The 57,671-nt window shown below is 34.2% G+C and carries 59 protein-coding genes, 2 pseudogenes and 2 other annotated features (2 of these 63 cut by a window edge); of the genes and pseudogenes, 48 read left to right on the top strand and 13 right to left on the bottom strand.

Going from position 1 to position 57,671, the window contains the following annotated elements; genetic code table 11:
- The 7 genes and pseudogenes from hitS to ACLBXA_RS20770 form a co-directional block, all read left to right on the top strand.
- Positions 1-803, top strand: partial view of an envelope stress sensor histidine kinase HitS gene (gene hitS / locus ACLBXA_RS20800; RefSeq protein WP_017763041.1) — the 3' portion only. The gene continues 271 nt to the left of window position 1, outside the view; 803 of the gene's 1,074 nt are visible here — the last part of the coding sequence; its start codon lies off the left edge, out of view; the stop codon is at positions 801-803.
- Between the two features lie 227 nt (positions 804-1,030).
- On the top strand, positions 1,031-1,750 hold the full coding sequence (locus tag ACLBXA_RS20795) for a 3-ketoacyl-ACP reductase (protein WP_000818985.1): 720 nt from the start codon (positions 1,031-1,033) through the stop codon (positions 1,748-1,750).
- 147 nt (positions 1,751-1,897) lie between these two features.
- A pseudogene (locus tag ACLBXA_RS20790) lies at positions 1,898-2,302 on the top strand (O-methyltransferase); the annotation flags it as partial.
- Positions 2,303-2,449: 147 nt separating this feature from the next.
- Positions 2,450-2,717: pseudogene (locus ACLBXA_RS20785) on the top strand (O-methyltransferase); the annotation flags it as partial.
- Positions 2,718-2,846: 129 nt separating this feature from the next.
- Positions 2,847-3,716, top strand: a complete 870-nt coding sequence (locus ACLBXA_RS20780; protein WP_001258546.1) for an aminoglycoside 6-adenylyltransferase — start codon at positions 2,847-2,849, stop codon at positions 3,714-3,716.
- Between the two features lie 118 nt (positions 3,717-3,834).
- Positions 3,835-4,662 carry a peptidoglycan-N-acetylglucosamine deacetylase gene (locus ACLBXA_RS20775; RefSeq protein ID WP_000291206.1) on the top strand — a complete coding sequence of 276 codons (828 nt, stop codon included), beginning with the start codon at positions 3,835-3,837 and terminating at the stop codon, positions 4,660-4,662.
- A gap of 70 nt (positions 4,663-4,732) precedes the next feature.
- Positions 4,733-5,071, top strand: a complete 339-nt coding sequence (locus ACLBXA_RS20770; RefSeq protein WP_142339318.1) for an SdpI family protein — start codon at positions 4,733-4,735, stop codon at positions 5,069-5,071.
- 52 nt (positions 5,072-5,123) lie between these two features.
- Here the strand turns inward: ACLBXA_RS20770 and ACLBXA_RS20765 are convergent, their stop codons facing one another.
- The gene (locus ACLBXA_RS20765) at positions 5,124-5,732 is read right to left on the bottom strand and encodes an NUDIX hydrolase (RefSeq protein ID WP_000141355.1); all 609 of its coding nucleotides are present in this window, start codon (positions 5,730-5,732) and stop codon (positions 5,124-5,126) included.
- An 81-nt stretch (positions 5,733-5,813) separates the two neighbouring features.
- On the opposite strand from ACLBXA_RS20765, the gene ACLBXA_RS20760 reads away from it, so the two are divergent.
- The 19 genes from ACLBXA_RS20760 to ACLBXA_RS20670 all read left to right on the top strand — a co-directional run bounded on the left by ACLBXA_RS20760 (position 5,814) and on the right by ACLBXA_RS20670 (position 27,581).
- The gene (locus ACLBXA_RS20760; protein WP_017763042.1) at positions 5,814-6,452 is read left to right on the top strand and encodes a pyridoxamine 5'-phosphate oxidase family protein; all 639 of its coding nucleotides are present in this window, start codon (positions 5,814-5,816) and stop codon (positions 6,450-6,452) included.
- A gap of 233 nt (positions 6,453-6,685) precedes the next feature.
- Positions 6,686-6,917, top strand: a binding site (T-box leader).
- A 115-nt stretch (positions 6,918-7,032) separates the two neighbouring features.
- Positions 7,033-7,264, top strand: a binding site (T-box leader).
- 153 nt (positions 7,265-7,417) lie between these two features.
- The gene (locus ACLBXA_RS20755; protein ID WP_079245456.1) at positions 7,418-8,713 is read left to right on the top strand and encodes a homoserine dehydrogenase; all 1,296 of its coding nucleotides are present in this window, start codon (positions 7,418-7,420) and stop codon (positions 8,711-8,713) included.
- Entirely contained in the window at positions 8,706-9,764 is a 1,059-nt protein-coding gene (gene thrC, locus ACLBXA_RS20750) for a threonine synthase (protein WP_098832521.1), read from the top strand. Before ACLBXA_RS20755 ends, thrC begins: the two co-directional genes overlap by 8 nt.
- On the top strand, positions 9,761-10,654 hold the full coding sequence (thrB, locus tag ACLBXA_RS20745; RefSeq protein WP_000612685.1) for a homoserine kinase: 894 nt from the start codon (positions 9,761-9,763) through the stop codon (positions 10,652-10,654). Before thrC ends, thrB begins: the two co-directional genes overlap by 4 nt.
- 133 nt (positions 10,655-10,787) lie before the next feature.
- Positions 10,788-10,997, top strand: a complete 210-nt coding sequence (locus ACLBXA_RS20740; RefSeq protein WP_001031477.1) for a DUF6366 family protein — start codon at positions 10,788-10,790, stop codon at positions 10,995-10,997.
- A 207-nt stretch (positions 10,998-11,204) separates the two neighbouring features.
- Positions 11,205-13,508 (top strand): glycoside hydrolase, encoded by a 2,304-nt coding sequence (locus tag ACLBXA_RS20735; RefSeq protein WP_000738097.1) that lies wholly within the window; start codon positions 11,205-11,207, stop codon positions 13,506-13,508.
- Positions 13,509-13,828: 320 nt separating this feature from the next.
- The gene (locus tag ACLBXA_RS20730) at positions 13,829-14,830 is read left to right on the top strand and encodes an LCP family protein (protein WP_002083270.1); all 1,002 of its coding nucleotides are present in this window, start codon (positions 13,829-13,831) and stop codon (positions 14,828-14,830) included.
- Between the two features lie 584 nt (positions 14,831-15,414).
- Positions 15,415-16,236: a peptidoglycan-N-acetylglucosamine deacetylase gene (locus ACLBXA_RS20725; protein ID WP_000409486.1), complete on the top strand. Its 822-nt coding sequence runs from the start codon at positions 15,415-15,417 to the stop codon at positions 16,234-16,236.
- 14 nt (positions 16,237-16,250) lie between these two features.
- Positions 16,251-16,907: a YkyA family protein gene (locus tag ACLBXA_RS20720; RefSeq protein WP_000873575.1), complete on the top strand. Its 657-nt coding sequence runs from the start codon at positions 16,251-16,253 to the stop codon at positions 16,905-16,907.
- Between the two features lie 159 nt (positions 16,908-17,066).
- Positions 17,067-17,747: an MgtC/SapB family protein gene (locus ACLBXA_RS20715; RefSeq protein WP_000119510.1), complete on the top strand. Its 681-nt coding sequence runs from the start codon at positions 17,067-17,069 to the stop codon at positions 17,745-17,747.
- 95 nt (positions 17,748-17,842) lie between these two features.
- Positions 17,843-18,376 carry a GNAT family N-acetyltransferase gene (locus ACLBXA_RS20710; RefSeq protein ID WP_000402427.1) on the top strand — a complete coding sequence of 178 codons (534 nt, stop codon included), beginning with the start codon at positions 17,843-17,845 and terminating at the stop codon, positions 18,374-18,376.
- A 317-nt stretch (positions 18,377-18,693) separates the two neighbouring features.
- On the top strand, positions 18,694-20,502 hold the full coding sequence (locus tag ACLBXA_RS20705; RefSeq protein ID WP_074789653.1) for an IucA/IucC family protein: 1,809 nt from the start codon (positions 18,694-18,696) through the stop codon (positions 20,500-20,502).
- Between the two features lie 60 nt (positions 20,503-20,562).
- Positions 20,563-22,401 carry an IucA/IucC family protein gene (locus ACLBXA_RS20700; protein WP_001261817.1) on the top strand — a complete coding sequence of 613 codons (1,839 nt, stop codon included), beginning with the start codon at positions 20,563-20,565 and terminating at the stop codon, positions 22,399-22,401.
- Positions 22,388-23,626, top strand: a complete 1,239-nt coding sequence (locus tag ACLBXA_RS20695) for an AMP-binding protein (RefSeq protein ID WP_086398519.1) — start codon at positions 22,388-22,390, stop codon at positions 23,624-23,626. The genes ACLBXA_RS20700 and ACLBXA_RS20695 overlap by 14 nt, the downstream gene beginning before the upstream one ends.
- Positions 23,623-23,898 (top strand): petrobactin biosynthesis protein AsbD, encoded by a 276-nt coding sequence (gene asbD, locus ACLBXA_RS20690; protein ID WP_001250559.1) that lies wholly within the window; start codon positions 23,623-23,625, stop codon positions 23,896-23,898. Before ACLBXA_RS20695 ends, asbD begins: the two co-directional genes overlap by 4 nt.
- 23 nt (positions 23,899-23,921) lie before the next feature.
- Positions 23,922-24,905: a DUF6005 family protein gene (locus tag ACLBXA_RS20685; protein WP_000200700.1), complete on the top strand. Its 984-nt coding sequence runs from the start codon at positions 23,922-23,924 to the stop codon at positions 24,903-24,905.
- A gap of 37 nt (positions 24,906-24,942) precedes the next feature.
- Entirely contained in the window at positions 24,943-25,785 is an 843-nt protein-coding gene (locus tag ACLBXA_RS20680; protein ID WP_000877678.1) for a sugar phosphate isomerase/epimerase family protein, read from the top strand.
- A 124-nt stretch (positions 25,786-25,909) separates the two neighbouring features.
- The gene (locus ACLBXA_RS20675) at positions 25,910-26,116 is read left to right on the top strand and encodes an alpha/beta-type small acid-soluble spore protein (RefSeq protein WP_000113545.1); all 207 of its coding nucleotides are present in this window, start codon (positions 25,910-25,912) and stop codon (positions 26,114-26,116) included.
- Positions 26,117-26,351: 235 nt separating this feature from the next.
- Complete coding sequence (locus ACLBXA_RS20670; protein WP_002083274.1) at positions 26,352-27,581, top strand: MFS transporter; 1,230 nt, start codon at positions 26,352-26,354, stop codon at positions 27,579-27,581.
- Between the two features lie 53 nt (positions 27,582-27,634).
- Here ACLBXA_RS20670 and ACLBXA_RS20665 read toward each other — a convergent pair whose 3' ends face one another.
- Complete coding sequence (locus ACLBXA_RS20665; RefSeq protein WP_001287302.1) at positions 27,635-28,249, bottom strand: LysE/ArgO family amino acid transporter; 615 nt, start codon at positions 28,247-28,249, stop codon at positions 27,635-27,637.
- A 118-nt stretch (positions 28,250-28,367) separates the two neighbouring features.
- On the opposite strand from ACLBXA_RS20665, the gene ACLBXA_RS20660 reads away from it, so the two are divergent.
- Positions 28,368-29,810, top strand: a complete 1,443-nt coding sequence (locus ACLBXA_RS20660) for an aminotransferase-like domain-containing protein (RefSeq protein WP_002083275.1) — start codon at positions 28,368-28,370, stop codon at positions 29,808-29,810.
- Positions 29,811-29,822: 12 nt separating this feature from the next.
- Positions 29,823-29,990 (top strand): DUF3933 family protein, encoded by a 168-nt coding sequence (locus tag ACLBXA_RS20655; RefSeq protein ID WP_000816388.1) that lies wholly within the window; start codon positions 29,823-29,825, stop codon positions 29,988-29,990.
- Between the two features lie 113 nt (positions 29,991-30,103).
- Here ACLBXA_RS20655 and ACLBXA_RS20650 read toward each other — a convergent pair whose 3' ends face one another.
- Both ACLBXA_RS20650 and ACLBXA_RS20645 read right to left on the bottom strand, forming a co-directional pair.
- Positions 30,104-31,069 (bottom strand): patatin-like phospholipase family protein, encoded by a 966-nt coding sequence (locus ACLBXA_RS20650; RefSeq protein WP_000686798.1) that lies wholly within the window; start codon positions 31,067-31,069, stop codon positions 30,104-30,106.
- 88 nt (positions 31,070-31,157) lie between these two features.
- Positions 31,158-31,301 (bottom strand): YjcZ family sporulation protein, encoded by a 144-nt coding sequence (locus ACLBXA_RS20645; RefSeq protein WP_000540420.1) that lies wholly within the window; start codon positions 31,299-31,301, stop codon positions 31,158-31,160.
- 218 nt (positions 31,302-31,519) lie between these two features.
- Here ACLBXA_RS20645 and ACLBXA_RS20640 point away from each other — a divergent pair, with 218 nt between their 5' ends.
- The 4 genes from ACLBXA_RS20640 to ACLBXA_RS20625 all read left to right on the top strand — a co-directional run bounded on the left by ACLBXA_RS20640 (position 31,520) and on the right by ACLBXA_RS20625 (position 34,378).
- Positions 31,520-32,272: a YwqG family protein gene (locus ACLBXA_RS20640; RefSeq protein ID WP_001034828.1), complete on the top strand. Its 753-nt coding sequence runs from the start codon at positions 31,520-31,522 to the stop codon at positions 32,270-32,272.
- 150 nt (positions 32,273-32,422) lie between these two features.
- Complete coding sequence (locus ACLBXA_RS20635; RefSeq protein ID WP_000520849.1) at positions 32,423-33,583, top strand: transglutaminase domain-containing protein; 1,161 nt, start codon at positions 32,423-32,425, stop codon at positions 33,581-33,583.
- Between the two features lie 107 nt (positions 33,584-33,690).
- The gene (locus tag ACLBXA_RS20630; RefSeq protein WP_014894789.1) at positions 33,691-33,888 is read left to right on the top strand and encodes a DUF4083 domain-containing protein; all 198 of its coding nucleotides are present in this window, start codon (positions 33,691-33,693) and stop codon (positions 33,886-33,888) included.
- A 28-nt stretch (positions 33,889-33,916) separates the two neighbouring features.
- Positions 33,917-34,378, top strand: a complete 462-nt coding sequence (locus ACLBXA_RS20625) for an NUDIX hydrolase (RefSeq protein ID WP_000024996.1) — start codon at positions 33,917-33,919, stop codon at positions 34,376-34,378.
- Between the two features lie 42 nt (positions 34,379-34,420).
- Here ACLBXA_RS20625 and nadE read toward each other — a convergent pair whose 3' ends face one another.
- Positions 34,421-35,239, bottom strand: a complete 819-nt coding sequence (gene nadE, locus ACLBXA_RS20620; RefSeq protein ID WP_000174897.1) for an ammonia-dependent NAD(+) synthetase — start codon at positions 35,237-35,239, stop codon at positions 34,421-34,423.
- A 275-nt stretch (positions 35,240-35,514) separates the two neighbouring features.
- Here nadE and ACLBXA_RS20615 point away from each other — a divergent pair, with 275 nt between their 5' ends.
- From ACLBXA_RS20615 to ACLBXA_RS20605, 3 genes are all read left to right on the top strand, one after another.
- Positions 35,515-37,395: an ABC transporter permease gene (locus ACLBXA_RS20615; protein ID WP_017763049.1), complete on the top strand. Its 1,881-nt coding sequence runs from the start codon at positions 35,515-35,517 to the stop codon at positions 37,393-37,395.
- Positions 37,396-37,510: 115 nt separating this feature from the next.
- Positions 37,511-37,798, top strand: coding sequence for an AbrB/MazE/SpoVT family DNA-binding domain-containing protein (locus tag ACLBXA_RS20610; RefSeq protein ID WP_000648324.1), 288 nt, complete (start codon positions 37,511-37,513; stop codon positions 37,796-37,798).
- 275 nt (positions 37,799-38,073) lie between these two features.
- Positions 38,074-39,021 (top strand): serine protease, encoded by a 948-nt coding sequence (locus ACLBXA_RS20605; protein ID WP_000099758.1) that lies wholly within the window; start codon positions 38,074-38,076, stop codon positions 39,019-39,021.
- Positions 39,022-39,060: 39 nt separating this feature from the next.
- Here ACLBXA_RS20605 and ACLBXA_RS20600 read toward each other — a convergent pair whose 3' ends face one another.
- A complete protein-coding gene (locus tag ACLBXA_RS20600; RefSeq protein ID WP_001259903.1) occupies positions 39,061-39,369 on the bottom strand; it encodes an ArsR/SmtB family transcription factor in 309 nt (102 codons plus the stop codon).
- Between the two features lie 106 nt (positions 39,370-39,475).
- Between ACLBXA_RS20600 and ACLBXA_RS20595 the strand changes: the two genes are divergently transcribed.
- Together ACLBXA_RS20595 and ACLBXA_RS20590 are read left to right on the top strand one after the other, a co-directional pair.
- Positions 39,476-40,411: an aldo/keto reductase gene (locus ACLBXA_RS20595; protein WP_000877950.1), complete on the top strand. Its 936-nt coding sequence runs from the start codon at positions 39,476-39,478 to the stop codon at positions 40,409-40,411.
- 47 nt (positions 40,412-40,458) lie between these two features.
- Positions 40,459-41,634 carry an MFS transporter gene (locus ACLBXA_RS20590; protein ID WP_447617429.1) on the top strand — a complete coding sequence of 392 codons (1,176 nt, stop codon included), beginning with the start codon at positions 40,459-40,461 and terminating at the stop codon, positions 41,632-41,634.
- Positions 41,635-41,953: 319 nt separating this feature from the next.
- On the opposite strand, the gene ACLBXA_RS20585 is transcribed toward ACLBXA_RS20590, so the two are convergent.
- Both ACLBXA_RS20585 and ACLBXA_RS20580 read right to left on the bottom strand, forming a co-directional pair.
- Complete coding sequence (locus ACLBXA_RS20585; protein ID WP_000162602.1) at positions 41,954-42,178, bottom strand: hypothetical protein; 225 nt, start codon at positions 42,176-42,178, stop codon at positions 41,954-41,956.
- Positions 42,179-42,262: 84 nt separating this feature from the next.
- Entirely contained in the window at positions 42,263-42,610 is a 348-nt protein-coding gene (locus ACLBXA_RS20580; RefSeq protein ID WP_000426317.1) for a DUF4257 domain-containing protein, read from the bottom strand.
- 196 nt (positions 42,611-42,806) lie between these two features.
- Here ACLBXA_RS20580 and ACLBXA_RS20575 point away from each other — a divergent pair, with 196 nt between their 5' ends.
- From ACLBXA_RS20575 to ACLBXA_RS20555, 5 genes are all read left to right on the top strand, one after another.
- Positions 42,807-43,283 carry a mycothiol transferase gene (locus ACLBXA_RS20575; RefSeq protein ID WP_001018103.1) on the top strand — a complete coding sequence of 159 codons (477 nt, stop codon included), beginning with the start codon at positions 42,807-42,809 and terminating at the stop codon, positions 43,281-43,283.
- Between the two features lie 233 nt (positions 43,284-43,516).
- Entirely contained in the window at positions 43,517-44,566 is a 1,050-nt protein-coding gene (gene rsgA, locus ACLBXA_RS20570) for a ribosome small subunit-dependent GTPase A (RefSeq protein WP_001073085.1), read from the top strand.
- Between the two features lie 200 nt (positions 44,567-44,766).
- A complete protein-coding gene (locus ACLBXA_RS20565) occupies positions 44,767-46,749 on the top strand; it encodes a HAMP domain-containing methyl-accepting chemotaxis protein (protein WP_000517283.1) in 1,983 nt (660 codons plus the stop codon).
- A gap of 196 nt (positions 46,750-46,945) precedes the next feature.
- Positions 46,946-47,251 (top strand): hypothetical protein, encoded by a 306-nt coding sequence (locus ACLBXA_RS20560; RefSeq protein WP_000539571.1) that lies wholly within the window; start codon positions 46,946-46,948, stop codon positions 47,249-47,251.
- A 321-nt stretch (positions 47,252-47,572) separates the two neighbouring features.
- Positions 47,573-47,938 (top strand): DUF3979 family protein, encoded by a 366-nt coding sequence (locus ACLBXA_RS20555; protein ID WP_000965066.1) that lies wholly within the window; start codon positions 47,573-47,575, stop codon positions 47,936-47,938.
- A 34-nt stretch (positions 47,939-47,972) separates the two neighbouring features.
- Here ACLBXA_RS20555 and ACLBXA_RS20550 read toward each other — a convergent pair whose 3' ends face one another.
- Positions 47,973-49,013, bottom strand: coding sequence for a YkvI family membrane protein (locus ACLBXA_RS20550; protein ID WP_000370209.1), 1,041 nt, complete (start codon positions 49,011-49,013; stop codon positions 47,973-47,975).
- 241 nt (positions 49,014-49,254) lie between these two features.
- On the opposite strand from ACLBXA_RS20550, the gene ACLBXA_RS20545 reads away from it, so the two are divergent.
- From ACLBXA_RS20545 to ACLBXA_RS20535, 3 genes are all read left to right on the top strand, one after another.
- Positions 49,255-49,698 carry a Dps family protein gene (locus ACLBXA_RS20545; protein ID WP_000105199.1) on the top strand — a complete coding sequence of 148 codons (444 nt, stop codon included), beginning with the start codon at positions 49,255-49,257 and terminating at the stop codon, positions 49,696-49,698.
- Between the two features lie 102 nt (positions 49,699-49,800).
- Positions 49,801-50,256, top strand: a complete 456-nt coding sequence (locus ACLBXA_RS20540) for a DUF3939 domain-containing protein (protein ID WP_000488205.1) — start codon at positions 49,801-49,803, stop codon at positions 50,254-50,256.
- Positions 50,257-50,470: 214 nt separating this feature from the next.
- The gene (locus ACLBXA_RS20535) at positions 50,471-51,415 is read left to right on the top strand and encodes an alpha/beta hydrolase (RefSeq protein ID WP_000798311.1); all 945 of its coding nucleotides are present in this window, start codon (positions 50,471-50,473) and stop codon (positions 51,413-51,415) included.
- A gap of 44 nt (positions 51,416-51,459) precedes the next feature.
- On the opposite strand, the gene ACLBXA_RS20530 is transcribed toward ACLBXA_RS20535, so the two are convergent.
- Entirely contained in the window at positions 51,460-52,461 is a 1,002-nt protein-coding gene (locus ACLBXA_RS20530; protein ID WP_000594036.1) for an LLM class flavin-dependent oxidoreductase, read from the bottom strand.
- Between the two features lie 104 nt (positions 52,462-52,565).
- Positions 52,566-52,757, bottom strand: a complete 192-nt coding sequence (locus ACLBXA_RS20525; RefSeq protein ID WP_000683363.1) for a DUF3896 domain-containing protein — start codon at positions 52,755-52,757, stop codon at positions 52,566-52,568.
- A gap of 177 nt (positions 52,758-52,934) precedes the next feature.
- On the opposite strand from ACLBXA_RS20525, the gene ACLBXA_RS20520 reads away from it, so the two are divergent.
- Both ACLBXA_RS20520 and ACLBXA_RS20515 read left to right on the top strand, forming a co-directional pair.
- Positions 52,935-54,398: a flavin monoamine oxidase family protein gene (locus ACLBXA_RS20520; RefSeq protein ID WP_016077833.1), complete on the top strand. Its 1,464-nt coding sequence runs from the start codon at positions 52,935-52,937 to the stop codon at positions 54,396-54,398.
- Between the two features lie 84 nt (positions 54,399-54,482).
- On the top strand, positions 54,483-55,067 hold the full coding sequence (locus ACLBXA_RS20515) for a GNAT family N-acetyltransferase (protein ID WP_086398522.1): 585 nt from the start codon (positions 54,483-54,485) through the stop codon (positions 55,065-55,067).
- Between the two features lie 24 nt (positions 55,068-55,091).
- On the opposite strand, the gene ACLBXA_RS20510 is transcribed toward ACLBXA_RS20515, so the two are convergent.
- Positions 55,092-55,994, bottom strand: coding sequence for an aldo/keto reductase (locus ACLBXA_RS20510; RefSeq protein WP_086398523.1), 903 nt, complete (start codon positions 55,992-55,994; stop codon positions 55,092-55,094).
- A 165-nt stretch (positions 55,995-56,159) separates the two neighbouring features.
- Here ACLBXA_RS20510 and ACLBXA_RS20505 point away from each other — a divergent pair, with 165 nt between their 5' ends.
- Complete coding sequence (locus tag ACLBXA_RS20505; protein WP_000613427.1) at positions 56,160-57,110, top strand: CobW family GTP-binding protein; 951 nt, start codon at positions 56,160-56,162, stop codon at positions 57,108-57,110.
- A gap of 112 nt (positions 57,111-57,222) precedes the next feature.
- Here ACLBXA_RS20505 and ACLBXA_RS20500 read toward each other — a convergent pair whose 3' ends face one another.
- Positions 57,223-57,671 carry the 3' portion of a GNAT family N-acetyltransferase gene (locus tag ACLBXA_RS20500; RefSeq protein WP_001048684.1) on the bottom strand. 22 nt of this gene lie beyond the right edge of the window, so only the last 449 of its 471 coding nucleotides appear in the window; the start codon falls outside the window, past its right edge; its stop codon occupies positions 57,223-57,225.

Genomic DNA, 57,671 nt, shown 5'->3' with positions numbered 1-57,671 from the left:
TACAAAAAATTGCAAAAGGAGACTTCTCCGTAAAAATACGAAATGAAGAAAAGTATGATGGAGAAATTGGCGTGCTCGTAAAAAGTATAAATGATATGACAGATGAACTGAATACGATGGAGAAAATGAGACAAGAATTTGTATCAAATGTTTCTCATGAAATACAGTCACCATTAACTTCTATAAAAGGATTTGCTAGAGCACTACAAGACGATAATCTTTCTGAGGAAAAAAGAAAGCATTATCTTACCATTATTGAAACTGAAACAACGAGATTATCTAAACTAAGTCAAAATTTACTAAAGCTAACTCTTTTAGAATCCGAAGAGTATACACCAGAAAGAGTGAGCTATAGATTAGATCAACAGTTAAAGCAAATTGTGTTAAATAGTGAACCACTCTGGGCTGAAAAAGAAATTGAATTAGATCTTGATTTAGAGAAAGTCCATGTAACTGCAGACCAAGAAAGTATGAGTCAAGTGTGGATTAATTTAATTCATAATAGCATTAAATTTACTCCAAGCGGTGGTACAATTACTATTCAGTTAAAGGAACATGAGACAGTAGTGGAAGTGCGTATCTGTGATTCAGGAATTGGTATATCAGAAGAACAGAAACAACATATTTTTGAGCGTTTTTATAAAGCGGATTCTTCACGAAATCGTGCCTATGGAGGAAGTGGCTTAGGTTTAGCTATTGTAAAGAAAGTACTCGACCTTCATCAAGGAGAGATAAAAGTGGAGAGTGAGGAAGGAAAAGGTACTGAATTTATTGTGCGTATTCCTAATTATGAAGAAAAATAGTGTAGTGATAAAGAACCATTTTTTATTTCATACGCAGACACTCTTTTATGAGGAGGGTGTCTTTATTTTGCATGAATAATGATAAATACGTGCAATGAATGCATAGTAATTTTCTATAGTTACCTACAAGTAACCTACGCACATGAAAGTGCATCATTGCCTTTTTACATAAACATAGATACAATTTTAATATAATACATAACTGAGATGATTAAGGAGTGTTATACTTGGCAGAATTATTACAAGGCAAAAATGCTTTAATTACAGGAGCAGGTAGAGGGATTGGTCGCGCTGTCGCAATTGCATTAGCGAAAGAAGGCGTAAATGTAGGCCTATTAGCTCGTTCAGAAGAAAACTTAAAAGCTGTAGCGAAAGAAGTAGAAGCAGAAGGCGTAAAAGCTGTTATTGCAACTGCTGATGTTTCTTCATACGAAGAAGTGACTACTGCGATTGAAACGTTAAAAAATGGTTTAGGATCTATCGATATTTTAATTAATAACGCTGGTATTTCTAAGTTTGGTAAGTTTTTAGAACTAGACGTTGCTGATTGGGAAAAAATCATTCAAGTAAACTTAATGGGTGTATACTATGCAACTCGTGCTGCTTTACCGAGCATGATTGAACAACAATCTGGTGATATCATTAACATTTCATCTACAGCAGGACAAAAAGGTGCACCTGTAACAAGTGCATATAGTGCTTCTAAATTTGGTGTTCTTGGTTTAACTGAATCGTTAGCGATGGAAGTTCGTAAGCATAACATTCGTGTAACAGCTTTAACACCAAGTACAGTAGCAACTGATATGGCTGTAGATTTAGGATTAACTGATGGAAACCCTGATAAAGTAATGCAAGCAGAAGATATTGCAGAATTTATCGTAGCGCAGCTAAAATTAAATAAACGTACATTTATTAAATCTGCTGGGCTTTGGTCTACTAATCCATAGGAATTAAATTTAACTTTAAAAGAAGGGATATCTATTCTGTAAGGGGGAGATGTCCCTTCTTTATTTTTTGTATTTGAGACAGAATTTTCGGTATAATTAAAAGTGAATGGTAGAAAGCGTTGGGAAATTGAAAGGGATGGTATTTACATGAGTACAATTGAGAAATGGACGGCTGTTGATCAATATATGAGTGATGTATTAATACCGAAAGATTCTACATTAGAAAGGGTCCTTCAAGCGAATGCTGCAGCTAATTTACCGGCACATGATGTATCGCCAACGCAAGGGAAGTTTTTACAACTATTAGTACAAATTCAAGGAGCTCGAAACATTTTGGAAATTGGTACTCCAGGCGGATATAGCACGATATGGATTGCAAGGGGCTTACCATCTGGAGGCCAAGTTGTTACATTGGAAGCAAATGAAAAACATGCAGAAATTGCACGTAGCAATATTGAACGTGCTAATTTGAATGATAAAATTGAAATACGAACAGGATTAGCGTTAGATTCTTTACAACAAATAGAAAATGAGAAGCATGAACCTTTTGATTTTATCCCGCATTAACGGGCAGTAAGACTCCCACCTCAAAGGTCGGCTGGAGCAAAGAAGTTAGGTGGGAGATCAACTGCCCGTTAATGCCCGATTGGTTCAACTAATAATCAGTGGGGATGAACCCCCCACTGATTAAAGTTTCACTTTATTTTCATAGATGCTGATAAACAAAATAATCCGACTTATTTTTGAATGGGCACTGAAACTATCACGCCCTGGTACCGTAATTATTGGAGATAATGTAGTACGTGAAGGAGAAGTTATTAATGATACTAGTAACGATCCTCGTGTACAAAGGATACGTCGTTTCTATGAATTAATAGCTGCAGAGCCACGTGTTAGTGCTACAGCGCTTCAAACTGTCGGAAGTAAGGGATACGATGGATTTGTAATGGCAATCGTAAAAGAATGATGTAAGGAGACAGGTGGAATGAAAAAGATGTTTGAAAAATTATAACATGTATCGTGTATAACGAGATTAGCTCGTGGCCCTCCAGTATAGCACTATATTATATATTAAAAAATTGGAGGTTGTGAGTAGATGAGAACTGAAAAAGAAATGTTAGACGTAATTATAAATACAGCAATAGAGGATGAAAGAATTCGAGCAGTTATCATGAATGGATCGCGTGTAAATCCAAATGTGAAAAGAGATTGTTTTCAAGACTATGATATTATGTATGTTGTAAATGATATACAATCTTTTACGTCTAATCATAATTGGGTTCATAGATTTGGAGAAATAATGATAGTACAAATGCCAGAAGAAATGTCGTTAGTTCAACCAGATGAAGATGGAAAGTTTCCGTATTTAATGCAGTTCATGGATGGGAATCGGATTGATTTAACGCTAGTTCCAGTTGAGTTAATAAAAAAGTTCGTTGGACAAGATAGTTTAAGTAAACTGCTTCTTGATAAAGATAATTGTCTGGAAGAATTCCCACCAGCAAGTGATAAAGATTACTTAGTAAAAAAGCCTACAGAAAAAGAGTTTTTAGATTGTTGTAATGAATTTTGGTGGTGTAGTACGAATATCGCAAAAGGGTTATGGCGAGAGGAACTTTCTTATGCAAAAGGAATGCTTGAAGGACCAGTGCGAGATATGTTCATCGTAATGCTAGAATGGTATATTGGTATGAAAACAGACTTTACAGTTAATACAGGGAAGTTTGGAAAGCATTTCGAGCAATATATTGAAGAAGATATGTGGGAGCAATTTAAAAGGACATTTTCTAATGCAGAATATGAAAATATATGGGAGTCATTCTTTGTTATGGGTGATTTATTTAGAGAAGTGGCGAACGAAATTGCTAACACATATGAATATCAATATCCGCAAGATGATGATAAAGTGACGAACTATTTAAAACATGTGAAAGCTTTGCCAAAAGATAGTACATCAATTTATTAATAATATAAAGCAGTAAGACTGTCCTAATTAAGGACAGTCTTATTTTTGTTTATGAATAACAATTTCTCTAACAAAGTGCAGATGAATCACATATGAAAATTTAGGGAGGTTTTTTATCATGTATTATTTTTATTCGCCAGAAATGTTTGCTCCATATCAATGGGGACTAGAACGAGATGTTTCGTATGCTTATATGCCATATAACTCACTTTATTATGGAGAATATATAAGCGCATTGCCATACGCATATATCCCTCAAAGCTATGAAGTACAAATGAAAGTAGATGATCGTGGATCGTGGACACCATTTTCATGGGTTGAAAAATATGCGTACGCATTTTCAGGACCGTATAATAAAGCGGAAGTAGCTCTTACATTTGATGATGGACCAGATTCAGAATTCACGCCAAAAATATTAGATAAGTTAAAACAACATAATGTAAAAGCTACTTTTTTCTTACTTGGTGAAAACGCAGAAAAATTTCCGAACGTAGTAAAGCGTATTGCAAATGAAGGGCATGTAATTGGTAATCATACGTATAGTCATCCAAATTTAGCGAAAGTAAATGAGGATGAGTACCGTAATCAAATTATAAAAACAGAAGAAATATTAAATCGTTTAGCTGGTTATGCACCAAAGTTTATACGTCCGCCATACGGTGAAATACTTGAAAATCAATTGAAGTGGGCGACAGAGCAAAATTTTATGATTGTACAGTGGAGTGTTGATACAGTTGATTGGAAAGGTGTAAGCGCTGATACGATTACAAATAATGTATTAGGGAATTCATTTCCAGGAAGTGTCATCCTTCAACATTCAACACCGGGTGGGCATCTACAAGGATCTGTAGATGCACTAGACAAAATCATTCCGCAGTTAAAAACGAAAGGGGCACGTTTTGTAACACTTCCGAGTATGTTCCAGACATCAAAAGAAAGAAATTGAATGTGTTATAAATTGGAAAAAAAGGGGTCGTGTCGTATAATGAGGGTGTAAGTTAGGGGGGGGATAATTGATCTATGCATTAGTAAACGTAGGAATAAGCATATTGATCGGTGTTATATTTATACTTGCTGCAATTATCCTTCAAAAAAATCCACCAACGGATATTAATGCAGCATATGGTTATCGTACGAAACGATCCATGAAAAATAAGGAATTATGGGATGCGGGTAATAGGTATAGTGCAGAAGTGATGAAGCGAAACGGATTCATCATGATGTTAATTGGAAGTATTATTAGTATACTGTTTAGATATCCACATACAACAGCAGTGATTATGGCGGTCATGGTATTGTTAATCATTCACTTATTTAGGCGAGTAGAGAAGAGATTAAAGACAATTGAACAATGATGATAAGGAAAATAGGACTCTCAGTCAACGATAGATAGGAGTCCTATTATATTTACAAACTATTATTTTTTAGTAGTTCTTTTCCTTGTTCAACAACAAATTCATAGTATGCAAGATCATACGGATAAATATCTTCAAATGTTATCGTAATCGGTTTATTGTTTAGGACTGAAATCGTCGTTAAAGATGAAATCTCTCCTTTTAATAGTTGTAGAAAAGGAGTTGTATGTACTTTCATCACATCGTCTACTTCTTCACCTGGTGCGAATGGAAGTGGATTGTTGACATTGTGAAAATACATATGACAAAATTCACGATCAGTAAGATTTGAAATTTCATAATCTATTTTAAAGATGCCTTTGTATATTAAATCAGTAGTTTGAAAGGAAAGCCCCAATTCTTCTTCGATTTCACGTAGGCCACCAATTTGTACATCTTCATCATGCATAATATGTCCAGCTGAAGTAATATCCCATATACATGGAGCTTCTTTTTTATTTTTAGAGCGTAATTGGAAATATAAGAACATATCTTCATTATCTTTTTCTACAAACCAACAATGAAATGTTTCGTGCCAATCACCGTCACGATGCACTTCGTCACGTAATTTCTTCCCAAGTGTATTTCTTTCAGGATCAAATATTGTTAACCACTCTGTCATTTTAATTCCCCTTTCCTCAAATTTTATTATACAATATTTGTATTGAATTTTGGGAAAATAAAGAAAAAGGAGTGGTTATAAGTGGAGATAGAGCGTATGGAAATAAAATCGATTATTTCAACAGAGGAAGAGTTACGGAAAATATTGGGGCAACCAAGTGAGCGAGCATTGAAAAAAGTTATTTCATCATTAGACCACCATTGCATAGATTTTCTTTCTAAATCTCCTTTTCTAGTATTATCTACTGCAAATAAGTTGGGGGAGTGTGACGCCTCGCCGAGAGGAGACGCACCTGGATTTGTTTACATATTAAATAATAGTAAAATTATTATTCCGGAAAGACCAGGAAACCGCCGTATAGACTCCATTTTGAATATTATTTCCAATCCAAGTGTAGGATTAATCTTTTTTATTCCAGGTCTTGGGGAGACACTCAGAATAAATGGCCGAGCGTATATTACAAACGACGAAGAAGTTTTGAAAGAAATGCAGGCGAATGGACGTAATCCATTGCTTGGAATTGTTGTTGAAATAGAAGAGTGTTATATTCATTGTGCAAAAGCTTTTATTCGTTCTAAGATGTGGGATCCAGAATCTTGGTTAAATAAAAAAGAGTTACCTTCAGCAGCAAAAATGTTACTGGAGCATGCGAAAGTGAATACTTCAGAAGAAGATGTTGCACGTTCTTTAGAAGAAAGTTATACAAAAAGATTGTATTAAAAATTTTATTGATATAGTTTTGTGGAGCGGATATGTACGGGTTTTAGAATGGGGAATTTATATACGAACCGTTGATTTACAAACTGGAAAAATAACAAAATAGGTAAATTGAGTGGCGGTTGCATAATGTTATTGTGAAATATAATAAAAAAATTTCTTAAAAATAGTTAGTAAAAATAGGCTTGCTTTTTAAAAAGTTGATAACTATAATAAGTTAACAAATAGACATGAACGAAAAAGTAACGATAAGGACAAGAAATCATTTTTACGGTTTACAGAGAGGGAAGCCAAGGGTGTGAGCTTCCTAACACGAGAAATGATTTTACCACCTTTGAACTTCAATAGTGAACGAGTAATCTAGTAATTATTGACGGTATCAGCCGTTATCTGAACTTGAGCAATCTAGAAGGAGATATGTCTAGATTGGAACAAGGGTGGAACCACGAAAACACATTCGTCCCTTTCCTAGGGATGAGTGTGTTTTTTTACGACCTTAGAGATTGAAAATTTAAAATAATTAAAAAATAGTATTGATTTTGTTTTTTATGCGAGTATAATGAGTTAACAAATAAACATGAACGAAAAAGTAACGATAAGGACAAGAAATCATTTTTACGGTTTACAGAGAGGGAAGCCAAGGGTGTGAGCTTCCTAACACGAGAAATGATTTTACCACCTTTGAACTTCAATAGTGAACGAGTAATCTAGTAATTATTGACGGTATCAGCCGTTATCTGAACTTGAGCAATCTAGAAGGAGATACGTCTAGATTGGAACAAGGGTGGAACCACGAAAACACATTCGTCCCTTTCCTAGGGATGAGTGTGTTTTTTATTACTTTGAAGGGAGGTGCGGTAACATGAAACTATTTATACGTATGGAAATAACCACCACCTGCATAATTAAAAAGCAGAGCAAGGTGATTGATAGAGATAAATAATAAAATTGTAGGAGGAGATTAGAAGATGAATAACGTTATAAATGTTGGGGTATTAGGTTTAGGTACGGTCGGAAGTGGTGTTGTTCATATTTTGAAAGAACATTATAAAAAAATCGCTCTTGATACAGGATACGAAGTGAAAGCGAAAACAGTCGTTGTACGTGATTTGGAAAAAGAACGCGATGTTTGTATTGACGGAATTGCAGTCACAAGTCATGCAGATGAAGTTCTAAATGATTCAAATATTGATATTGTAGTAGAGGTAATGGGCGGAATTGAAGAAGCAAAACAGCATATTGTTAAGGCTTTAGAAAATAAAAAACATGTCGTAACAGCAAATAAAGATTTAATGGCTGTATATGGTGCAGAGCTTCTTCAACTGGCAAATGATAATGATTGTGATTTATGTTATGAAGCGAGCGTAGCAGGCGGTATTCCAGTGTTAAGAGGACTAACTGACGGGCTAGCATCAGATCAAATTGAAAAAATAATGGGAATTGTAAATGGTACAACAAATTATATGTTAACAAAAATGAGTCAAAATGGGTGGTCTTATGAAGAGGCTTTACAGGAAGCGCAAAAATTAGGTTTTGCAGAATCGGATCCGACAGCAGATGTAGATGGACTAGATGCGGCGAGAAAGGTAGCAATTCTTGCAAACTTAGGTTTTTCGATGAATGTTTCATTAGATGATGTGCAAGTAAGAGGGATTCGAAAGGTCGAAAAAGAAGATTTACAAATGGCTGAAAAGTTAGGATTTACTATGAAGTTAATTGGGAAAGCAGAAAAACAAGGATCAGCCATTCATTTAAGTGTAGAACCGACACTTTTACCAAGTCGTCATCCATTATCGAATGTAAATAATGAATTTAATGCAGTATATGTTCACGGTCAAGCGGTAGGAGAAGTAATGTTTTACGGACCTGGAGCTGGAAAGTTGCCAACTGGTTCTGCTGTAGTAAGTGATATTATTTCCATCGTTAAAAATATGAATCAAGTGCCGAAAAATAAAAGTGCGTTAAAAGAACCAGTTCCTTATGAATTACAAGGTGATGAAGAAGTAGTTTCGAAATATTTCTTGCGTATTTCATTACGAGATGAGCCTGGGATGTTGCAAAAAGTAACAGAATGTTTCGTTAATTATTCTGTAAGTTTAAAAGAAGTTATTCAATTACCTTTAAACCGTGAACTGGCAGAAGTTGTTGTTGTGACACATCAAACTTCCAAGTATCAATTCGAACGAGTTTTAGGAGCGATAGAAGCTGTCGCAAGTGAAATAAACAGTTACTACATTATTGAGGAGGAAAAACAATATGTATAAAGGACTATTAAAACAATATGCTTCTTATTTACCGGTGAATGAAAACACACCTGATGTCAGTTTAATGGAAGGAAACACACCCCTTATTCCGTTATTAAATATATCAAAGCAATTAGGGATTCAGCTATATGGTAAGTACGAAGGAGCGAATCCGACAGGTTCTTTTAAAGATCGTGGTATGGTGATGGCAGTTGCTAAGGCGAAAGAAGAAGGTTCAGAAGCAATCATTTGTGCATCAACAGGTAATACATCAGCATCAGCTGCAGCATATGCGGCACGTCTTGGGATGAAATGTATAATCGTCATCCCTGAAGGAAAGATTGCGCATGGAAAATTAGCGCAAGCGGTCGCTTATGGAGCTGAAATTATTTCAATAGAAGGGAATTTCGATGATGCACTTAAGGCTGTAAGAAATATTGCTGCAGAAGAGCCGATTACATTAGTAAATTCAGTGAACCCTTATCGAATTGAAGGGCAAAAAACGGCAGCATTTGAAATTTGTGACCAATTGCAAAATGCACCAGATGTTCTAGCTATCCCTGTTGGGAACGCAGGGAATATTACAGCATATTGGAAAGGCTTCTGTGAATATGAGAAAGAAAAAGGTTATAAGAAGCCAAGAATTCATGGCTTTGAAGCTGAAGGAGCAGCTGCAATTGTAAAAGGGCATATAATTGAAGAGCCTGAAACAATTGCAACAGCGATTCGCATTGGTAACCCAGCAAGTTGGTCGTATGCAGTAGAGGCTGCCGAGCAGTCTTGTGGTGAAATAGATATGGTATCAGATGAAGAAATTTTATATGCGTATAGGTTATTAGCAAAAACTGAAGGAGTTTTCGCTGAACCAGGATCAAATGCTTCATTAGCCGGCGTAATTAAACATGTTCAATCTGGAAAAATCAAAGAGGGAGAAACAGTTGTTGCAGTATTAACTGGAAATGGTTTGAAGGATCCTGATATCGCTATTTCTTCAAATCAACTAGACATCGCAAGTTTGTCAAATAATATAGGACAAATTAAAGATCATATTAAAGGGGTGATTATGTCGTGATACCATTAAGCGTTCGTGTCCCTGCTAGTACGGCGAATGTTGGTCCTGGATTTGATTCAGTTGGAATAGCTTTGTCATTGTATTTAGATGTGGTGGTTAAAGAAAAAGCTGATAAGTGGCAAGTAATCCATTCCTTTGAAGAATCAATTCCGACAGACGATAAAAATTTAATCGTTAGCACGGCATGTAAAGTATGTCCTTCTATATCACCCCATATAATAGAAGTTACTAGCAATATCCCATTAACGAGAGGGCTAGGAAGTAGTGCATCAGCGATTGTAGCTGGGATAGAGGTTGCGAATCAACTAGGTGATTTGAACTTAACTGCTGATCAAAAAGTTCAAATTGCTACAAATTTTGAAGGACATCCTGATAATGTTGCTGCTTCTATATTAGGTGGAACTGTAATCGGAGCACTTGATGGAAAGGATATTTCCGTCGTAAGAATTGAGAGCAAGGAATTAGGGGTAATTTCTCTTATTCCGAATGAAGAATTAAATACAGATGAAAGTCGATCTGTATTACCAAAGATGTTTCCGTTTCATGAGGCAGTTAAAGCTAGTGCGATAAGTAACGTATTAGTAGCTGCATTATGTCAAAAGCGGTGGGAAGTTGTAGGTGAAATGATGGAGAGAGACCATTTTCACGAGCCATATCGTTTAGAACTCGTACCGTTATTACCATCTATTCGTAAATGCGCAAAAGAATTTGGTGCGTACGGCACAGCACTTAGCGGTGCGGGACCATCTATTTTTATATTAACGCCATATGAGAAACGTCAAGAAATCGCTGAGCAATTAGCGAGAGTATTTACAGATATGAAAGTATGTGAGCTTGAAATCGACCATAAAGGTATTATTGTAAATAAGGAAGAGCATATTGGATTATAAAGAAAGCTGGCATGGCTAGCTTTCTTTACGTTGCAAACCTATTTTAAATTGGGTTTTTTCGGAAAAAAATATAAAACAAATGTTGATTTTGAATAATGTAAGTAAAGAGTGCATTCATTTTGGAGGTGATTAAATGAATAAAGAGTCACCAGAAGAAAAAAGAGAGCGTATGAGACAAAGTGAATTAAAAAGTAATCCTACGGGTTCTTTACATGACGGACTCAATAGAGCGGAAGCAGGTAGTCTAGTTGATATAGCCGGCGGTATGAATTGGAAAGGTACAGGGATAATCATTTTAGTACTACTTTTAGGATACATTGTATACACTTATTTTTTCAGTTAAAGAATGCTTGTTAAAATTTTGATTTGTTTAGTTTCATAATTGTTGAGAAAAAATGCAGTTACTGTATTACATATCTTCTAAGCGAATTATAGTTGTTCATATCAACTTTTAATACTCCAAATAGAGCTAGCAAAATGCTAGCTCTATTATTTTTTGCCACATTTCTGTAACAAACCACCTGTATATTCATTGGTGGAGGTGCAGAGGATGAAAAAAATGATAGCGATATGTCTTCTAACAACTATGCCATTTTCGACTTTAGTCGGTTGTGACGTAAAAGGTAGTAATGCTGTACAAGAGTCTAAAATAAAGAAAGCGACGTATAAAGATTTTACTTATGATGTAAATCCAGAAACATTCACAGTAACTGTAGAACATGACGGTGTAAAGGAACAGGCATCACAACCCCTACCGAAAATGAAGGTATCGAATGTAAAAAAAGAAAAGGATCGTACATCGTGGGAATATCCAGATCAAAAAGTAAAAATAAAATTAGAAAAGAAAAAAGACCACTTAAACATTGAAGTGGAATCGACTGGTGCAGAAAGTTTTACATGGCCGAAAGTAGAAGCTGAAAATTATACACTTCCGTTATGGGAGGGTAAGCAAATTCCGAGCAATGATGAGAATTGGAAGAAGTTTTTAAAGGATGATGCATATTCATTTGCTGAATCATTTTCTATGAAGTTTTTCGCATTAAATGGTTCGAAATATTCAATTGTATATATTGCAAACAATATGTTTAATAATGAATTGAAATTTCATTCGGATCCGAAAATAGGATTTGATTTTACACATGAATTTCCGAGCATAAATAAAAATAAAACATATGGATTTCAATTATATGTGACAAATAATGATGCGGTAAGCATTGCTAAACTGTATAAGGATGATATTGTTCGAAAAGGTGAATTTAAAACATTACAAGAAAAGGCTAGAAAAAATAAAGAAATCGAAAAGTTATATGGAGCGGCGCATTTTTATTTTTGGAATCAAAATGGTTTATCAGAAAATAATATAAATTGGCCAAAACTAAGGGAGCAAATAAATAGCCCGCTGTTTAGTCATATAAAAGAACTTATTCAAAAGAATAGTTCAGAGCCTGGGGAACTGAATGTATTAGATCAAGTAAGTAAACAAGATTTCATTGATAAGTATCAAAAAAATGTTATTTTACGTTATATAAACGAAGTATTATCCATGAAGGAATTTTATAAAGAGGATATTTTTCAAAACGTTGACCAGGAAGCTAGTGTGCTATTAAAGAAAGGTGTAGGTCACTTAACGAATACAGAATTGTATAGCTTAAATAAGCATTTATTAAAGTCGCTACTTGGCGATGCGGTTGAAGAGGTAAGTAAATGGGGTAATGCAGATGGAACGGACATACTAAAGGAAATGACAGAGGCCGGAATAGAAAAAGCGTGGATTGGTCTGCCGAACTGGGAACAAGGATTTATGCAACCGAATTTCGTGGCAAAAGCGAAGGAAATGGGGTATTTAGTTGGTCCGTATGATTCATATCATTCCATTCACGAAAAAAGTGATAAAAATTGGAACACAGCATCCTTTAATGACCCATCATTATACGAAGAGGCTACTGTAACGAAGAAAAACGGAGAAAAGGTGCAAGGCTTTTTAGGCAGAGGTCGCAAGTTAAACCCGACTTTATCGCTGCCTAGTGTAAAGGAACGCATGAATGATATATTACAAAATGGTCCTAAATATAATTCATGGTTTATTGATTGTGATGCGACAGGTGAAATTTACGATGACTATTCAGCGAAACATATAACGACACAAGAGCAAGATTTAAAAGCACGTTTAAAACGAATGGACTACATTGCACAAGAAAAGGGTATGGTCGTTGGTTCTGAAGGTGGAAATGATTTTGCTAGTAGTACGATTGCATTTGCACACGGAATTGAAACACCTGTTATTAAATGGGACGATGAAGATATGCGGAAAAATAAAACAAGTCCGTATTATGTCGGTGGATATTGGTCACCAAATCAAAATGTTCCCGAAAAATATGCAAAACAAGTACCATTGAAAGAAGAATATAAACAAGTATATTTAAATCCAGTATATTCGGTACCATTATATAAATTAGTATACAATGATTCCGTTATTACAACGCATCATTGGGAATGGGGAAGTTTAAAGGTAAAAGATGAAGTTGGAAATCGAATGCTGTCTGAATTATTGTATAATGTTCCTCCGTTGTACCATTTAGATGAAGTAGAGTGGAATAAACATAAAAAAGAAATTACAGAGCATCTAAAAGTTTGGAATGAAGTTCATGAAAAAGCAGTAAAAGAAGAGATGACGAATTTTGCGTATTTGTCAGAAGATAAGCTAGTACAATCTGTTTCTTATGGAAAAGATATTAAAATCATTGTGAACTTCTCAAATGAAGACATGGAAGTAGAAAAAACGAAAATAAAAGCAAAGTCGGCTTTTATTGATAATCAGGGGAAGAAAAGCATGTATACGCCGTTTGAGAAATAATAACGTGAAATATACTGTATTCATAGAGGTTTTATTATTAGCTGGACTCTTTATTCATATCGTTTATCTGGAAAAAGATATCCTAATTTAAAATGAAAGAGTTAATGAATTTATAAATTTGCATGTTGCGAAGTGCTAAATTTTTGAAATTGGTAAATAGTGACTTGCCAAAAATAAGTACGAGAGTATAATGTGAAATGGAATACATATTGGGTTTAAGTAGTAACCTTACAAAATTGTAAGGTTAATGAAAGGAAATTCAATATGAAGATAAATAGACTTACATTATACTTGGTAAAGAGAAAGAGAGGCGAATGGGTATGAGCTCTGAATTAGAACAAAATACGAGAAGTAATAAAAAGCGTTCTAAAAGAAAGTCAATAAAATGGTTCATATTAATTCCATTTTTCCTACTTATTTTTGGAGGAGTAGGATATGGTTCGTTTATATATAATAAAGCAAAAGCAGTTGTAAATGATGCATATGCAAAAATTGAAAAGTCATCAAAGCGTGATAAAGAAGTTGAACCTTTAAAGGATAATATTTCAATATTAATCATGGGTGTAGATGGAAGTGAAATGAGAAAAAGCCAATATGGCGAAGCAGTTCGAACAGATGCACTTTTATTAGCAACAATTAATAAAGATGATAAGTCTGTTAAGCTAGTAAGTATTCCACGTGATTCACGTGTTTATATTCCAACTAGAAAAAAATTAGATAAAATTACTCATGCTCACGTATTTGGTGGCGTAGAAAGCACACGCGATACAGTGGAAAGATTTTTAAATGTCCCTGTTGATTATTATGTGAAGTTTAACTTTGAATCATTCGTACAAATTGTCGATTCAATTGGTGGTATTGATATTGATGTACCAGTTACTTTCACTGAACAAGATAGTAAAGACCAAGCTGGTATGATCCATTTAGAAAAAGGTTACCAACATTTAAATGGAGAACAAGCACTTGCACTTGCAAGAACGCGTAAAATTGATAGTGACGCAATGCGTGGACAGAGACAGCAACTTGTAATAGAAGCAATTGCCAAAAAAGCGATGTCTGTTCAATCAATTAGCAAAATGGGCTCTTTACTAGATGCGGTTGATAAAAACATGAAAACGAACTTAACATTTGACGATATGCTTGCCATTACAAAAAATATGGCAGGAACTAATTTGGAAATGGAAAAAATGCAAATAGAAGGTACAGATAAACGTATCGGTGGTATTTATTATTACATTCCAAATGAAAAAAATATAAAAGATATTTCAAAAAAATTAAATGATCATTTAGGTGTAACGCCAAAATCAGTTCGAAACGAATAATAAAAAAAGATTGGCTTTTGCCAATCTTTTTTTTGAAGTGGATTAGCAACTTTTTAATAACGTTTTTTTGTTCTAGAAAAATTATACTAAAATCATTTTAATTTATATAAACAAAAGGTGTAATTATACGATATACTAGAGGGGACTATTTGGAAATTAGCTCCTAAAGTTGAAGGAAAGGAAATTCAATTTATCACTATTTATAGAACAATTGAATTGGTGGAAATTGAAACAGGTTAAAGAAAGACTGTTCAAAATGCAATTACATATTCATACACATTGAAGCGATTAAGGTGAAAGATGAAGAGATAGTAATTGCGAAAGATCATTTATCATATATTGACCAGCTATTTTGCCAGATTAATAATTATGTAATAGGTGAAAATATGGTTTAGCTATCGTCAAAAAATGGTGGATCTTCATGGAGATACGTTGAGTCTTATAAGCACATGGAACAATACTTTTGATAAAACTCCCAGTATAATACAAAAAAATCTGTTTACATGGTGAAATAAAAATAAATAGATGTATAATTATATTGGGCGATTTATATATAAGATTAATAGGGAGAGGAATTCGATAGAATGGAAAAAGCTTTAAAAATTAAACAAATAGTAGTCGTTTTAATAGCGATTGCCGCAGTAGCTATTGGGTATTACATGTTCCAATCAATTACTTCACCAGCAAAAGCTGTTGCGAAACAAGAAAATGTAGTGCAGCTTGCAAGTGAACAGCCGAAAGTTGAAATGAATAAAACGGCACCAAGTCGTTTTAATGGAAAAGAAAGAAAAGTTGCTTATCTTACATTTGACGATGGGCCAGGGAAATATACGGCTGAATTATTAAATACGCTAAAACAACATGATGCGAAGGCGACGTTCTTTTTAATTGGAGCGAATGTCAAAGAATTTCCTGATTTAGTGAAACGTGAAAATGCTGAGGGTCATTATGTAGGCATGCATAGTATGACACATAATTTCGCAAAGTTATATAAAAATGGCGAGTATGTAAATGAGATGAAAGAAGATCAAGGTTTAATCGCTAATATTATTGGGAAATCACCTAAATTAACACGTCCTCCATATGGTTCGATGCCTGGATTGAATGAAGGTCTTCGAAATAAAGTGGTAGAAAGCGGATTTAAAGTATGGGATTGGACAATTGATTCATCAGATTGGAAATACAATAAAATGCCAATTGATGCAGCTGCAGCACAAATTGCTCAAAATGTATTAACAAACGCAACAAAACCACAAGAAGTAATTTTAATGCATGATATTCACCCGCAATCAGTTGCTGCTGTGCCAGCAATTTTAAAGGGGCTAAAAGAAAAGGGTTATGAGTTTGAAGCTTATCATGAAGAGAATCACTTCCCAGTGAACCTCTGGCATGATAACCGTATGTAATGGAGGAATGAACGTTGAAGTATGGAAAAGTAGCAGTAGTAGGAGTATTATCAGTAGGACTTTTAACAGGTTGTTTCGGTGAAAAGCCAGAAGAAAATCTATATACAGCTTTTGAAACAGCAGCAACACAAGAAAAATCTTTAGTGGATGAAGCAAAAAAATTAGAGCAGTTAGAGAAACAAGGGCAAGAATTATATGCTCAAATTTTGCAAGAAGGTAAAGATCATAATGAAGCAGTTGTAAAGAAAATAGAGCAAGCTACTGCAAATGTAGATGATCGTGAAAAAGTATTGAAAAGTGAAAAAGAAATGTTAGAAAAAGCACAGAAGGAAACAAAATCTGTTCAAAGTAATATAGAGAAGATTGAAGATAAGAAGTTACAAAAACAAGCAAAAGCAGTAGAAGAGTCGTATAAAAACCGTTATGATGCATTCAAAAAGATGAATGAAAATTACACGAAAGTGTTAGCGACTGAAAAAGAACTGTATGAAAAATTAAAAGTAAAAGAAACGAAATTAAAAGAAATCGGTGAAAAAGTTAAAACTGTTAATGAATTAAATGTGGAAGCACAAAAGTCGAAAGAGCAGTTTAACAAATTTACAAAAGAGTATAATGACAGTAAATTAGCATTCTACAAAGATGCAGAAATTAAGATTAAAGATCAGAAATAAAGAAGAATCTAAAGTGTAATAAAAAGCCGGAGAAACATCGTTATAAATGTTTTTTCGGTTTTTTACGTTAAATGAATAGAAAAGACTGGAATTGATATCATAAAAGAGTTATAGTGAGTTATTCTAAGGGAAACATTGTAAAGTAAGGAGAATGGAAATATGTCATATGAATTTTTACTCAAATTAGGTTTAGCACTCTTTTTAGGATTATTCATCGGGATAGATAGGCAGCTAAAGAATAAACCACTTGGTGTGAAAACAAGTATGGTTATTTCTGTAGCAAGTTGTTTAATTACGATGGTTTCAATTGAATCTGTGCATGTATATTCTGTTCCAGGACATACAAATATGGATCCGATGCGACTGGCCGCTCAAATTGTTAGTGGAATTGGTTTTCTTGGCGCAGGTGTCATTTTACGAAGAAGTAATGATGTTATTTCTGGATTAACAACAGCTTCTATGGTGTGGGCTGCTTCAGCTTTAGGGATCGCAATTGGTGCGGGATTTTATTTACAAGCGACAGTTGCTATGGTTTTAATTATTTTAGCGATTAATGTACTTCCGCAACTTGTGAAAATTGCAGGACCGTATTCATTAAGACAAAAGGATTTATCTATAAAAATTACTGTTAAAGAGCATCATGAGTTAGATGGTATATTTAAGCAAATTAAAAATTTAGGCATGCATGTGAAACGCGTGAAAATTAAAGATATAGATAGTGGAGCATTTCAGCAATTGGAAATGGTTATTTTAGCTCCAGAAGATTTATATACAACAGAGTTATATAGTTCCCTGAAAGAGATTGATCGAGTAGTTTCAGTTGAAGTGGAAAGTAGATAATTGTGATAAAAAAGAGTGAAGTGAATTCACTCTTTTTTATTTGGATTTTTAAGGAAATAAATTGATATAATGATGAATAACAAGGGGGAGAAATGATGGAAATACATATTAGAAGAGCTATAAAAGATGATATACGAGGTATAGCAAAGGTGCATGTTGATAGCTGGAAAACAACGTATAAAGGTATATTTGCTGACGAATTTTTAGAAAATATAACATATGAGCAACGAGAAAAACAATGGGAAAACATTTTTCAACAAGAAGATACATGCCAATATAGATTTGTAGCAGAGACGTTAAATGGAACGATAGTCGGATTTATTGATGGGGGAGTTGAAAGAAGCGGTGCATATAATTGTGATGGGGAATTATATGCAATCTATCTTTTACAACAGTATCAAGGATTGAAAATAGGCCAAAAGTTATTTCAAGCGTTACTATCAGAATGTGTAAAGAATGATATGCAATCTCTTTTAGTTTGGGTCGTTACGAATAATCCTTCTAAAAAGTTTTATGAAAAATTCAACCCTGAAAAAATTGATACGAAATTTTTAGAGAGAGTAAAGGTAGAAGAAACAGCGTATTGTTGGAGAGATTTGAATTTGTTACAAAAACAAACAGCTATATAGATTGATGCATATAATAGTATTATGTAAACATATCATAGGGAAAGGTATACCTCATTTGGTGTACCTTTTTATTAATCCATCAAAAAATGGATTAATAAAAGTAGGTAATTAGTTTGAAAACAAGAATTTTTCTAGTGTACTTTTAACTAGATTAAAGAAAAGAAAGAAAAAAAGAAAAATTTTATTTGATAAAAAAATTCTGAAATATACTCTTGAATTGAATATCATTATCAATTAGAATCATAATTGATAACGACATTCAATTATCGTTTATTATATAAAATTTCGATAGCTTTAATATAAAGAGGAGGACCAACATGCAGCATGCGAAACAAATCGCAGAACATGCAACATTACAAAGCTTTTTAAACTGTTATTTAAGAGAAACAGGGAGTGGAGAATGGATTACAGAGGATGAAAGAATGAAGAGTATCTTCAGTAATACGTTGAATAGAGATACAGTCCCCACATATTTATGTTGTCGGCTATCGGCACAGAACGTTACTTTGTATGGAGAAGTTATATATAAATCATCAACAGATCGCCATTTGTTTGGAGAAAAATTTTATTATCAAATTGGAGATAGTAATTCTGTTATTAAAGCAGATTACGTTACAGTTATTACATTTTTAATAAAAGAGATGTCTATCAACTACGGAGAAGGAACGAATCCTGCGGAACTTATGCTTCGAGTCATTCGTAGTTGTCAAAATATTGAGGAATTTATAAAAGAGAGAATAGAAGATACATCCGCATTATACGGTTTCAATACAACTTTTATAGAAGCGGAGCAGTCTTTATTATTTGGGCATTTAACTCATCCTACACCAAAGAGTAGACAGGGGATATTGGATTGGAAAAGTGAAATGTATTCTCCAGAATTAAAAGGAGAATGTCAGCTTCATTATTTTCGGGCACATAAAAGTATAGTAAATGAAAAATCATTATTATCAGCTTCTACAACAACGATTATAAAAGAAGAATTAAGTAATGATGAGATGGTTAGTAAGGAATTTATAGCGAAGTACTGTAAGGAAGATCAATATGCATTAATTCCAATTCATCCGCTTCAGGCAGAATGGCTCTTGCATCAAGCTTACGTACAGGATTGGATAGTTCAAGAATTGCTTGAGTATATTGGACCTGTAGGTAAGTATTTTATGGCAACATCATCACTAAGGACGCTGTATCATCCCGATTCGAAGTATATGCTTAAGTTTTCATTTCCGGTGAAAGTAACGAATTCAATGCGTATTAATAAACTGAAAGAACTTGAGAGTGGTCTTGAAGGGAAGGAAATGTTAAATACGGCTATTGGTGAAGTACGAGAAAGATTTCCAGGCTTTGATTTTATTTGTGATCCAGCTTATATTACATTAAATTATGGAACACAAGAATCTGGATTTGAAGTCATTATTCGCGAGAACCCTTTTTATAGTGAACATGCAAACGACGCAACATTAATTGCTGGGCTAGTTCAAGATGCTATACCTGGGGAGCGTACGCGGTTATCGAATATTATTCATCGCCTAGCAGATTTAGAAAGTAAAAGCTGTGAAGAAGTAAGCTTAGAGTGGTTTAGAAGATATATGAATATTTCTTTAAAGCCAATGGTATGGATGTATTTACAGTATGGTGTTGCATTAGAAGCTCATCAGCAAAATAGCGTTGTTCAGCTAAAAGATGGTTATCCGGTCAAATATTATTTCCGTGATAATCAAGGATTTTATTTCTGTAATTCAATGAAAGAGATGCTTAATAATGAATTAGCTGGTATTGGAGAACGTACTGGAAATTTATATGACGACTATATTGTGGATGAGAGATTTCGTTACTACTTAATTTTCAATCATATGTTTGGCCTCATTAATGGTTTTGGCACAGCAGGATTAATTAAGGAGGAAATTCTTCTCTCGGAATTAAGGTCTGTACTTGAATCATTCCTTCCGTATAACCGGGAACCTTCAACATTTTTAAGAGAATTATTGGACGAAGATAAGTTAGCGTGTAAAGCAAATTTACTAACGAGATTTTTCGATGTCGATGAGTTAAGTAATCCATTAGAGCAAGCAATTTATGTGCAAGTACATAATCCGCTCGTTAGAGAAGTGGCTGTTCGTTCATAAATAGCGTTAAAATTTCACGTAATACAAATAATGGTATTTTGTCATGAGGTGGAGGGTTTTATGAGAGTGGACATGTATCATACGAAAGTATTGAAGGCGCTCGAATCAGAAGATTACATTTCAGTACGAAGAAGAGTGCTACGTCAATTAGTAGAATCGTTAATTTATGAGGGGATTATTACACCGGTTCGCATAGAAAAAGAAGAACAAATTCTTTTTATAATACAAGGACTTGATGAAGAAGACAAAAGTGTCACGTACAAATGCTATGGCAGGGAACGGATGACATTTGGACGTATTTCTTTAGACTCATTAATAGTAAGAGTCCAAGATGAACAGCAAGAAATACAATCTGTCTCGCAATTTCTAGAAGAAGTTTTTCGAGTTGCTAGTGTAGAACAAGCCAAATTAGATTCTTTTATGCACGAATTAGAACAAACAATATTTAAAGACACGATTGCACAATATGAAAGAAATAATAAGAAAGAATACAATCAAAAATCTTACGATGAGTTTGAAAGCCATTTAATAGACGGCCATCCATATCACCCTAGTTATAAAGCTCGTATTGGATTTCAATATCGTGACAATTTTCAATATGGATATGAATTTATGCAGCCAATAAAACTCATATGGATTGCAGCGCATAAAAAATACTCCAGTGTAGGGTATGAGAATGAAGTAATTTATGACGAAATTTTAATAGAGGAGATTGGTGAGCGTAAATTAGAAGAGTTTATGGAGCGAATTTGTAATCGGGGATGTAATCCAAAACAGTACGTGTTTATACCTGTTCATCCTTGGCAGTGGGAGAATTTCATCATTTCAAATTATGCGGATCATATACAGGGTAAATTTATTATTTATTTAGGAACATCAGAGGATGAGTATTGCGCACAACAGTCAATGAGAACGGTAAGAAATATTACGAATCCAAAGAAACCGTACGTTAAATTATCGATGAATTTACTCAACACTTCAACACTCCGTACGTTGAAACCGTATTCTGTTGTGAGTGCACCAGCAATATCAAATTGGTTAAGTGATGTTGTAAGTAATGACGCCTATTTAAGCGATGAAGCACGTTTAATCTTGTTAAAGGAGTTTTCCAGTGTAACGTATGACACAAATAAGAAAGCTATATATGGTTCATTAGGATGTATTTGGCGCGAAAGCGTTCACAAGTATTTAGATGCACAAGAGGACGCAATTCCTTTTAATGGTTTATACGCTAAAGAGAAAGATGGTACACCAATTATTGATGCATGGTTGAACAAATATGGAATGAAGGATTGGCTACAATTACTTATTCAAAAAGCGATAATACCAGTTATACATCTTGTTGTAGAGCATGGCATCGCACTGGAATCACATGGACAAAATATGATTCTAGTCCATAAAGAAGGGGTGCCTGTTCGTATTGCGTTAAAGGATTTTCATGAAGGGCTTGAGTTTTATCGTCCATATTTGAAAGAAGTTGATAAATGTCCCGACTTTACTAAAATGCATAGAACATATGCGAATGGAAAAATGAATGATTTCTTTGAAATGGATCGCATCGAATGTTTGCAAGAGATGGTATTAGATGCACTTTTCCTGTTTAATTTAGGAGAATTAGCGTTCGTACTTGCGGATGAATATGGATTGAAAGAAGAACGTTTTTGGATAATGGTTGTTGAAGAAATTGAAAATCATTTAAGAATATATCCACATTTGAAAGGTAGATTTGAAAATATTCAATTATATGCACCTACATTCTATGCTGAACAATTAACGAAACGTCGATTATATATGGATGTGGAATCGCTTGTTCATGAAGTTCCAAATCCATTGTATAGAGTAAGACAACTTATGAAACAAAAATCAGTTGTTACAGGGGGAAATTATGCTAATCGTTAATAAACAAGAGTATAGCAAAAGTGATTTTGAATTGAGATTACAAGTTTATGCGGAAATGGAACAATTTCAAAAAGCAGAAGGAAATAGATTTGCACTTTGTCTGAAAGATCCATTCGATATTATTACGCTTGTGTTTTTCTTAAAAGAAAAGAAATCATCAGTATTACTTATACATGAAGATACGCCAAAAGAAACAGCTATTGAAATGGCAAAGCGTGCAAATTGTGTAGGAATTTTATATGGAGAATATGGGGATTTTACAAAATTAGAAGTAGGGAACTTTTTACTAGAAGAGCCTTCTTTATTGCAATATAGTTCTGGAACTACAGGGGAACCGAAATTGATTCGTAGAGCATGGACAGAAGTTGATACGGAAATTACCGCTTATAATGAAGCTTTAAACTGTGGAGTAGATGAAGTGCCAATCGTTATGGCTCCTGTTTCACATTCATACGGACTAATATGTGGTACGTTATCAGCAATTAAGAGGGGGAGCAAGCCTGTAATCATTACGAACAAAAATCCTAAATTCGCATTAAATATAGTTCGTAATACAGAAAAACATATCATATATGCAGTGCCACTTATGTTACACATTATGGGGAGTTTTCCATTAGGAACGTTTCGGTTTCATAAAATTATGACATCCGGATCGCCTTTGCCAGAAGCACTATTTTATAAACTAAAAGAAATGACAACATTTATGATGCAGCAATATGGTTGTTCTGAAGCAGGTTGTATTAGTATATGTCATGATATGACAAGCCATTTAGATTTAGGGAACCCTCTACCTCATGCGAGTATAAGCATAGGTTCAGATGAAAATGCACCGGAAGAAATCGTCGTGAAAATGAACGATAAGGAAATTTTCACGAAAGATTTAGGGTATAAATCTGAGCGTGGCATTCATTTTATGGGGCGTATGGATGATGTAATTAACGTTTCAGGATTAAAAGTCTTTCCTATAGAGGTAGAAGAAACAATGCTTCAATTGGAAGGTGTTCAAGAGGCAATTGTATATCGAGGGAAACATCCTGTGATGGGCGAAATAGTTAAAGCGAAAGTGATCTCTCATGTTGATCCAGTGCAAATAAGAGAATGGTGTATTCAGCACTTACCTTCTTATAAAGTTCCGCATGAAATTGAAAGTGTAAATGAAATTCCTAAAAATAAAACGGGAAAAGTAAGTAGAAAGTTACTAGAGATGGGAGAGGTTACAACATGAGACGGGAAGCGTTAAAGAATGCCGTGTTAAAAATTATGATAGAAAAAATGGAACTGAAAAATGTAACGCATTTAGAAGAAACGATGCGCTTAAATCAAGATTTATATATAGATTCGGTAATGATGTTACAGCTTATTGTATACATAGAAATGGATTTAAAGCTATGCGTTCCAGAGGATGAGGTAGATCCAAAAGCATTTCTTACTGTAGGATCTTTGCTTGATTTTATGGAGGAGTTACAGCCGTTACAGGAAGTAAATGTGAATAACTAACCTTTAGGAAAGTGGATGAGAGTATGACTTCAATTAAAGTGCACTGTTTAGTGAGTTGTTTTTGTGAAATTATAAAAAGGCGTAGCGACATTGATTTTCGTCCATTTTATTTTGGACTATGGGATGGAGATTTTGATATAACAGAAGGCGGAATTATTTCATATCACTCTGAAAACATTAACCATGATCATTATTTACTTTGGTTTGAAAAATTGTACGGTATTAAAGTAAACGAATGGTATGATCATGCAAAAGATAAAGATAGCAATGTAGAAATGTTTTTAGAATTAGTAGAAAACAAGCCGGAAAATCGTTATATCATTGTAATGGTTGATATGTCTTTATTGCCAGAGAGGGAAAATAAATTTCATCAAAAACCGTTTCCGCATTATTTAATGATATCAAAAACAGAGAAAGAAGAAGAGTGGTTCATGCTAGATCCTGATTTTCGTTGGGAAGGGAATATGGAAAGAGAAAAAGTACTTCACTCTGTTCAAGATAACCCATTTGGTGGAGGGTATTTCATTGATATAGAAAGAATTGGGGAGCCAACGCAAGAAACAGTAGCTAGTTATTTCACAGAAACATTCAAAAAGAACGACAATGAACTGACTATGGAACTAAAAAATGTAATTGTAAAAATGGCAAATGAGGAAGAAGGGTATACGCTTTCTGGACTTGTAGCAGCAGTAAAACAAATACCAGTACTTGCAATTCGTAAATATAGTTATGAGCATGCCTTTGCATACTTCCGTGAAACGTTGCAATATTCGGAGCAAGAATTTGATTATTGGTGTGATCGGGTAGAGGATATTGTACAAGGATTTACAAATGTACAGTATCGTGCAATTAAAATGGCAATGACGAATAATAAAGGTATGCTAGTATCGATTATTGAAAAACTGGATGAAATGAATGCAATTGAACTGCAAATTAAGAAGGAATTAGAGAGACAGTTTCTATCATGGAAAGGTATGAAAACAAATCAGTCTGTCGTAACTCTTTAATAAGCTAACTGAATTTAAGATAGGGGAGTTTAATGCTATGAAATATTCGCTATGTACCATTTCATTTCGTCATCAATTAATTTCATTTACTGACATTGTTCAATTTGCATATGAAAACGGTTTTGAAGGAATTGAATTATGGGGGACGCATGCACAAAATTTGTACATGCAAGAACGTGAAACGACAGAACGAGAATTGAATTTTCTAAAGGATAAAAACTTAGAAATTACGATGATAAGTGATTACTTAGATATATCATTATCAGCAGATTTTGAAAAAACGATAGAGAAAAGTGAACAACTTGTAGTACTAGCTAATTGGTTTAATACGAATAAAATTCGCACGTTTGCTGGGCAAAAAGGGAGCGAGGACTTCTCGGAACAAGAGAGAAAAGAGTATGTGAAGCGAATACATAAGATTTGTGATGTGTTTGCTCAGCACAATATGTATGTGCTGTTAGAAACACATCCCAATACACTAACGGACACATTGCCTGCTACTATAGAACTATTAGAAGAAGTAAATCATCCGAATTTAAAAATAAATCTTGATTTTCTTCATATATGGGAGTCTGGCGCAGATCCAATAGACAGTTTCCATCAATTAAAGCCGTGGACATTACATTACCATTTTAAGAATATATCTTCAGCGAATTATTTGCATGTGTTTGAACCTAATAATGTATATGCTGCAGCAGGAAGTCGTATTGGTATGGTTCCGTTATTTGAAGGTATTGTAAATTATGATGAGATTATTCAGGAAGTGAGGGATACGAATCTTTTTGCTTCCTTAGAATGGTTTGGACATAACTCAAAGGAGATATTAAAAGAAGAAATGAAAGTATTAATAAGTAGAAATTTAGAAGTAGTAACTTCATAATGTGAAATGATGTGAGAGTCTCGTTTAGAGGCTCTTTTTTTATCGTGAAATAATAACCAAAAATTTCCATGTATTTTAATTTGAATTTTACACAATTTATATATAAATAAGGAGGTGATTGGTAATGGCTAGAAATCGTAATTCTAATCAATTAGCATCACATGGAGCACAAGCGGCTTTAGATCAAATGAAGTATGAAATTGCACAAGAGTTCGGTGTACAACTGGGAGCTGATACTTCTTCACGTGCAAACGGTTCTGTAGGCGGTGAAATCACAAAACGCCTAGTAGCGATGGCAGAACAACAGCTTGGTGGCGGATATACTCGCTAAATGTAGAAGGTTATAGGAGAAAGGAAGGATTCTTCCTTTCTTTTTTTTTCAATTAATTGGTATGGATATATAGCGAACAGAATTCAAAGAATAGAAGTAATACTATATTTTACCCAATTTCTTTTGTTGTGAATGGGAAGTATTAAAGATGTAATAGCCCTGGTGGAATGAAAATTATGTTCCAGCAGGGCTATTATATGGTAAGAAATATATGATGAAAGGTTCCGAAATCAACATGTTAAAAAAAGAAAACTGTTGTTTAATTGCGCTTGCATCAGTTCCACTTGTCATGACATTAGGGAATTCAATGCTTATTCCAATCTTGCCGACAATTGAAAAGAAATTACATATTTCATCGTTTCAAGTATCCATGATTATTACAATTTACTCTATCGTAGCCATTTTACTTATACCGATTGCTGGTTATTTATCAGATAGATGGGGACGAAAGATGGTAATGGTTCCGAGTTTGCTGATTGCGGCTATAGGAGGAGCGATAACTGGTTGGGTATCTTGGAAAGTTGATAATCCCTACATTTGGATACTAATGGGTAGAGCGATTCAAGGTATTGGTGCTGCTGGTGCAATGCCGGTTGTTATACCGTGTGTTGGTGATTTATACAAAGATGAAAAACAAGTTAGTACAGGTTTGGGAATCATTGAGACATCCAATACATTTGGAAAAGTGCTGAGCCCTATTTTAGGATCTGCTCTTGCTGCCATTGTATGGTTCTTACCATTTTGGGCGATTCCAGTTTTATGTGTCGTATCAATTGTTTTATTGCTGGTATTAGTAAAGGCAAAAAAACAAGAAGGGGAAGTACCACCACTAAAAGAGTTTATTCAATCTATTATCTCTACGTTTCGAGAAAAGGGAAGATGGTTAATTGCCATTTTTGCATTAGGTGCAATTATTATGCTTATTTTATTCGGAATTCTCTTTTATTTGTCGACTATACTGGAATCAAAGTATGACATTCATGGTATATGGAAAGGGTGTGTGCTTGCTATCCCGTTACTTGTACTGTCACTTAGTTCATATATGGCCGGTAAAAAAATTGGAGATAATCAAAATGTTATGAAGAAGTGTATTTATATTGGTTTTTTAATGGCAGCTGCATCAGTCATCATTCCTTTATTTATAAAAGGGATTTATTTACTACTTCTTTGTCTTGTTATTATGGGGATAGGAATTGGTATGGCACTCCCATGTTTAGATGCCCTCATTACACAAGGAATTGAAAAGGAGCAAAGGGGAACGGTTACGTCATTTTATAGTTCAATGCGATTTATCGGTGTAGCAGCTGGACCACCTTTATATTCTTTTTTTATGAAAGGGGCGGACCATGAAGTGTTTTATTTGACAAGTATTTTTGCTGCCATTGGTGCTGTTATAGCAATCATTTGGATTAAACCAGCAAAAGATGAAAAGACGGTAAAACAGAAACCGGAACCTACTTCATAATTTATAAGAGAATTGCATGATGTTTTCAGTAACATGCAATTCTCTTACGTTCATTAAGAATAAATAACTTGTTTTAACATATAAAGCGCGACACCCCATATGATGAGACCAGAAAATTTATTTAATAATAAGATTGCCTTTCCGGTTGAGTCTAGTCTTTTTAGAAATTTCCCCGCTAAAGCTAAGCTTATAAACCAAATCCAAGAAACGATAATAGTTGCAAGTGTGAAAGCCCATTTTTCACTTCCTATGTATTGAATAGAATTTGTTCCAATTACACCGATTGTGTCTAAAATTGCATGTGGATTTAATAATGAGACTGATGCTGCGAAAAGGATTTGCTTTTTTAAGGGCATACTTTTTTCTTGTTTTACATCGTTGGAAGGGTTACTTCTCCAAATAACAAAGCCCATATATAGGAGAAAGAAAAATCCAATTATATATAACGAGTTAGTTAGCCAAGAAAAAGTAAGGAGTACAAGGGAGACACCTTGCACCGCAATCAATATGAGTAACGTATCACATATAGAGGCAGTTAATACTACAGGGGCTGCCCTCCAAATGTTTGGTTGGCTTGCACCTTGGTTAAAGACAAAAACATTTTGTACACCTAATGGAATGATAAGTCCAAATGCAAGAATGATACCATGAATAATTGCTTCACTCATCATATTACCTCCTATTTTAATTCATTATGATAGTGTATATTGTATAGAAGAAATGAAAATTTGTATCCATCCATATGGTTGGGGAGGTTACCAACCAAAAAGAATATAAGGTGATATGATGGAAAGATTCGTTTGGAAACCGAATATGTCTCTAGCGACGCCGCTGTATAAACAAATAGAAACGTATATAAAAGAAAGGATCGTTAATGGAGAATGGACCGTTGGAACAAAATTACCTTCACAAAGAGATTTGGCCCATACATTTGGTGTGAATCGAAGCACAATTGTAATGGCTTTCGATGAACTAGTTGCGAAGGGATATATTGAAGGGAATGGCAGGAAAGGAACAATTGTTGTAAATAATAATGAGAATGCTTCAACTTACGCACCCCCGCCTAATTGGCAGTCTTATGTAGAAACAGGAGTTCATTATCCGAATCTCCCAGCTATTCAAGAGATTAATCAAGCTGAATTTTATCCACATGTAATTCGGTTAGGAACAGGTGAGCTCGCGCCGAGTCTCTTACCTGAGACAAAGATGAAAGAAATTATGAATAAGCTTTTAAAGTCAAATGTGACGCTTGGGTATGAAGAGCCGAAAGGAAATCTTTATTTAAGGGAAAAGATTTCCGAATACTTAAAGGGGCATGGTGTATATGTATCTCCTGACTCTATATTAATTGTTTCGGGAGCAATTCAAGCGCTGCAACTTATTTCTATGGGGCTTCTTTCGAAAGGGGCATCAATCTTATTAGAGAAACCATCTTATTTATATTCACTTAATGTTTTTCAATCAGCAGGAATACGTTTAATTGGAATCCCAATGGATGAGAGTGGCTTACATCCATTATTTATTGAGAAATATAAGAAGCAATTTAATGCCTCTATTTTATATACAATTCCGTCTTTTCATAATCCGACGAATTTTAGTATGGATACTAAGAGGCGAAAAGAAATAATGGAAGTATGTAATGAAATTGGATTACCTATTATAGAGGACGCAGTGTATCAAGACTTATGGTTTGATGCACCTTGTTCAAAACCTTTAAAAGCCTATGATAAAAATGGAATCGTATTACATATTGGAAGCATGTCCAAAGTAATTAGTCCAGGTTTAAGAATTGGATGGATTGTTGGACCCGAGCCAGTAATTCAAAGATTGTCAGACATAAAAATGCAAACAGATTATGGTTCAAGCTCTATATCCCAGCAAATTGCAGCAGAGTGGTTTACAAATGGTCTATATGATGAGCATTTACGATTTGTAAGAAGTGAATTGAAAAAACGAAGAGATTTTATGTTACTAATGTTAGATAAATATCTTCGTGAAATAGCAACTTGGCATGAACCAACAGGTGGGTTTTATATATGGGTACATATAAAAGTACCCATTTCATATCGTAGTTTATTTGATAAAGCTCTGCGAGAAAAGGTTTTATTAAACCCAGGTACTTTGTATGATAGAAGTGCAAATCAATTTTTGCGCCTATCATATTCATATGCAACGTTAGAAGAAATTGAAATAGGTATAAAAAAACTTGCACAACTAATGAAAAAGTAAGAGGAGAAAGTCATGAAACAATATGTAATTTGCCAAATGATTGGTGGACATAAATACTTAGCTGCTTATGCGGAGACGAAGCAAGAGGCGATTGAAAAAGCAGAACTGTTAGGATTAAGAACGGGAAATCGTTACATAGTTATTACTGCAGAAGAAGCCGAAGGGTTAACGTATCCTTAAACAATGTACGAGATTATATAGGAAGTAAATAAGCCTAGTAATATAAGAAATTACTAGGCTTATTTACTATTAGGTTGTTAAACGTTCTCGTATTTATATGCAAAGTAATAATATTATGAGTCAAGTTGACGGAAAAATCGATTTGTCTTTCGGTCTTGATTCCCTTTTCTATATTCATCAATATATTGCCTAAAGTTCCAAGCTTGTAAAAATTTATTAGCAGAGTTATAACCAGAATTGTAAAGCCATTCTTTTTCTTCCTTTGTCAGTTCAAAATTAGTACTTGTAATCGTTCCTGTTGGAATTGTAATGGTTCTTGCTTTTGATTCCTTATCTAAATGACGTAAATCATGGGCTTGCATCATTGTTTTAAATAGTCCTTTGAACATGGAAATAGGCTCGTTATAGCGAGCAGGGTCAGCTTGAATTTCATCCTTTACAAAATGAAATCCGAAAGTCGGCCAGCGAGGAGCGGTAGGTGAATCGAAGATCCAAATTGGATAATTACTTAGAATTCCTCCATCAACCATATAACAAGGCTGCTTCCATTTTGGAGTTCTCCATTTTACGGGTTCAAAGAAGAAGGGGATTGTACTACTCATTCTTACCGCTTTAGCAATAGAGAAGCGATAATTTAAAAATCCGTAGTTTGGTAAGTCGTCAGGAAAGACAACCATTTTACCATTACTAATATCAGAGGCGATGATTTTGAGTTTGTTTAGATCTGGTAAATCAGTAAATAAATGAACACCTTTTTTCCGAAGTAATTCTTCAATCCATTCTTCTATAAATACATTAGAGTATATACCTAGAGTAGTCCATGCACTTAGTCCCTTACCGATAAAAGGAATTCTATCAATAAAAGTTCTTTTCATAAATTTATTATAATCAATATCAGTTATAATCGTTTTTAACTCTGAACAAGAATATCCTGCCGCTAGGAGCGCTGCAATAATCGAACCAGCCGATGTACCAGCTACACGTTCCCATTCATAACCTTTTTCGGCTAACGCGCAAATTGCCCCAACATGCGCAATACCGCGCACACCGCCTCCTTCAAAAACACCATCAATCTTCATTAAACATACTTCCTTTCGAATAAAAGATTTGGAAATGGCAAAAAAGCACGTATTGTACGTGCTTTTTTTGCAATAGTTTTTAAGTTTACTAGCAGCCTACAAAGCCGCCCCAACAACTAGCTCCGATGATGATTAGAAGGATAAATAAAACGATTAATAAAGCGAAACCTCCGTAACCACAACCGCCGCCACCACCGTATCCGTAACCACAGCAACTATATCCGTAACCCATGTGGAATTCCTCCTTATATTTAAAAATGAACGAGGGGAAAATGTACTGGAAGAACTAAAGAATTATCGTGTTTGTAGGAACAATGTATAGTATGCTTATTTAAACTTGTTCGCGTACGAAGGATAAGCCCGTTTTTTGGAGGCTTGTTGATTTTGTAAAGAATGAAGTATAATCTTTGTACTAAGATACAAATAAGTATGTAAATGTAAGGAGAATTTATGAATAAAAAAATTGAAGTATTAATTGATAAATATGAACTAACACACTTGAAAGAGGAACTTATTAATACTATATTTCCTTGTATAAAAGTTGTGCCAAAGCAGCAGGAAACTGTTGCGATAGGTAGTTCGAAAATGGGGGGATTTCCAGATTTACCAGCTTTATTTGAATATCCAAAGCATAAAGGAAATCCACTACAATTTATCGCGCAATTTAACTTAAGTGATATACAAAATGTTGGTATGGATCACAATCTTCCTAAAACGGGGATGCTGTATTTCTTTTGCATTGAAAATTATTTTGAAGAAAATGTGAACCTAACAGAAGCTGGGCATGTACTTTATTATGATATTCCTGTAGAGCAATTACGAAGAGAAAATCAAATACAAGCGAAATATAACCAGTGTGCAATTACTTTTGAACTGACATACAAATTACCAGAACTTTTCATTGAAGATGAGGCTGATTCAGATCATTTCTTGCAATTACTTGAAGAGCTAATTCCGGATAACTACGATAACCATCAAATGTTTGGTGAGCCATTCTCTGTACAAGAAGAAGTGTTATATGAGACAGGAGAATATATGGGAGTAGACCCGCAGCAAATGACTCTTTTATTCCAAATTGATTCAGATCATAAAAATTGTAATATGGTTTGGGGAGAACTAGGAATGCTATATTTCTGCATTAGTAATGAAGATTTGAAAAATCGACGTTTTGAAAATACATGCTGCGTATTACAAACTTGCTAATGAAAAAAGGTTGTTCTTTTTAAAAGAACAACCTTTTTATGTGAATTAGTTAATATGCATAATCTCATATGACCTATACGAAAAAGTATTGTATACTCTGAAACTATACGATACTTTTTCGTATAGTTATAGAATATAAGGAGTGACAAGATGGGAAAGACAAGTAAGTATGTGACAGCTGCCGCACTTTGTTCAACTATAGTAATGGGAGGCTTACAAGCGTCATCTGTATCTTATGCAGCTACAAATCCGACTACAGTGACAGCACAATCAGATGTAAAGTTATTAGATGATTTCAGAAAAGAATTAAAAAAACAGATTGATAATCGAGAAGAAAATATTACAATCACATATAAAACAAAAGATAGAAATGCTAGAAATATTATGGATCAATTGTATGGTGAGTTTAATAAAATTGTAGATGCTGATGAGTATGTAAAATATAATGTAGCGTCTACTAGATATTCTATTAAAGGAATGCCAGGGGACTATACGTTTACACTGCAAGTAAAATACCGTGAATCAAAAGAACAAACTCAATATGTAAAAGCTCAGGCGAAAGCAATTGTTGGATCAATTGTAAAACCAGGGATGGATGAGCATGAGAAAGTAAAAGCTATTCACGATTACGTTGTTAAGCATGTGTCTTATGATACGTCTTATCAAGCGTATACGGCATATGAAGCATTAGCGAATCGTTCTGCCGTTTGCCAAGGATATACACTATTAACGTATGAGTTGTTAAAAGAGGCAGGTATTCAAAATCATATTGTAACAGGCACAGGAAACGGACAAGCTCACGCGTGGAATTTAGTAAACATTGAAAACAAATGGTATCACCTAGATACTACATTTGATGATCCAGTACCAGATAAAGCAGGGCGTGTAACTTACTCATATTTTAATATGTCTGACGAACAGTTAAGTAAAGATCACGACTGGGATCGTAGTAAATATCCAGCAGCAACTACAAGTTATTTTGGTGAATTAACAAATAAAATAAAAGCTGGTAGCTCAAAAACTGTCGTATATGAGCAAATGTTAAAAGAAACAAATTTACAATACTTATCTGCGGAATACGGAGCAGAAAATTATAATGAATTTAAGAAAAAGTTACAGCAACAGTTTGCAGCCAAACCAGAAAAAGTAGAAGTACGATATAAGCAGTCCATGGATGGAGCGATGCAAGATATAAAGAAAGTATTAAATGAAATAAATTGGCCAAAAGGTGCAAAGCGTGTGTCTTATCAAGTAGCACCATATAGTGCAATGGCCGGTTATTCATTAGCGACAATTACATTTACGTATTAAGTAATGAGAAAGAGCATCTGTAAAAGATGCTCTTTTTATATTTGTTGTTTAATTTTAAAAATTGTTAATTATGTGATAAAATAAAAAGGAGAAGATGTGAATGCTGAATGAACTTGTTCGAAAGTAATATATTTACATTGATATATACTTGTTTAGTAATCAGACTTATCGTTTTGTTTTTCATATCATTTACTTTGTTTATTAGAAGAGTATTACAAAGCAGCGCTGCAAAGAAACACTATGTAATTAATATGAACCAGAAGCTAGATCGAATTATTGAGTTGCTTGAAAAAGATAAGAAATAGTGATAGAAGTATGAAAAGGGGAAAGAGAATGGCCAACTATATAAAAGAATTACGTGAAAAAGTAGGGCATGATTATGTTTTCTTAAATTTTGCCGGTGGTTGTGTATTTAATAAAGAGGGAGAAGTATTATTGCAAAAAAGAGGAGACTTTAACGCTTGGGGATTTCCAGGTGGCGCAATGGAGATAGGAGAATCGGCTGCGGAAACTGCGATTCGAGAAATAAAAGAAGAAACCGGGTATGATGTAGAAATAAATGAGCTTATTGGAGTGTATACAAAATATTTTCAATCATATCCAAATGGAGATAAGGCACAGTCAATTGTGATGTGTTTTTCATGCTCAATAGTTGGAGGCGACAAAAAAGTAGATGGTGATGAAACGTTAGATTTGAAGTTTTTCCCGTTAGACGACATGCCACCGTTATTTTGTAAACAACATGAAGATTGCTTGCAAGATTTATTGGAGAAAAGAGTAGGGGTATATCGCTAACATAAAAAAAGAAGCTAAAAGATTAGCTTCTTTTTTTATGTTCTATTTCCACCAATCATCAAACATTGACGCTGGTACTTGTCTTTTATGCTCACTTACTGTGTAACGTTTTTCAATTTTCTCTGCAACGTCAGCTGGAACTGCTTTACCTTCTAAATAATCATCTAATTGATCATAAGTAATACCTAACTCTGTTTCATCAGCTTGACCCGGTTTTTCATCTAATAAATCAGCTGTTGGCATTTTTAAGTACAGTCGCTCGTCTGCACCTAACTCTTGTAATAATGCACGTCCCTGGCGCTTCGTTAATCCCGTTAATGGTAATAAATCTGCACCACCATCTCCGAATTTTGTAAAGAACCCTGTTACAGCTTCTGCAGCGTGATCTGTTCCGATAACAAGTAGCCCTTTTTGTCCACCAATTGCATATTGTGTAACCATACGGATACGAGCTTTCACGTTACCTTTATTGAAATCAGTTAATGATTCACCTAATAAGTTCTCGTATTGATTTGAAAAAGCATCAACGGTTGAAGCGATATCAAATGCAGTTGATTGATCAGCTTGAATAAATTGTAACGCTAATTGTGCGTCATCTTCATCCTTTTGTACTTTATAAGGAAGACGTACAGCGATAAACGTTGCGTTACCACCTTCGTTACGAATTTCTTCAACTGCAAGTTGTGCTAAGCGTCCTGCTAATGTAGAGTCTTGGCCGCCGCTAATCCCAAGTACAAATCCTTTTGCACCTGTTTTTTTTACATAATCTTTTAAGAAATCAACTCGTTTACGAATTTCAACTTTTGGATCAATTACAGGCTGAACATGTAATGCTTTCATAATCTGTTCTTGTAATGTCATTATATTTTCCTCCTATTCATATTAAAGCGGTAAAAAAAATTATGTATTATATTGGTACATACTTCTATCCTTTATTATTTCGCAAAACTAACGAATATACAATAGGATGTGTGTATGAATATGAATGTAGTCATTATAAATAAAGTACTACGCATAATCAATTTTTTTAAACCTTTCAAAAATGTAAGGTTTTTGTCATTTGAATCGATGGAAGGTATTTCCGTACTTTACTAATATAAAAACATAGTTAGTAGAAAGAAGGGCGGAGAAGTAATATGAACATTAGAGAACTCGCATATCGGAATGTAACGCGAAATAGACGGACATACTCAGCCTATTTTTTAAGTAGTGCATTTGCAATTATGGCCTTTTTTGTGTATTCATTTTTTGCGTTTCATCCGGCATTAAGTGCAGGAGAATTGGGGCAGTACGTATTCGTAAGTATGTCTTTTGCACAGTCTATTATTTACTTATTTACATTCTTCTTTATTTTATATTCGATGGGAATGTTTTTAAAAACGAGAAAGCGTGAGCTAGGAATTTTAATGATGCTAGGTATGACGAAATATCAATTAAAGCGTCTTATCTTTTTTGAAAATATTATGATTGGAATAGGGGCAATTATTTTTGGTATTCTTTCAGGTATGTTATTTTCAGGGGTATTAATATTTGCCGCCCCGATGATATTAAAACTAGATATCTCCTTATCCTATTACATACCGATGAAAGCAATTGTTGTAACGAGTATTATGTTTTTCATATTATTTATGATCATATCATTGTTTAGTGCAGGAATGATTCGTAAAAATAAAATTATGAAGTTGTTTAGAGGATCAGCAGAGGCAAAACCGGAACCGAAAGCATCAATCATTTCTTCAATATTAGCAGTAGTGTTGCTTAGTGCTGGCTATATAGGAGCTCTTCTATCGCATGGCGCAATGGTATTTATTATGATGATTCCTGTTACAACGGTAGTTACTATTGGGACGTATTTGTTGTACAAGCAGCTGAGTGTCTTTATTATTCGATTATGTAAAAAAAGTAAACGTTTCTATTGGACACAGACTAATATTATTACGTTATCAGATTTAGCGTATCGCATGAGAGATAACGCAAGAATGTTCTTTATTGTAACCATTATTTCTACTGTAGCATTTTCAGCAATAGGGACATTAGTTGGCTTCGCATCCATGACGAAAGAGATAATGGAGAGACCAATTGCGTTTCATTACCATTCTAAGCAAGGGAATAGTAACGAATCACAACATATACAAATGATTGACAAAGGATTAAAGAAACATAATATAGCAGCTTCAAAAACTAATATTTCGACAAAGAAAACGGAGGAACAGTCGTTAAGAAGCGCCACTTTTATAAAAGAATCAGACTATAAGGAATATGCAAAGTTAACAGGAGAACCATTTAATACTGTAGCAAATAAAGAGGTTGTATTTTTGTCAGCTAATATACCAGGGCCGGCGATGAAAGAAAGAAAAGAAATTACTTTACCCAATATGAATGAACATTTAAAGGTGAAAAAAGTTACTTCATCTTCATTGGGGAAAATATTAAGAGGAAATGTTTATGTAATCTCTAATAATCAATATGATTCATTACAAGATGGATTTATAGAGACAAAAGATTATATGTATAAAACTGAAAGAATGAAAGATGAGATTGAAATTGGTAAAGAGCTTACGCATCAAATTAAACCGCATCAAGAACATTCAACGTTTAGTGCGGAAGAGTACGAACAAAACCAAAGTTTACAAATTGCAGGACCGATTTTATTTGTAGGTTTCTTTATTGGTATAGTATTTTTCGTTTGCGCAGGAAGTTTCCTTTACTTCCGTTTATTCTCCGATTTGGAGGATGATGTTCGCTTGTTCGAAATGATTCGAAAAGTTGGATTGACGAGTGGGGAATTATCGAAGGTAGTTACAATTCGATTGGCGCTTTTATTCTTCGTTCCAATTGGTGTTGCAACATTACATGGGGCAGTAGCCTTAACGGCGTTAGGGCAAATGTTTGAGTACTCATTGTTTAAAGAAAATACAGTTGTATTAAGTATTTTCATAGGTATTCAAGTTGTATACTTCTTACTTATAAGATCCCGTTATGTAAAACAATTGAAAGAGAGATTACGTATGCATTAAATGTGTTTTTTTAACTCGAGTACAAAATTTTCTAAAAAGAGGCAAGTATTGTCAAAAAGTGATAAAATGGAAAAAGCGAGGTGGAAAAATTAATAGAGAGTAAGGGGGGAGAACTATGAAAGCAACAGGAGTTATTCGAAAAGTAGACGAATTAGGACGAATTGTTATCCCTAAAGAATTACGCGATGTATTGGGAATACAAATCAAATCACCGCTTGAAATTTTTGTAGAAGCAGATAAAATCATTTTGCAAAAATATCAACCTTACAATGCTTGCCAAATCACAGGTGATGTTTCAGAACAGAACATATCATTAGCAAATGGAAATATTACTGTTGGGATAGAGGGAGCGGAATATTTAGTAAAAGAAATAGAAAAGTTTTTAAACAAGAGTGAGGTTTAGTCTTAATTTATATTATTTTTCAAATTACATATCATTTTTTTAAAAGACTGTAAGAGGACCATTAATTGGTCCTCTTATTTTGGTTATTAGTTGAACGACACGGGCTGTTACTTCCTACAAATCATAGGGGAAATAAAAAAGTAGTATAGAGTTAGTTAATGATGTTGAGAAATATTTGAAAAGAAGGAAAACAAAAAGAATAAAACGAATGTTACATTTACAAGTATTCAAAAGTGGTCTGAAATGAAAATAATACATTTTCAGGAGGGATTACGATGAGTAGTACAGTGAATAAGCAAAAAGGTATACAATTGATTCCGTTTACCGTAAATAAGGTGGTAGAGCAAGTAAATGAAATTCCACCAGGTGTACAACTGATTCACGCTCCACAAGTATGGGAAAAGAGTGTGAAGGGGCAAGATGTAGTCGTTGCCGTATTAGATACAGGGTGTGATACCAATCATATAGATTTAAAGGATCGTATTATCGGCGGAAGAAATTTCACAAAAGATTATGAAGCTGATCCAAATGTGTATCTTGATAATAACGGACATGGTACTCATGTAGCGGGCACGATTGCCGCGACTGAAAATGGTGTCGGTGTATTAGGAGTTGCACCACTTGCTAAAATGTTAGTATTAAAAGTTTTAGCGGGAGATGGTTCTGGAAGTTATGAGCAAATTATTGAGGCAATTCATTATGCTGTAAATTGGAGAGGGCCGAATCAAGAGAAAGTGAGAATTATTTCAATGTCACTTGGTGGTCCGCAAGATGTTCCAGAATTACATGAAGCAATTCAAAATGCGGTAAATCAGGATGTTCTCGTTGTATGTGCTGCTGGAAATAATGGAGATTGCGATGATGAAACAGAGGAATTAGATTTCCCAGGTGCTTATTCTGAGGTAATTGAAGTTGGTGCTGTTAATTTAGAGCGGAAGATTACATGTTTTAGTAATTCAAATCAAGAAATTGATCTAGTAGCGCCAGGTGATGAAATATTATCTACGTATCCAGATGGGAAATATGCTGTGTTAAGTGGAACTTCCATGGCGACGCCGCATGTTGCTGGAGCGCTCGCCTTGCTCATTAAACAGTGTGAGAAAGAATATGGTCGAAAGTTATCGGAGCCGGAAATATATGCACAACTCATTAAAAGAACTGTACCTTTAGGGTACGAACGTACATCTGAAGGAAATGGATTAATAGATTTATTAAAAGAATAGCCATATTAAAAAACATCTCATATTCATATGAGATGTTTTTTAATATGGCTCTGTCGCATGTAATACAACTTGTAACAAACCTGGGAATCTAGCATTTAAATCTTCTTCACGAATTGAAATGAAACGTTGTGTTCCTTCAAGGCGCGTGTACATAACACCTGACTCACGTAAAACTTTGAAATGGTGAGATAAAGTTGATTTCGCAATAGGAATGTTTAAAGCGCCACAAGATTGTTCGTTTTTCTCTAGTAACATATTTACAATTTGTAAACGAATTTGATCGCTAAGTGCATATAAGACAGAAGAAAATTGAATTTCTTCTCGATTTGGATGATAAAGTGTACGCATATTTCACCTGCTTGTATAAGTTGAGATATTTGCACTATAACATATAAAGTGGTATATTTCTATTGTTCGAATATATTCGAACAATAGAAATATAGGGGGAGAAAAAATGAAGTATACAAAATTGCAAAAGGCAGGATTAAATATTTCAAAGTTGGGTTTAGGTACAAATGCAGTAGGGGGACATAATTTATATGCTGATGTGAATGAAGAAGAAGGAAAGCAATTAGTAGAAGAAGCTATTCAGCAAGGGATTACATTTTTTGATACAGCAGATTCATATGGTGTCGGTAGATCTGAGGAAATGGTAGGAGAAGTATTAAAGGGAAAACGCCATAAGCTTATACTTGCTACAAAAGGTGGAATTCAACCGTTATTAAATGGAGAAACTTATATTAACAATGAACCAAGTTATTTAAGAAATGCTGTGGAGAATAGCTTAAGAAGGTTACAGACTGATTATATTGATTTATATTATTTGCATTTTACAAATTCTGAAACAAGTTACATAGATTCAATCGGAGAGCTTACTCGTTTAAAAGAAGAAGGGAAAATTCGTTCAATTGGAATATCGAACGTAAACATAGAACAATTAAAAGAAGCGAACCAACATGGTCATATAGATGTTGTACAATCTCCGTACAATATGTTAGAACGTACGGCTGAGGAAGAACTGTTGCCGTATTGTATAGAAGCGGGTATTTCATTTATTCCATATGGGCCTCTTGCTTTTGGAATATTAGGCGGAAAATATACAGAAGATTTTAAATTGAACGAAGTCGATTGGCGCCAAAATGTAAATCTATTTGAAGAAAATACATATAAGAGTAATTTTAAGAAAGTGGAAAAGTTAAAAGGGCTAGCTAAAGAAAATGATATTGAAGTGTCTCATTTAGCGTTAGCATGGTTATTAAATAAAGAAGGAATTGATACAGTTATACCTGGTGGAAAGCGGGCAGAGCAAATAAGAGAAAGTGTGAAAGCGGTAGACGTTGCATTGAATAAAAGAGTCATGAAAGAAATCCAATCTATTTTAGAAGATTAGTGAAGCAGAGGGATAGTACCCTCTGTTTATATAAGGAGAAGGTCTAAATGAATAGAGTACTAGCTGTATTTTTCACGATAATGTTTATGATCGGTACAGATACTTTCTTAATTTCACCACTGTTGCCGACATTACAACAGGTGTATCATGTTTCAACCGAGTTGTCAGGATGGATGGTGAGTTCGTATGCTTTAGGGTATGCTGGATTTGCGCTTATTGCTGGTCCTATATCAGATGGATTAAACAGAAAAAAAGTGATGGTACTAGGTATGAGTTTTTTTGCAATAAGTACGTTTTTGTGTGGAATTGCACCGAGTTTTTTATGGATGCTAACATTTAGATTTTTAGCAGGTGTAAGTGCAGCTTTTGTATCTCCACAAGTGTGGGCATCCATTCCGCTCCTTATAGAGAAAAAGCAAATTGTGAAAGCAATTGGGGTTGCAACAGCAGGGTTATCAATCTCTCAAATTTTAGGGCTGCCAATGGGAGCTTATTTAGCAACGATACATTATACGATGCCATTCTACTTCATTGGTATATTATCAGCACTACTTGTCATTCTTATTTATGTTGTATTACCAGAAATACAACCGGTTTATATAAGTGGAAATAAAAAATCTATCTTAAAGCGTTATAAACAATTACTTACAGATTCAAAGGTTTCACTTTCCTATTTGGCCTACTTTATTTTTCAAACCGGAAATTTTGCTGCATTTTCATTCTTTGGTGTATGGCTTTTCGTTCAATTTGGGTTACAGGTTCATGAAGTAGGTACGGCTATGCTTGTACTAGGATTAGGAAATTTAGCTGGTAATATTTTGGGCCCTAGACTCGTAAATAAAATTGGTTACAATTTTTCTTTCTATGGTGGAATTGTATTTACAGCAGTGTTATATGTAATACTCCCTTATTTAAAGAGTATTATATTTGTTGAATTATTTTTCTTTGTTTTATTTTTTGTGACAGGAATTTTGTTTGTATTAATGATGGGACACTTACAAAACATGTCTACTATAGCAAGAGGAACAGGTGCTGCTCTTGCAAATGCCTCGATGTACATTGGCCAAATGATTGGTGCGGCAATAGCAGGAATGTTATTTGCAACATCTCATAATTTTATATTAGTAGGTAGCTTTACTGCGTTATTATATGTTTTAGCTTTATTTCTGTTTAGAAAAAGTGAAAACATTAATAAAGATAATGAAAAAGGAATTGCATCATAAAGTTTTAGTAAATCAAAAAGCACTTTTTGGGTTAAGTCTAAAAGGTACTTTTCTTTTTGATTGCATAGTTGCTGCATTTTCATTATGTATACCTGCATCTTTAATAATTCGTTGTTCAGCTATATTATTGAAAAAGAATTGTAATAAAATTATGGGAAAATAAAAAATCCCTATGGTGATAGGGATTTATATATCGGCATATAGCTCCTCGGAAAAGGATATACCTAGTTTAACATATAGAAGTACTTATATTTGTGAAATAGATGTGAAAGTAATGTGAAAAATATTGTAACAAAAAGCACTGTTTTAGCTAATGTAACTAAAACAGTGCTTTTCTTTTTGATTGAACAGTTGCTGCATTTTCATCATGTATACCTGCATCTTTAATAATTCGTTGTTTTGCTTTATTTAATAGATGGTTCACTGCTTCACCAAAATAGTTAGCTTCGCTTTTTGTGCGGGCTTCTCGTAAACATTTATAGTTTTCTAGCAGTTCCTCTTTTTCGGAGTTTGTTAAGAAATCTTCTATTTTCTTTTTTGTCATACGAAACACCCTTTCTCCTGACAAACGACGCAATAGAAAATATTTATTTCTCATTATAACAATAATTTTAAAAGAAAGTATACACTAACGTCGCAATAATTTGTCAATTTCTTGAATCTTCTCATCAGCTTTCCCAATTTGCGTATTTTTAGCCTGTTCGCCACCAAGAGCTTGATGTAGTAAGAAAGTTTGACCGGAAATAGCAGTTACAATGGATACTTTTATAATTTCTTTTATTGCGGTGACATCGAATAAAACGAGTCCGAGAAGTGCGGCTAGGCTACCGGTAAAAATATCAGTTAAAAATCCAAAATGAAAAAATGTTTTCAAACGGCGTGGAAGCAATAACTTACCTTGGTTATTGATTAGATGGGAAACGAAGCCAGTAATGCCACCAACGAGAACAGCGGTTAGCCATTGATACATTTCCATCGAATCCACTCCTTTTAGTGAATAAGATTCGATTATTTTATATTGATTCCTTTTAATATTTCATATAAGCATATTGAGAAAGTTTGTTTGGGTATATTTTGTATTCAATTTAATTATAACAGAAAATTCCGATAGATTTCAGTCTATTATATGAATCATTTTTACAATAATATGAATGCAGAAAGGGGTGCGTGATATGAATATAGATTATCGAATAAGAAGTGTAGATGGTTATACAAAAAAAATAGGGGAATTAGTAAGCATGCTTGAGCATACGAGAGCTGTAACATTAGGCGAAGTAAGAAATTTATCAGTTGAGCAATTAGATTTAATTATGCAGAGTAGCGGGAATTCAATTGGTGCCTTATTAAAACATATAGCAGCTATTGAAAAAGTTCATCAGCTTATTTCATTTCAAGATCGTGACTTTACAAAAGAAGAATTAGAAATATGGGAAGATGCACTGTATTTAGGGGAAGCGGGTAGAGCAATCCGTGGTCATGAAATACAGTATTATGTACAACTTCTACAAAGTGTTCGAGAAGAATCTCTGAAGTATTTAAGTGAACAAGGTGATGAGTGGCTCATGTCAGAAAGAAAGTGGCCTAACGGTGTAGTATATAACCAGCACTATCTTTGGTTTCATGTGCTAGAAGATGAAATTAGTCACTGAGGACAAATTAGAATGCTCAAAAACAAGTTATTTGAAAATTACGTTAAATGATGTAGCTTTTTATAGGAGAATTCCATATAATGAGAGTAATTAAAATAAGAACGGGGTGATGTGTTATGGCGAAAATAACTTATATGAATAATAAACCAAATACAAAGGTGGATGGAAAGGGCGAAACGATATAAGTGAGCGCACTATCCTTCCACTTAGCTAAAACTAGGGAGGATATCAATTTGAATCAAAATATTTTAGAATCGTATGGCTGGGATTCTTTTTTTGAGGAACAAGCTGTAGAGAAATTTGAAGTAGGTCGTATTTTACTTGAGCATAAGCATATATATCGCATTATTTGTAACGATGGTGAATATATGGCAGAACTGTCTGGGAAGTTTCGGCATGAAGCAGTAACGAAGGGAGATTATCCAGCTGTTGGTGATTGGGTGTATATAAAGAAAATAGAGAATGAAAAGAAAGCTATCATTCATAGTATTTTTCCGAGAAGAAGCTCTTTTTCTAGACAAGAGGCTGGTACTCGAACGGAAGAACAAGTAATAGCAGCGAATGTAGATTATCTATTTTTAGTGAATGCACTTAACCATGATTTTAATGTAAGAAGAATGGAACGTTATTTACTTTTAGCGTATGAAAGCGGTGCAATGCCTGTAATTGTTTTAACAAAGAGTAGTTTATGTGAGGACATGGAACAGAAAATTGTTGAAACGGAAGCTGTGGCAATTGGTGTTCCAATCTTCGTCGTTGATAGTTTAGAGCATACTGGTATTGAATCGTTGCAGCAATTTGTTTCTTCAGGGAAAACAATTGCTTTAGTCGGATCATCCGGTGTTGGGAAATCCACTTTGTTAAATGCACTTATAGGAATTGAAGTAGCAAAAACGGGAGATATTCGTGAGGAAGATAGTAAAGGAAGACATACGACAACTCATCGTGAATTGTTCCGATTACCGAGTGGTAGTTTAGTTATTGATACTCCCGGCATGAGGGAATTGCAACTTTGGGAAGGAAGCGAAGCGATTCAAACAACATTCTCTGATATTGAAAAACTCGCGACAACATGCCGTTTTCGTGATTGTAAGCATGAGAATGAACCAGGATGCGCGGTGCATAGTGCAATTGATAACGGACTTATTACGATAGATCGTTTGAAAAGCTATAAAAAATTACAAAGAGAACTGGCGTATTTTATGAGAAGACAAGATGCAATCCTTGCCAGAGCAGAGCGTGATAAGTGGAAAAAGCTTTCTAAACAACATAAAAAAATGTAAAAACCAAAGGGTGCCCTTTGGTTTTTTCTATTTGTAAATTTTATAATAATATTATTTATATATATAGACAAAGAGAAATTAATTGTTTAAACTTTACAAAGTATTCATCATAATAGGTTATGAAAATAATAATTAGGGATTGGGAAATATTAATAATTAACTCAATTTAACTTTTAAATTTGAAAATTAGGAGGTTCATAATGGGTAAACTATTAAATTTGTTTCGTGATATGAAAGTAGCAAAAAAGCTATTAATTTCATTCTTTGTAATTTTAATTGCGGCTGTGTCTATTATCGGAGGCATGTCTTATCAAACAGCCAAAAAGAATTTTGAATCACAAATTAAGAGTAGTGCCAACGACAATATAAAAATACTGGATAATTTAATCAATCAAATGATTGATGCAAAATTTAATGATGTGAATAATTTTGCACGGGTGATTCAGGGGAATATGTATCAAGGAGATAATCAGGATGAATTAAGAAAAATATTATCTCAATATATAAATTTAAATAAAGATGTTGAACAAGTATATGTTGCCGGAAATGATAAAAAATTTGTGCAAGAACCAAATATACAAATGGCAGCAGATTATGATCCAACAGCACGACCTTGGTATAAAGATGCAGTGGCAAAACAAGGTGGTATTGTTGTTACTGAGCCGTATAAGGCAAAAGGAAATGGACATATTGTCGTAACAATCGCAAAACAAACAGAAGATAAAAATGGGGTTGTTGCGCTAGATTTAAGTTTAGATAATTTATTAAAAACATCAAAGTTAATTAATATTGGTAAAAAAGGATATGCCTTCATTTTAGATGGAAAGCAAAAAATAATTGCTCATCCACAAGAAAAATCAGGAGAAAAAGCGGCTGATTCTTGGGCAAAGAAAATTTATGAAGATAATCACGGTGCTTTTTCATATTCTTATGGTGGTAGTGAAAAGAATATGGTATTTGCTACAAATGTAAAAACAGGTTGGAAAATTGGTGGGACTATGTACTCAAGTGAAGTAATTGAAGCTGCTCAACCTGTATTTTATAATATGTTAATTGTTATGCTTATCTCATTAGTAATAGGTGGAGCACTTATTTATTTTGTAACACTTTCAATTACGAAGCCTTTAAAGAGATTAGTTGTTACCTCTAAAGAAATAAGTGAAGGGGATTTAACGCAAACAATTGAAATTCATTCTAATGATGAAATCGGCCAACTTGCTAAAGGCTTTAATGAGATGACGAATTCGTTACGGACGTTAATCGGAAGAATTAACGATTCAGCTGGGCATGTTGCAGCGGCATCAGAAGAGCTAACTGCAAGTGTAAGGCAAGCAAGTGAAGCGACTGAGCAAATTACAATCGCAATGGATGAAATATCAAGTGGGGCAACGACGCAAACAACAAGCGTAGAAAATGGTGCTATGTTGCTATTTGATGTAACGGAAGGAATTCAGCATGTAGCAAATAGTTCATCATCTATTAATACGGCTTCCGCACATACTCGTGAAAAAGCAGAAGATGGTGGGAAACTAGTAGGAAGAACAGTAAACCAGATGCAGTCTATTGCAGAATCTGTGTCACAATCAGATGCAGTTATACAATTACTAAATAATAAATCAAAACAAATTGGTGATATTTTAGAAGTAATTCAAAATATTGCAGATCAAACAAACCTTCTAGCTCTAAATGCGGCGATTGAAGCTGCAAGAGCCGGTGAGCATGGAAGAGGTTTTGCGATTGTTGCAGATGAAGTACGTAAATTGGCAGAGCAGTCTAGCGTATCTTCTAGTGAAATTAGTAAATTAATATGTGAAATACAAGATGATATGGGTAAGACAGTCAAATCTATGAATCATGTAAATGAGGAAGTTCAATCTGGACTTGTTATCGCAAATGAAACGAAGCAAAACTTTGCTGAAATTTTACAATCTACAAATGAAATAGCTAATCAAATTAAGACGATGGTTGAAACGGCTAATGGAATGTCAAAAGGGGCAAATGAAGTATCTATTTCGGTAGGACAAATTGCAATGACAGCACAAAATAATGCAACAAGCACACAAAATGTTGCGGCTTCAGCTGAAGAACAGCTAGCTTCGATGGAGGAAATTGGATCCGCAGCGGGCACGTTATCTCAAATGGCTGAAGAGTTACAAGGACTAATTGACAGATTTAAAGTTTAACAGAGAACAGGCTGTCCCTAAAATAGAAGTATGTATTGGGAGAGTCTGTTTTATTATGTAAATTTAAATGTGGGATGTAGAGTCCTCTCATGACGTTTAAAATGGTATTTTGCATAATATTTGTCGAAAAATAGAGGTATTTGTTAGCTTTGTGTATAATTGTTAACCTATAGAATACAAATAAAAGGAGAGTATTATGGGAGTGTACTGGGGGACAAAAAGACATTCTTGGCTTAGTTACGTTTCATTTTGGCTAAGTATTTCATTTTTTATTGTTTTTCTAATTGAAGTGTTTATATTAAAAACACTTTCGAATAGCTCGGTGCAAATTGTTAAATATTTTTATTTTATACTTGTGCCAGTAAATATTTTTCTTAGTTTAAAGTTACTATTTAAGAAGAATGAAAAGAAAGCGTTACCTATTTTTAGTTTCATTGTCTCATTATTATTCGCAATTTTAATAATCGTATTAGTTTTAGCAGCTATAGGGAAGTTCTTTTAAGGGGAGTGGTATAAGTCACTCTCCTTTTTTATTTGTGTTAGTCTTACTATATGTAAAAGTGTGAATGCTGTAAGCTAATAAAAGCGGACAGTAGAGAATATTTGCATTGATTAAAGTCTGATGTTATTTGAACTTGTAAGAGAGTATGGAGTAATGAGGTAATATACATAATAATGGAGATAGAATTAGTTGTTTTATAAGTATGTATGAAGCAAATGAATACGGTAAGAACGGTGATATATGGTACAATAGCTATGGATAGTGATAGAGATAAAGGGTATATAAAATACTCATCGTTTTTAGTAAGAGAGGGGTTATCTTATGCTATACGAGGATTTGGAGACATTATTTCAAACAGCTCCGAAAGAAGATAGAGGCGGATGGAAATATATAATCCAAGAACAAAATGATACATATAAAATTGTTGGTGAAATTCTGAAAAATCAAATGAGTGTCGAATTGTATTTTAATGAATACGATGAGGTGAAAATCACTTTATATAAAGATGGAATTCCCATTACGACTATGCAAAGAATTGCGATTTCAAAAGTTGAATTAGACGAAGATGAAGAGGGTATTCAATTTGTTTTAGAGCGCATGCCTAGTCGAATGATTCGGTTGCAATTAAAGCCATATTTAGCATTAGAAATGGGGCCGTACTGGGAAGTATGTGATGATTGTGAATGAACATAAAAAAGCATCCAATAACATGGATGCTTTTTTATGTTTTTTGAAGTTGTTTAAATGCAATGATTGGAAGTATAACAATACTTACCCATCCGATGATAGGATATAGAATGTGAAGTAAGTCACTGTAACCGATGTAACTAAAGCAATAACTAATTAGTAAAATAAAGAAAATAATATTGTTATTTTTCCACCCAGTAATAGATTGCATCTGTTTTGTCATTCCGAACACATTACCAACTAAAGTTGTGAAAACTTCACCGAAAATAATGAGAACGAAGAAGAAGTGAAAAGTTGCATTAAATCTTCTTATGACTTCAGCCATTGGGATGTTATATTGATAAAATTGATCGACTGATAAGATTGCTAAATGGCTGCATAATAAAATTAAAGAAAGTCCAGCACCCCCTAAAATCCCACCCCAAAAAATGGCTTTTCGATCCTTAACTTCACTGGCTAATGGGACGAGAACACTTTGGGCGAGAGAAAGATTTAAGGCGACATATGTAATAGGGCTAGTAATCCATTTCATATTCCAACTCTCTGCAGGAATAGTGTTATTAATGGAAGGTGTACCGTGAAAAAAGGTTGTAATAGCAAGTCCGATAATAAAAATCATCATAATAGGTACGACAAGTGTATTTACTTCAAAAACACCTTGTAATCCGCGGCTACTTATAATGAGACAAGCGATAACTGTAATGAGAATACCGAGTTGTCTTGGTAAGCGAAGTTGCTCTTCAAATACTGCACCAGCCCCTGATAACATAACGCTCGTTACGCCGAATAAAACGAGTAATAATAATGTGTTTACAACATTCCCAAATACATCCCCAAATAAATATTTGTTAAATTCTTGCGCTGAAAATGCCCCAATTTGCGATGAAAGTAACATCATCTTTGTGCCGAGCCAAATAAAAAAAAATCCACTTACACATATGCCAATTGTCCCATATAATCCATTCACTGTGAAAAATTCAACAATTTCTCGTCCAGTAGCAAATCCAGCTCCAACGACAGTTCCGATATAAGTAGCAGCTACTTTCTTTGCTACTTGCCATTGTTGATTGTCCATGTTATCCCTCTTTCTACTATGATGAGCTTGATGTACTATTATGCATATGTATGAGCTTGGACAATTAGACGTATGAAGTGTTTGAAAAAATACATGAATTAAATGATATTAGGGAAGTATTAAAGGTGTTAAAACTTTGTTACATATAAGCCGATTGTTCGAAAGGAAAGGGAATGTATGGTAAAATGTAATTAGGTTATTAAAAGATAAACATTACAAAATGATAAGAGGAGTGGGTTGTATGAGTACGAAAACAAATGTTGTTGAAGTATTAAACAAGCAGGTAGCAAACTGGAATGTGTTATATGTGAAACTACATAATTATCACTGGTATGTGACAGGGCCACACTTCTTTACATTACATGAGAAATTTGAAGAGTTTTATAATGAAGCTGGAACGTATATTGATGAGTTAGCAGAACGTATTTTAGCTTTAGAAGGTAAACCATTAGCGACAATGAAAGAATATCTCGCAACATCTAGTGTCAGCGAAGGGACAAGCAAAGAATCTGCAGAAGAAATGGTGCAAACATTAGTGAATGATTATTCTGCACTTATTCAAGAATTAAAAGAAGGTATGGAAGTTGCGGGCGAAGCTGGCGATGAAACATCAGCTGACATGTTGTTAGCAATTCATACAACATTAGAACAACATGTATGGATGCTAAGTGCATTCTTAAAATAACGATAAATATATAGAAACCCATTGAAAAATTATTTCAATGGGTTTTTTTATGATTTTTCAGTTTTCTTTTATGCTATAATATAGTAAAAAGGAGGCGATGCGATGTTTCGCTTTTTCAGAACTGGAAAAGAAGAGCGGGAAATTACGAAAGATGAATTAGAACAAGCGATGGCTCAGTTTTTAGAAACGAATGCTAATATTGTTTATACAGTATTAGTAAATGACGATTATACAGTGAATTATGATTTGTTAAAACCGTATTTACCTGCATTTCCAACAAATGATTTTCTCATAACGAAGGAAACGCTTGAGGTATTTGAACATACAGCAGAAAATTTAAACCTAGTGAAAGAAATTGATGTCGTACAAAAAGCAGTAGATCAATACGTAACAGAAAAAGAAATGTTCCCAATTGTTGAAGGTAGCGAAGATCGCCTCATATGCGGAATGAAACTAGGACCTTACTTAAATCGTAGCTTAAAAAGAGACTTATATATTTCAGAAAAACATTATTTAGTTTCAAGTAAACCAGATAGAAAAAAACAAAAGAGCGGGTAGATGTAATGAAAACAACAATACATATATTGTTGTCTTTTTTTGTTTGTTAAAATATTGATTTTTCAGTCTATTTTCATTTATACTAAATGTATTGGACAGGGAAGAGTAACTATTAAGCATCATTCTGAGAATAAGATATTGTTAGCGTAGGTTATACAAAGTGGTATAAAGATTCGCAAAAAAATATTATAAAAGGTTTCGGGGGAATTGGTACATGAAAAATAGTATGACTTACATTCAATTATTAAATGAAACGTTACGTTGTTATGCAAATAAAGGAAGTTTTGAAGCGTACAATTATATAATGGAAAATGCTACAGGTGTAATAGGGAATGAGGCGCAAATATATAATTTTAAGTATGCGCTCGCAAGTGCATCGGGACTTGAAAAAGAAGCATTACATTTAATGAGAGAGGCCATTATAGAAAAGGGATTCTGGTATGGAAATGAGTATTTAATTTCGGACGATGATTTAAAATCACTACATAAATTTGAAGAATTTCATACAATGGTTCAATTATGTAAAGAAAGAGAAGGATTAGCACATAAAACGGAAAGACCAGACGTGAAATATATATACAGCAAGAAAGAGGGAAATCTACTACTTACATTACATGGTGACCAAGAAAATATTCAAATAGTAGAGCCATATTGGAAATCAGTTTTGACACAAGATTACACGTTAGCTTTACCACAGTCTTCACAAATTCAGTTTTCAGATGGATTTGTTTGGGATGATCTAGAGAGAGGGAAAGGGGAATTAAAAGAGCATTACAATAAGTTTATAGAAAATCATACAGTAGAAAATGTAATAATTGGTGGTTTTTCTGCAGGGGCAAGAGTAGCTTTATATACGATTTTACAAAAAGATATAGATGTAGATGGTTTTGTTTTTATGGCACCCTGGCTTCCCAAGATTGAAGAATGGGATGAGTTGTTGAGTGTGCTGCAGGATAAACATATAAAAGGATATATAGTATGCGGGGATCAAGATGAAGATTGTTTCGAATCCGTGCAGCAATTTGTGCAACTATTAAGAGATAAGAATATAGAACATAAGTATAAAGTTGTGCCTGACTTAGATCATAATTATCCTATTAACTTTGATGAGCTATTAAAAGAAGCTATTGAATATATAGGAAATGAAAACAATAAGTAGTAAGAAAAAGAGATGCATCATATGTGATGCATCTCTTTTTAGAATTATAAATTAAAAGCATTTGCTAGTAAGCGATAAGACTTTAATTTATGTTCGAATTGATGAGTAATCGTGACAATCATAAATTCGTCAGTATTGTATGCTTTGCTTAAGTTTATTATTTTTTCTTTTACAGAAGACGGATCACCAACAATCATACGTTGACGATTTTCTTTTATACGGAATAAATCATAAGCGCTGTATGAATAATTTTGAGCAGTTTCAATAGAAGGTGTACCAGTAGTTCGTTTTCCTTGCTCTAATAATAAGATTGATAAATCTAAACTAGAAGCAATTTTTTCTGCTTCTTCATTTGTTTCTCCGCAAATAACAAAAATAGCAACGATTGACTTTGGTTTATCTCCTAAAAATGAGGGCTGATATTGTTCTTGGTAAGCCCTCATAACTTCAGGGCCTCCAAAGCCATTAATAAATTGTGCAAATGCGAAAGAAGCTCCGTTGTTTGCAGCAATTTTAGCGCTCTCTCCACTAGAACCGAGCATCCACATTTCAGGAGATGTTGGGATAACTGGAGTGGCTTTTAAGTTTGCATAGTGATGGTTTTCTGGTACTTGATCATGTATGTACATTGCAACGTCTGCAATTTGTTCTGGATATTGATCAAGTGAGACCATTTTCCCTTCTTGAAGTGCGCGAGTTGCTATTGGCATACCACCAGGGGCTCTACCAACACCGAGATCGATACGATTTGGATACAGTGCTTCTAAAACACGGAAATTCTCAGCGACTTTATATGGGCTATAATGCGGTAACATAACACCACCTGAACCGACTCTAATATGGTCCGTTTTTGCGGCAATATGAGAAATAAGTATTTCTGGACTTGAACCAGCTAAGCCTACGGAATTATGATGTTCGGATACCCAAAAACGTGTGAATCCGAGTTTTTCAACTTCTTGTGCAAGCGTAACTGTATGTGAAAAAGCTTGGGCTGCTGTGCTACCATCTGAAATAGGTGATTGGTCTAATACACTTAACTTAATCATAGAATATACCTCTCAATCTTAATGTACATCCTATTATATATTTACTTATGAAAAATGCGTAGTGAAATGCTCAAAATGAAAAGCGGATAATCTTATTTCCGCTTTTAATGAGAAAATCCGCGTTCATAATGATTCATTTCGACTAGATTTAAAATATATTCATAGTTGTCAATTTCACGTTTTAGCTGTTCACGTTCTTTTGCAGATAGTGTCATATTGCTAAGTTTTTTACATAAGTTTTGTTTCTTTAATTCTAAATGTTTTTTTGTAGCATGGTAGTCATAAGTATGTTTCATTTTTAACCACTCCTTCTTTGCAGTTGCTATATTATACGAAGCATAAAGAAATATGAAATCTGTCTCTTATGTATTTTTAGTGAATATTCAAATTGCAATGGTGTTATGTTTATGGAGATCTATGAATAAAATGCACTAAACCACTAACGTCCATTTGATGAAATAAGGGGTGGAATTGTGCAGAAAGATATAATGTATAACACTGAAATGGATGAAGCGTTAAAAGTTATAGATAAAGGATTGAAGAAGACGATAAGTCCAAAACAAATTATTGTAGTGGGAGCTGGTATGGCTGGATTAGTTTCAGCATCTTTATTAAAGGCTGCAGGACATGATGTGAAAATTTTTGAAGCAAACAACCGGGTAGGTGGCCGTATAGAGACAGTTAGAATGGAAGATACCGGATTATATTTAGATGTGGGAGCAATGAGAATTCCGTATACACATAGGTTAACGATGGCATATATAAGAAAATTTGGGCTACAGGTGAGTCCTTTTATTAATAGGAATGAGACGGATATTATTTATGTAAATGGACGGAAAACGACGTTGAAACAATATGAAAAGGATCCGAGTATTTTAAGGTATCCTGTGGAAATGAACGAAGTGGGAAAAACGTCTGAAGAACTATTGTTATTAGCAGTACAGCCGATAATAAATTTTATTAAAAGAAATCCAGAGAAAAATTGGGATGTTGTAGTGAAGGATTTTGGGAGATATTCCACAGGACAATTTTTAAAGTATCATCCTTATCAGTATAATACTTACTTTTCGCCAGTAACAATTGAGATGATCGGTGTTCTATTAGATTTAGAAGGTTTTTTAGAGCGGTCGTTTGTAGAGACTTTACGATTTCTATACATTATGCAAGAGGAGAGCGGATTTTGTGAAATTATGGGCGGGAATGATAGATTACCAAAGTCATTTTTACCGCAATTAGAAGAAAATATTATATATAATCAAAAATTAATGAAGTTACATCAACACGATAATGGTGTGACAGCTTTCTATCGGAACGAGGAAACTTTTGAATATAGTAGTATTACAGGAGATTTAGTTATTGTTACTATCCCGTTTTCGACAATGCGTTTTGTAGAAGTAGATCCGTTTGATTCTATATCTCATGAAAAATGGAAAGCAATTCGTGAATTGCATTACATGCCTGCGACGAAAATAGGAATTCAATTTAAAAGCAGATTTTGGGAAGAACAAGGGCAATTAGGTGGCAGAATTATAACAGATTTGCCAATTCGTTATGCCTATTATCCAAGTCATGGAATTGGAGAAAAAGGACCTGCTATGATGTTAGGTAGCTATACATGGTCTTACGATGCATTGTTATGGGATGGTTTATCAAAAGGCGATCGTATTTATTACGCCTTACACAACTTAGCAACAATATTAGGTGGTCAAGTGTATGATGAGTTCATATCTGGAATATCAAAAAGCTGGACATTGGATCCGTATGCGCTTGGAGGATTTGCGCTTTTTCAAGCAGGTCAAGAATCTGAGCTACAACCAGCGATTGTCAAACCAGAGGGGAGAATATTCTTCGCTGGAGATCATACAACGCTATATCACGGATGGATTCAAGGTGCGATTGAATCTGGAATTCGTGTAGCGGCGGAAGTGAATGAGTAAAAGGTTTTCAATTCAGAAAATTCTTTACTATATAACTTGAGATGGATATTATTATATATAAAAGAATTATGGGGAGTGTTTACAGTGAATCCGTTATTATTCGATTTTCCTTCTGAATTTTATACTGACAGGCTTTTTATTCGAATGCCGAAACCAGGAGATGGTAAAGTTGTATATGATGCAATTCAGGCTTCAATACAAGAACTAAAACCTTGGATGGTGTTTGCACAAAAAGAGCACACAGAGCAAGAAATAGAAGAAAGTATTAGAAAATCACATATTCAATTTTTGCAACGTGAGGATTTAAGATTACTAGTGTTTTCGAAAGAAACAGGTGAATTTATTGCTTCAGCCGGATTACATCGTATTAATTGGGATATACCTCAATTTGAAATCGGATATTGGATTGATACAAGGTTTAGCGGAAAAGGCTATATGGTAGAGGCTGCGAAAGGTATAACGGATTACGCTTTTTCTGAATTGAAAGCAAACCGTGTAGAAATTCGTTGTGATTCTTTAAATAAGAAGAGTAGAGCGATACCTGAGAAATTAGGCTTTAAGTTAGAAGGTACGTTAGAAAGTGCGAGTGTTGCGGTAGATGGAAACGGATTAAGGGATATGTGTGTATTTGCCATGACTAGAAATACATATGAAAAAGAAGAGCTGTAAGAAAACAGCTCTTCTTTTTATGCATTATGGTACAGGATGCCCATTAGAGCTTTCGAAAATTGTAAACCATTGTTGACGGTCTAAGTTAACGTTTGTAGCAAGAGCAGCCGTTTTTACGCGATCTAATTTACCAGAGCCAACGATTGGCATCATATTAGCTGGATGAGCAAGTAACCAAGCATACATAACCATATCGATACTAGAAACACCTAGCTCAGTAGCAACTTTTTGCATAGTTTCACGTACACGTACGGCGCGTTCTGATTGACCAGTAAAGATTTCCCCACCAGCAAGAGGTGACCAAATCATTGGATTGATTCGTTTTTCTTGGCATAAATCAATTGTCCCTTTTTCAAAATGCTCAAGCTGCAATGCAGAAACTTCAATCTGGTTCGTAATAAGCGGGAAATCTAAGTACGAACTTAACATATTGAATTGTGAAGGTAAGAAGTTAGATACACCGAAGTGACGAACTTTTCCTTCTTGTTTTAATTGTGAAAATGCTTTTGCCACTTCATTTGGATCCATAAAAGGATCGGGACGATGAATAAGTAATACGTCAATATAATTTGTATGTAAATTTTTAAGTGATGCTTCTACACTTTGCATAATATGCTCTGCACTAGTATTGTAGTGAGCAACATATCGCTCTGGAAATTTCGGTGATGGGGGAGCGATTCCACACTTTGTAATAATTTGCATGTTTTCTCGTAAGGAAGGCTTTAATTGTAAAGCTTCGCCAAATAACCCTTCACACGTATATCCGCCGTAAATGTCAGCGTGATCAAAAGTAGTAATTCCCATATCCATACAATCTTCAATGAAAGAAAGTAATTCTTGTTTCGTCATATTCCATTCTGCTAAACGCCAAAATCCTTGAATAATACGAGAGAATTCTAGCGTTTCATTCATTTGAATTCGTTCCATTATAAGTACCCCCTTGATGAATGATTATTATTTTGAAAAGGCTTTCTTACTACGTATTATTATATAGTTTGGGGGGCGTACATACAATAAATATGTTTTGCTAAAAAAATGATTTTTTCTATATGCTATAATGTAGAAACATATAGCTATAAGGAGATGTAAGGAATGATTCCAGTAACAATATTAACTGGTTTTCTTGGATCAGGGAAAACGACTTTATTAAATCGTATTTTATCAGAAAATCACGGTAAGAAATTAGCGGTGATTGTAAATGAAATAGGGCAAATTGGCATTGATAATCAGTTGATTATGAATGTAGAAGAAGAAATTATGGAAATGACAAATGGCTGTTTATGCTGTACTGTACGTGAAGATTTACTTGTTGCTTTAAAACAGTTACTGGACGTAAAAGCAGAAGGGAAAATGGATTTTGATGGTTTAGTAATTGAAACGACTGGACTTGCAAATCCAGGGCCGATTATTCAAACATTCTTTTTAGATCCAGTCATTCAATCTGCATACCAAATTAACGGTGTTGTAACGGTGGTAGATAGTTATCATATACATAAACATTTTGAAAAAGGATTAGAGGCAAAAGAGCAAATTGCGTTTGCGGATGTCGTTTTAGTAAATAAATTAGATTTAATTGAAGAGAGTGAGAAAGAAAATCTCTTGCATGAAATTCAAGGAATTAACCCGACTGCAAAGTTAATTGAGGCGACTAACTGTGAGGTAGATATACCATCTTTATTACAAATCCAAACGTTTAAAACGAAAGATACGTTGCAAATTTACCCTCATAAAGAACATAATCACTTAGAAGGTGTGAAATCATTTGTATTACGTGAAGAACGTCCGCTGGATTTACAAAAGCTTAATGAGTGGATGTCAGCTGTCGTTCAAGAGCTAGGGGAATATTTATATCGTTACAAAGGAATTTTATCGATAGATGGAGTAGATAAACGTATCGTTTTCCAAGGTGTACATACTTTATTTGCCGCTTCGTACGATAGAGAGTGGCAAGAGGGTGAAGAGCGAGTAAGTGAAGTAGTTTTCATCGGAAGAGATATTAATAAAGAGTGGTTCCAAGAACATTTTCAGGAGTGTGTGAAATAAGTCTGCGTAAATTGCAGGCTTATTTTTTATGAACATTCTATTAGATTGCAAAACAGAATTAAATAAGGGAAAGAAATTAAAAATTGATAAATGTATAATAAAAAGCCTGTTTTCACAGGCTTGTATTTTCGTCTATTAGTAACTCCATTACAACACCTACAACTGGACCTTCATCATCAATATCACCATTTAAGCGGAAACCAAATGATTCATACAGTCCCATTGCAAGTTTGTTGTCTGGATGTAAACTTAAGTAAATTATTTTGCATTCAAATTTTTCTTGTAAGAATTGAATGAGTAAGCGAAGGAAACGTTTTGCGTATCCTTTTCCTTGATATTGTTGGTCAATCATAAAGCGATCGAGCCATACACTTTTATGTTTTACTGAATACCATCCATACATTGCATAACCTACAAGTGTTTCTCCATCATATAAACCTACTGACGTTCCGTTTCCTTCATATAATGATTCTGCTAAAGAAAACGCGTTACTTTCAATAAATTGTTGCTGATCTTTTGTGACGTTTAAAGCAACTACTGAACGCCAATTTTTTGCTGTTA

Source organism: Bacillus sp. D48C, assembly GCF_053345735.1.
Note: the sequence above shows the minus strand (reverse complement) of the source record. Positions and strands in the feature narration are given on the sequence as shown.

What these genes read in the sequence shown, in the direction of transcription:
- ACLBXA_RS20780 (WP_001258546.1), top strand. Translation starts at nt 2,847, where the DNA reads ATGAGAACTGAAAAAGAAATGTTAGACGTAATTATAAATACAGCAATA.
- ACLBXA_RS20775 (WP_000291206.1), top strand. Translation starts at nt 3,835, where the DNA reads ATGTATTATTTTTATTCGCCAGAAATGTTTGCTCCATATCAATGGGGA.
- ACLBXA_RS20765 (WP_000141355.1), bottom strand. Translation starts at nt 5,732, where the DNA reads ATGACAGAGTGGTTAACAATATTTGATCCTGAAAGAAATACACTTGGG.
- ACLBXA_RS20755 (WP_079245456.1), top strand. Translation starts at nt 7,418, where the DNA reads ATGAATAACGTTATAAATGTTGGGGTATTAGGTTTAGGTACGGTCGGA.
- thrC (WP_098832521.1), top strand. Translation starts at nt 8,706, where the DNA reads ATGTATAAAGGACTATTAAAACAATATGCTTCTTATTTACCGGTGAAT.
- ACLBXA_RS20740 (WP_001031477.1), top strand. Translation starts at nt 10,788, where the DNA reads ATGAATAAAGAGTCACCAGAAGAAAAAAGAGAGCGTATGAGACAAAGT.
- ACLBXA_RS20735 (WP_000738097.1), top strand. Translation starts at nt 11,205, where the DNA reads ATGAAAAAAATGATAGCGATATGTCTTCTAACAACTATGCCATTTTCG.
- ACLBXA_RS20730 (WP_002083270.1), top strand. Translation starts at nt 13,829, where the DNA reads ATGAGCTCTGAATTAGAACAAAATACGAGAAGTAATAAAAAGCGTTCT.
- ACLBXA_RS20725 (WP_000409486.1), top strand. Translation starts at nt 15,415, where the DNA reads ATGGAAAAAGCTTTAAAAATTAAACAAATAGTAGTCGTTTTAATAGCG.
- ACLBXA_RS20715 (WP_000119510.1), top strand. Translation starts at nt 17,067, where the DNA reads ATGTCATATGAATTTTTACTCAAATTAGGTTTAGCACTCTTTTTAGGA.
- ACLBXA_RS20710 (WP_000402427.1), top strand. Translation starts at nt 17,843, where the DNA reads ATGGAAATACATATTAGAAGAGCTATAAAAGATGATATACGAGGTATA.
- ACLBXA_RS20705 (WP_074789653.1), top strand. Translation starts at nt 18,694, where the DNA reads ATGCAGCATGCGAAACAAATCGCAGAACATGCAACATTACAAAGCTTT.
- ACLBXA_RS20700 (WP_001261817.1), top strand. Translation starts at nt 20,563, where the DNA reads ATGAGAGTGGACATGTATCATACGAAAGTATTGAAGGCGCTCGAATCA.
- ACLBXA_RS20695 (WP_086398519.1), top strand. Translation starts at nt 22,388, where the DNA reads ATGCTAATCGTTAATAAACAAGAGTATAGCAAAAGTGATTTTGAATTG.
- asbD (WP_001250559.1), top strand. Translation starts at nt 23,623, where the DNA reads ATGAGACGGGAAGCGTTAAAGAATGCCGTGTTAAAAATTATGATAGAA.
- ACLBXA_RS20685 (WP_000200700.1), top strand. Translation starts at nt 23,922, where the DNA reads ATGACTTCAATTAAAGTGCACTGTTTAGTGAGTTGTTTTTGTGAAATT.
- ACLBXA_RS20680 (WP_000877678.1), top strand. Translation starts at nt 24,943, where the DNA reads ATGAAATATTCGCTATGTACCATTTCATTTCGTCATCAATTAATTTCA.
- ACLBXA_RS20675 (WP_000113545.1), top strand. Translation starts at nt 25,910, where the DNA reads ATGGCTAGAAATCGTAATTCTAATCAATTAGCATCACATGGAGCACAA.
- ACLBXA_RS20670 (WP_002083274.1), top strand. Translation starts at nt 26,352, where the DNA reads ATGTTAAAAAAAGAAAACTGTTGTTTAATTGCGCTTGCATCAGTTCCA.
- ACLBXA_RS20665 (WP_001287302.1), bottom strand. Translation starts at nt 28,249, where the DNA reads ATGAGTGAAGCAATTATTCATGGTATCATTCTTGCATTTGGACTTATC.
- ACLBXA_RS20660 (WP_002083275.1), top strand. Translation starts at nt 28,368, where the DNA reads ATGGAAAGATTCGTTTGGAAACCGAATATGTCTCTAGCGACGCCGCTG.
- ACLBXA_RS20655 (WP_000816388.1), top strand. Translation starts at nt 29,823, where the DNA reads ATGAAACAATATGTAATTTGCCAAATGATTGGTGGACATAAATACTTA.
- ACLBXA_RS20650 (WP_000686798.1), bottom strand. Translation starts at nt 31,069, where the DNA reads ATGAAGATTGATGGTGTTTTTGAAGGAGGCGGTGTGCGCGGTATTGCG.
- ACLBXA_RS20645 (WP_000540420.1), bottom strand. Translation starts at nt 31,301, where the DNA reads ATGGGTTACGGATATAGTTGCTGTGGTTACGGATACGGTGGTGGCGGC.
- ACLBXA_RS20640 (WP_001034828.1), top strand. Translation starts at nt 31,520, where the DNA reads ATGAATAAAAAAATTGAAGTATTAATTGATAAATATGAACTAACACAC.
- ACLBXA_RS20635 (WP_000520849.1), top strand. Translation starts at nt 32,423, where the DNA reads ATGGGAAAGACAAGTAAGTATGTGACAGCTGCCGCACTTTGTTCAACT.
- ACLBXA_RS20630 (WP_014894789.1), top strand. Translation starts at nt 33,691, where the DNA reads ATGAACTTGTTCGAAAGTAATATATTTACATTGATATATACTTGTTTA.
- ACLBXA_RS20625 (WP_000024996.1), top strand. Translation starts at nt 33,917, where the DNA reads ATGGCCAACTATATAAAAGAATTACGTGAAAAAGTAGGGCATGATTAT.
- nadE (WP_000174897.1), bottom strand. Translation starts at nt 35,239, where the DNA reads ATGACATTACAAGAACAGATTATGAAAGCATTACATGTTCAGCCTGTA.
- ACLBXA_RS20615 (WP_017763049.1), top strand. Translation starts at nt 35,515, where the DNA reads ATGAACATTAGAGAACTCGCATATCGGAATGTAACGCGAAATAGACGG.
- ACLBXA_RS20610 (WP_000648324.1), top strand. Translation starts at nt 37,511, where the DNA reads ATGAAAGCAACAGGAGTTATTCGAAAAGTAGACGAATTAGGACGAATT.
- ACLBXA_RS20605 (WP_000099758.1), top strand. Translation starts at nt 38,074, where the DNA reads ATGAGTAGTACAGTGAATAAGCAAAAAGGTATACAATTGATTCCGTTT.
- ACLBXA_RS20600 (WP_001259903.1), bottom strand. Translation starts at nt 39,369, where the DNA reads ATGCGTACACTTTATCATCCAAATCGAGAAGAAATTCAATTTTCTTCT.
- ACLBXA_RS20595 (WP_000877950.1), top strand. Translation starts at nt 39,476, where the DNA reads ATGAAGTATACAAAATTGCAAAAGGCAGGATTAAATATTTCAAAGTTG.
- ACLBXA_RS20590 (WP_447617429.1), top strand. Translation starts at nt 40,459, where the DNA reads ATGAATAGAGTACTAGCTGTATTTTTCACGATAATGTTTATGATCGGT.
- ACLBXA_RS20585 (WP_000162602.1), bottom strand. Translation starts at nt 42,178, where the DNA reads ATGACAAAAAAGAAAATAGAAGATTTCTTAACAAACTCCGAAAAAGAG.
- ACLBXA_RS20580 (WP_000426317.1), bottom strand. Translation starts at nt 42,610, where the DNA reads ATGGAAATGTATCAATGGCTAACCGCTGTTCTCGTTGGTGGCATTACT.
- ACLBXA_RS20575 (WP_001018103.1), top strand. Translation starts at nt 42,807, where the DNA reads ATGAATATAGATTATCGAATAAGAAGTGTAGATGGTTATACAAAAAAA.
- ACLBXA_RS20565 (WP_000517283.1), top strand. Translation starts at nt 44,767, where the DNA reads ATGGGTAAACTATTAAATTTGTTTCGTGATATGAAAGTAGCAAAAAAG.
- ACLBXA_RS20560 (WP_000539571.1), top strand. Translation starts at nt 46,946, where the DNA reads ATGGGAGTGTACTGGGGGACAAAAAGACATTCTTGGCTTAGTTACGTT.
- ACLBXA_RS20555 (WP_000965066.1), top strand. Translation starts at nt 47,573, where the DNA reads ATGCTATACGAGGATTTGGAGACATTATTTCAAACAGCTCCGAAAGAA.
- ACLBXA_RS20550 (WP_000370209.1), bottom strand. Translation starts at nt 49,013, where the DNA reads ATGGACAATCAACAATGGCAAGTAGCAAAGAAAGTAGCTGCTACTTAT.
- ACLBXA_RS20545 (WP_000105199.1), top strand. Translation starts at nt 49,255, where the DNA reads ATGAGTACGAAAACAAATGTTGTTGAAGTATTAAACAAGCAGGTAGCA.
- ACLBXA_RS20540 (WP_000488205.1), top strand. Translation starts at nt 49,801, where the DNA reads ATGTTTCGCTTTTTCAGAACTGGAAAAGAAGAGCGGGAAATTACGAAA.
- ACLBXA_RS20535 (WP_000798311.1), top strand. Translation starts at nt 50,471, where the DNA reads ATGAAAAATAGTATGACTTACATTCAATTATTAAATGAAACGTTACGT.
- ACLBXA_RS20530 (WP_000594036.1), bottom strand. Translation starts at nt 52,461, where the DNA reads ATGATTAAGTTAAGTGTATTAGACCAATCACCTATTTCAGATGGTAGC.
- ACLBXA_RS20525 (WP_000683363.1), bottom strand. Translation starts at nt 52,757, where the DNA reads ATGAAACATACTTATGACTACCATGCTACAAAAAAACATTTAGAATTA.
- ACLBXA_RS20510 (WP_086398523.1), bottom strand. Translation starts at nt 55,994, where the DNA reads ATGGAACGAATTCAAATGAATGAAACGCTAGAATTCTCTCGTATTATT.
- ACLBXA_RS20505 (WP_000613427.1), top strand. Translation starts at nt 56,160, where the DNA reads ATGATTCCAGTAACAATATTAACTGGTTTTCTTGGATCAGGGAAAACG.